The organism is Paracoccus nototheniae (assembly GCF_004335005.1).
Taxonomy (GTDB): domain Bacteria; phylum Pseudomonadota; class Alphaproteobacteria; order Rhodobacterales; family Rhodobacteraceae; genus Paracoccus; species Paracoccus nototheniae.
Map to the genome: position 1 here is coordinate 56,773 of NZ_RQRT01000002.1, position 56,592 is coordinate 113,364.

The window sequence follows — 56,592 nt, forward strand, 5'->3', positions numbered from 1 at the left end:
TGCGCGGCTTTCTGGAGGGTAATGCCGCGCGCCAGGCCGCACAAAGCGCCGCCCCCGAGGCGGTGGATGCGTTGGAACGTCTGCATGACGATCTGGCACGGGCGCAGGATGCGGGCGATTTCGAACGCGCCATCGGGCTGAACACGGCATTTCACCTCAAGCTGTGCGAGATTGCCGGGCTGCCGGTCTCCTATGAGGTCGTGTCGAACCTGTGGGTGCGCTGCGGGCCGCTGCTGTCGCATCTGTACGATGGCGGGTTGCCGCCGAACTGGGATCCGCATCCGCATGTGCGCATCGTCACGGCGATCCGCGCCGGCGATCCGGACGCGGCTTATGATGCGCTGAACATGGATATCGACGGCGGCGGCGCGGGCCTTCTGGCCCATGTCCGCGACTAGGCCCGATCAGGCCAGCGCATCGGCGATCAACCCAAGGGGATGGCGCGGCGTGATCCGGCTGAGCCGTTCGGCCTGACAGCGGCAGGAAAAACCGGTCGCCGCGACGGGCACATCGCCCTCGACCGCGCTGCGCCATGACAGATCGTACAAGGTCCGCGACACCGGCTGATGGCGCTGCTGATGCCCGAACAGACCCGCCATGCCGCAACAGCCGCTGGCTTGTGCCTCGGCCGGGATGCCAAGGGTGGTCAGCACGCGCGCCCAGGCCGCGCCGCTGTCGGGATGGGCGGCGCTTTCCGTGCAATGCGACAGGATCCGGGCCGGGGCGGCGGATTGCGCCCGGGGGAATGACCGGCCCTGCGCGATCTGATCGCTTAGGAAATCCTGCGCCAGCAGGACGGGTGGGGGGCTTTGGCCCGCCTTGGGATAATCCTGCCGCAGCATCATTACAAAGGCCGGGTCCAGCCCGATCATGGGCACGCCCGACGCAGCCCCCTTGTCCAGGGCCGCAACCAGCCGCGCCGCCATCGCGTCAAAGCCGCGCCGGTCGCCCAGATTCTGCGCGGCCTTCCCGGCAGGCTGCATGTCGACCAGCAGCGGGCGATAGCCAAGCGCGCTCAGCCCGGCGATCGCGTCCCGTGCGATGGCCTCATCGAACAGGGCGGTGAACCAGTCCTGCCACAACAGCACGGTCCCCTGGGGCAAGGGGCCGCCCAGATCAGCCGGGGCGATGCGGTGGCGGGCCTCGATCGGGCCGGCCAGCGCATGAGGCAGATCGACCACGCCCAGCAGCGGCCCGGCGATGCGTCGGGCCAGCGGCCAAAGCGGGCGCAGCAGCGGCGACAGGCGCAGGGTCAGCGCGCTGAACCGTTCGGCCAGCAGAACCAGCCGGTCGGCCAGCGGGCGGCGGTGGCGGGCATAGTGATCGGCATAGAACGCCGCGCGCATCGTCGGAATATCCACCTGCACCGGGCAACTCGAGGCGCAGGCCTTGCAGCCCAGACAGCTGTCCAGCACGGCCAACAGATCGGCCTCGGCCTCGGCCTGCGGATCCGCATCTGATCCGGCGTCGCGGGCGGTCTTCCATCCCCGCAGCGCATCGGCGCGGCCCTTGGGGGAATGGCGCAGATCGCCCGTCGCCTTGAAGGACGGGCACATCGGCACCGTCGCCTTGTAACTGAGGCATTGCGCATTGCCATTGCAGCGAAAGGCCTTTTCCAGCGGATCGCCGGGGGCGCTGTTGAAGGCGCGGAACGGGGTCGTGGCGATCCCCATCGGCGCGCGCGTCAGCGTCACCAGCTTGCCGGGGTTGAAGCGTTCGGCGGGATCGAAGGTCGCCTTGACCTGCTGCAGGGCGGCGTAAGCCTCGGGGCCCAGAAACCGCGGCAGATAGGCGCCGCGCACCCCCTTGCCATGTTCGCCCCAGAAGATGCCGCCATGCTGGCCGACCAGATCGAAGATCGCATCCGATACCGCCACCAGCCGGTCGCGATCCTGCGCCAGATCGATGTTCAGCGCCGGGCGGATATGCAGGCAACCGACATCGACATGGCCATAGATGCCGAAACCCAGCCCATGCGCGCGCAGGATGTCCAGAAAGCCGTCGATGAAGGCGGGCAGAGCCTCGGGCGGGACGACGCAATCCTCGACAAAGGCCACCGGGCGGCTCGGGCCCTCCACCTTGCCCAACAGCCCCACCCCGGCCGAGCGGATCGCCCACAGATCGGCGATCTCGGCCCGGTCGCGGGCCTGATGCAGGGCGGTCAGGCCGGGCAGGGTGGCCAGACGCGCCATGCAGGTGGCGATCCGCGCCTCGATCGCGCCCGCGTCATGGCCGTTGAATTCGATGAACACATAGGCCACATCGCCCGCCGGGCGCAGCGCGGCGGGCAGGCGCGTCAGGATGCCTGCACCCTCGGCGATCTGCTGGACCCATTCATCCATCACCTCGATCGCGGTCGGATCATCGGCCAGCAGCGGCGTGGCGGCGGCCAGTGCGTTGCGGAAACTGTCGAAACCCGCGACGATCAGACGCTTTTCCGGCTCGATCCGGCGCAGCTTGACGCGGATGCGGGTGATCGGGCCAAGCGTGCCCTCGGCCCCCAGAAACAGCCGCCACCATTCAAAGCCGCCCGCCTCGGGGCAGGCGCGTTCCAGATCATAGCCGGTAAAGCGCCGGTTCAGCCGGGGGGTCGCGGCGACAAAGGCCGCCCGCCCGTCGCGCGCACCCCGTTCGACGGCGGCCAGCAGGGGCTGCGCCCAGTCCGGCGCGGTCGACAGGCTGGACAACAGCCCCTGGGGCCGTGCAATTTCCAGCCCCAGCACATTGTCCGAGGTCTTGCCATAGATCCGCGACCCCTTGCCCGAGGCATCGGTGGACACCATCCCCCCGATCGTGCAGCGCGTCGAGGTCGAGGTTTCGGGCGCAAAGAACCAGCCCTGCGGGCGCAGCGCATCGTTCAGCGCGTCCAGCACGACGCCGGGTTCGACATCGGCCCAGCCCTCGGTCGTATCGACATGCAGGATGCGGGTCATGTGGCGGCGCATGTCCAGCACAAGGCCCCGGTTCAGGCTTTGACCATTGGTGCCGGTGCCGCCGCCCCGTGCGGTCAGGGCGACATCGGCAAAGGCCGGGTCGTCCAGCACCCGCAGTGCGCGCACCACATCATCGGCCTCGCGCGGTGCGGCGATCAGGTCGGGGGTGATCTGATAGACCGAATTGTCTGTGGACATGGCCGCGCGCAGGGCATGGTCAGCCTCGATCTGGCCGGTAAACCCTGCGGCCTTCAGGGCGGCGGTCAGACCGCCGGCCAGTTCGCTGGTCAGGCTGTCGGGAAAGATCAGGTCGCGCATGGGGCCTCCGGACGGTTTCCCCCTTGAAGCACGAAACGTTGCTTCGTAAAAATGGAATGAAATGACGACAGGTTCACAAAATACGAATATCGGCCTGCGCCATCTGCGCGCCCTCCACGCGATCCGGGACGAGGGGTCGTTCGCCCGCGCCGCAGACCGGCTTGGCGTGGTGCCCTCGGCCCTCTCGGAAACCATCCGCCAGCTGGAAGAGGCCGCAGGACTGCCATTGTTCGACCGCCGCATGCGGCCCCCCCAAATCACCCCCGCCGGGCGCAGTTTTTTGGCCGATACCGCGCCCGTGCTGCAGGATATGGCACGGGCGATGGCGCGGATGCAGGACAGCGCGCGTCTGGGGTCGGGGCGCCTGAGCATCGGCGCCTCTCCCTCGGCCATCCGTGATCTGCTGGCGCCCGCGCTGCGGGTCTTTCGCGCCGATCATCCGGGGGTCGAGCTGATCGTGCATGACGGTCCCGCCGACCAGCTGGCGGAACTGGTGGCCGAAGGTGTGCTGGATCTGGCCATTGCGGGGCATTCGGGCGACACGCCGCTGCTGCAGCGGCAGGCGATCCAGCAGGATCCGTTCGGGCTCGCCGTGCCGGCGGGCCATCCGCTGACCCGGTTGGGCCGCGCGCCGGGGCTGGAGGATATCGACCCTCACAGCCTGATCCATCTGGAGGGGATGACCGGCACCTCGCGCCTGCTGGCGGGCTGCCCCGATCTGCCTGCGGGGCTGCGGACTGGCCCGGTGCGGGTGCAATCGACCTTTGGCCAGCTGTGCCTGATCCGGTCGGGGGTAGGGATCGGCCTGTTGCCGCGCAAGGCGGTGATGCTTTTCGACGATCCGGGCATCGTCTATCTGCCGGTGCGGGGGCTGGCGCTGGAACGCACCATCTCGTTGATCTGGCCCGCGCGGCGGGCGATGTCGCATCTGTCCACCCGGTTCATCGAGATCTGGCGGCAGATGCAGGACTGACCCCGCGCGCCGTGATGGGCGCGCGGGGTCTTCGGATTGTCAGGCCGGGTTCACGGCGCGGTCGACCAGCAGGGTATCGACATATTGCACCATGCTGGCGATCTGGCCGTCGCGGATCCGGTACAGATGCGCAAAGGGCGCCCGCATCGCGATGCCCGTGGCATTATAGGTGCCGGAATATTCGCCAAAGACGGCAACGCGGTCGCCATCCTCGACAAAGGTCTGCGCCACGGCCTTGTAGCCGGTCCATTCGGTCGCAAGGCGGTGAAAGACGCCCGCGATGATCGCATCCGGCCCGGTATAGGTTCCGGCATAGGGAAAACCCTCGGCCTCGGTCCAGGTCGCATCCGGGGCCAGCGCGGCCAGCAGGTTCTGACCGTTCTGTTCGGACGAGCCCTCATAGGTGGCGCGGATCAGGTCCAGATTGGCGCCCATCGCCCTCAGCCCCAGGCCATTTCGCCGGTCGCCACCTTGGCCCCGACATCCAGCGCCACGCCCATGCCCAGATCGGGATAGCGGGCCAGCATCGCGGCCTTCAGCGCCTCGGAATCGGCAGCTTTGGCCAGTTCCTCCTCGAAGGCCAGCAGATAGCCGCGGGTGTGTTCGACCGCCGACAGATCGGTGGCGGCACCCGGCACCATATGGCCCGGCACGACGACCGCGGGGGCAAGGGCGATGATCGCGTCCAGATTGGCAACCCATGCGGCGCGCAGTTCCGGCGTGGCGGTATCGGCGGTCCAGACATGGGTGCCGGCAAAGATCATCACGCCGCCCATCACCGCGTTCAGCGAGGGCACGAACAGATAGCGCCGATTGGCCAGACCCTCGGCGGGAACGATCCGGATCTCGGCCCCGTCCACGGTCAGGGTGGGGTCGTCAGAGGCCTGCGGCATGACGATGTCGTCCATCGATCGGGGGCCATTCTCGCCCAGCTGCGGGCTCCAGGTCTCGATCTTCTTGGCGACGCTGGCGGTGATCGCGGTGATCGTGTCCGAGGCGGCCAGCACCCGCGCCTCGGGGAAGGCTTCGGTGATCGGCTTGAGGCTGAAGTAATAATCCGGGTCCGACTGGCTGACATAGATCGTGGTCAGCGTCTTGCCGGTGGCCTTGATCGCCCGGGCCACCTCGACCCCGTTGGGGAAGGAGAACCCGCCATCGATCAGCACGGCCTCGGTCGGGCCTTCCAGCAGGACGGGGGCGCGGAAAAAGCCGGTATCGCCGGCGGGGAAATGGGTCCAGCCAAGCGCGGGTTGCGCATGGGCTGCGCCATGCGGAGCAAAGACGGCAACGGTGCCAGCGGCAAATCCGATTTTCATGAGGTCTCTCCGGTTCAACATGGGTCTGTCCTTTCAAGGGTGGGGCAGGGTCGCCCCTTGGTCAATGATGTCGTGCGGCGGTCAGGACGTGGCAAAGGCCGCGAACGGGTCGGCATCGGCATAGACCGAGGCCGAAGGGATCAGACGCGCGCCGCGGTGATCGTCGATGACAAAAGCGGGCACGCCATGGGCGCCAAGGCGCTGCATCAGGGTGCGTGCCGCGCCGATGCGGTTGCGGTGCAGGTCCATCAGCGCGGCGGGTGCGGTTTTGAACAGATCCGCCGCATCGGGCAGGGCCTGTTCGCGCAGGATGTCCGCCAGCACAGCGGCCGAAGTGATGTCGCGCGCCTCGACATAGCGGGCGGTCTGGATGGCACGCAGGGCGGCCAGTTCGCGGTCCGGATCGGTCATCGCCACGGCGCCAAGCGCCAGGGTGGCGGGGCCGCTGTCCATCGGCGTGCGGCGGTCGCCCAGAACACGGGTGCGGTACGCCTCGCTGAAGACCTGCCCGGTCAGCTGGCCGATCCGTTGGTCATTGGCCCAGGCATGGGCGGCAAAGGCGTCGTCCATCTGCGGCGCGGCGCGCCCGGAAAACAGCCCCGTCGGCATCGGCGTGACCGAAAAGCCGGGGCGCGTGGCCAGTTGCGCCACCTTGTCCGAGGCGCCATAGCACCAGCCGCACAGCGGATCGAACAGATAGAGGATGCGGGCGATCAGGGTCATGGGTGTCTCCTTGTGCAGACAATATGGCAGCGGGGGATTGATCGATAAACCAGCCTGATCTAGACAGTCTGTATGCCAATGGCTGACAATGGACGCCCATGAACCTGAACCGGCTTGCCCATTTCGTCGCCGTCGTCGATGCGGGGTCGTTCACCCGCGCGGCGGAACGATTGGGCATCACAAAGGCGGTCGTCAGCCAGCAGGTCGCCCAGCTGGAACGCGATCTGAAAACCACCCTGCTGGTGCGCACCACCCGCAGCGTCAAGCCGACCGAGGCTGGGCGGGTCTTTCACGCCCGCTGCGTGCAGATCCTGCGGCAGGCCGATGATGCCGTGGCCGAGATGACGGCGGTGCAATCGGCGCCGTCCGGCACGCTGCGGCTGACCGCGCCCAATGATTACGGGGTCGCGGTGGTTGTGCCGACGGTGGCGGCCTTTGCCGCGCGCTTTCCTGCCTGCAAGGTCGATCTGCGGCTGGACGACCGGACGCTGGATCTGATGCAGGGCGATATCGACATGGCGATCCGGGTCGGCTGGCTGATCGACAGCGGCCTGCAGGCGCGCCGGATCGGCGGCTTCCGGCAGCTTCTGGTGGGCGATCCGTCCCGTGTCGCGGCTTTGGGGCCCATCACCGGGCCCGCCGATCTGCGCGATGCGGCGTTCATTGCCAATCTGGCGCTGAAGAAACCGCTGAGTTTCATGTTTTCCCATCCCGGTCATCCGCCGGTCGAGGTCAGTTTCACCTCGGCCGTCGCCATCGATTCGACGCTTGGGGTGCTGGAGGCGACGGTGCAGGGGGGTGGGCTGTCGGTGCTGCCCGATTACATGGCCCAGCCCCGCATCGCGGCGGGGGCGCTGGTGCGGGTGCTGCCCGACTGGTCGCTGGCGGCGGGGGGCATTCACACGGTCTTTCCGCAGTCCCGCTATCGCCCCGCCAAGGTCGCGGCCTTTCTGGAGATGTTGCAAAGCGCCGAACGGACCCGCGCCCGGCTGAGCGACAGCGAGGTTTAGGCCCGGACAGGCGAAAGCCCGCAAGGATGCGGGCTTTCATCGGTGATGCGAGGGCGATCAGACCTTGACGAAATTCGTCGTGGACAGCGCGCCGAAGGGCAGTTGTGCCAGCGGGCCTCCGACATCCAGCGCGCCCAGATCGACGGGGAAAAAGCCCATCGCCTCGATCACCGCGCGCAGTTGCGTCTTGGCGTCGGCATCGTCGCCCGAATAGAACAGCACCCGCTGTCCGCCATTGGCGGTGGGTTCGGCCAGCACCTCGACATCGAGATGGTTGAAGGCCTTGACCAGCCGCGCGCCGGGCACCCAGTCCGCGACCAGCTGCGAGGAATGGCGCGCGCCCAGATCGACGGCCTTGATGCCGTAACCCGCCAGAGGGTTGGTGGGATCGTTGCGGTCGGGGCTGTCGGGATCAAGGAACAGCACCGGGTTGGTGCCGTCGATGACGATGCGGTTGTTCCAGGCGGGCAGGCCGGACAGCACGCCTTCGACATCGGCCCAACGCAGGGCGATCAGCACGATGTCGGCGGCGGCGGCCTCGGCCAGCGTGCCCGCCTTGACCGTCGGTCCCAGATCTCGGACCAGATCCGTCAGGCTTTCGGGGCCGCGGCTGTTGGCGATGATGGCGTCAAGCCCGCCCTTGGCCAAGGCCCGCGCCACGCTGGAACCCAAAGCGCCTGCACCGATGATACCAATTGTCATGTTCTTCTCCTGTTTGATGAAAGGGTGTGGAAGATAAGCTGAACTGTTAGTGTGTTTGTGACAATATGACAGTTCAACCCAAATGAGGGTTAAAGAGATGTCGCGACTGAAGGCTGGGCACGACACGCCACGTCTGCCGCGATATCGGCAATCGTCGTGCGGCCCAGTTCATCCTCCATCGCCTGACGGGCCCGCGCCAAAGACGGCGCGACTGCCTGCAGGATGTTGGCACCCACCACGCAATCCCGGCAGGGTTCGGTGCGGTGGGTGGCGAACAGGCCGCTGTCCTCGGTCGCCAGATAGACATCCAGCAACCGGATCCGTTCAGGCGCCCGTGCCAGCAAGGCACCGCCGCCCGCGCCCATCTGCGACCGCGTCAGGCCCGCATCGTTCAGCCGTGACAGCAGGCCACGGATGACGACAGGGCCGGTGCCGACCGAAAATGCCAAATCCTCGGACCGCAGGGGTTTGCCATTGTTGATGGCAAGTGCGGCAAGGACATGGACGGCGACGACAAAGCGGGTGCTGGTGGGCATGATCTTTTTTTCCGTTAGTGTGTAATAATCACTATGTCACTTATGCGACCGCGTCAACATCTTTTTCGGCGGCAGCGTCCCGAATGCAGATTTTCAGCCGTTCGATCAGCCAGCGCCCCGCAGGGCCGGGCGGGGTGGCGGTGCCATAGACCGCCGACATCGGCATGCTGAAGCTGCCCTGCGGCATGCCGGGCACCGACAGGCGGACAAGACGGCCCCGGTCCAGATCCGTCTGGATCGCATGCAGGGGCATGCCGCCCCAGCCCAGACCCCTCAGCAGAAAGGCCTGCTTGGCGAACAGATCGGCCAGCCGCCAGGTCACCGGCGACATCACCCCGAATTCGATCCCTGCGGACAGGTCGGACCGGTCGGTCAGCACCAGCTGCACATGGCGGGCCAGTTCGGTCAGGGGAACGGTGCCGTCATGGCGGGCCAGCGGGTGACCGCCGCGACGACCATCGCGAAATCCACATGGGTCATCCGTTCGACCGCCAGACCCTGCGGCAGCACCGGCAGCGAGGCGACCAGCCCAAAGCTGGCGCGCCCGTCCAGCACCGGCTGCACGACGCCGCCCAAGGCCTCGACCGAGATGCGCAGCGGCACCGCCGGAAACATCCGGCGGAATTCATGCGCGACATCGGCCAGCGCATCGATGGGAAAGAAGACATCGATCACGGCGGTCAGTTCAGCCTCCAGCCCACCCGAGATGCCCCGGGCGCGGGCCTTCATCGTATCGACCCCCGCGACAACCAGACGGGCATCCGACAACAGCGCGCGCCCCTCGGTCGTCAGGCGGGGATAGCGGGCGCTGCGGTCGAACAGGGTGACCTGCAGCTGCGCCTCCAGATTGGCCATCGCCTCGCTGACCCCGGACTGGGTGCGGCGCAGGCGGCGCGCGGCCGCCGAAAAGCTGCCCTCGTCCACGGCGGCCAGAAAGATCCGCAGCTGGTCCAGCGACACGCCGTCGATCATGACGGGCCCCCGTGCGTCGCGCGCCTCATGCCCCGGCCGTGGCGCTTGCGCGGATGGCGGGCGCGACCGCCGTGCCCAGCAGCGTGATCGAGCGTTGCATCGCCGCCGTTTCCAGCATCGCCGAGCTCATCTGGAAGGTGATGCGCGACAGACCGCCAAGCGCCCGTTCGGCGGCGCGGATCTTGTCGCGGACCGTGTCGGGACTGCCGATCAGAAAGGCGCCATGGGGTCCGCACATCGCGTCGAACTGGGCACGGGTGGCGGGCGACCAGCCGCGCTCGCGCCCGATCTCGGTCGCCATATGCGCCCAGCCCGGGAAGAACGCATCGCGCGCCGCCGCATCGGTGTCGGCCACAAAGCCCATCGCATGAACGCCCACCCGCAGCGCGGCGTCGTCATGGCCCGCCTGTCGTCCGGCGGCGCGGTACAGATCGACCAGCGGGCGGAACCTCTCAAAGCTGCCGCCGATGATGGCCACCATGAGCGGCAGGCCAAGCGTGCCCGCGCGGATGAAGGATTGCGGCGTGCCGCCGACGCCCAGCCAGACCGGCAGCTGATCCTGCACCGGGCGCGGATAGATGCCCTGACCGCTCAGGGCCGGGCGGAACCGGCCCTGCCAGGTGATCGTCGGCCTGTCGCGCAATTGCAGCAGCAGGTCCAGTTTTTCGGCGAACAGCGCGTCGTAATCCTGCATCGCAAAACCGAACAGGGGATAGGCCTCGCCGAACGAACCCCGGCCGACGACGATCTCGGCCCGCCCGTTCGAGATCAGATCGATGGTCGAGAATTCCTGAAACGTCCGCACCGGGTCCGTCGCGCTGAGAACGGTGACGGCGCTGGCCAGACGGATGCGGCGGGTGCGCGCGGCGGCAGCGGCCAGCAGGACCGTGGGGGCGCTGTCCAGAAATTCGGCGCGGTGATGTTCGCCGATGCCGAAGACGTCCAGCCCCACGCGGTCGGCGGTCTCGACCTCGTCCAGAAGGGCCGCGATGCGGTCGGCGGGCGATACGGTGCGCCCGGTGCGCGGATCGGGAATGGTTGCCGCGAAACTGTCGATGCCAATGTCCATGATCGTCTTTCTCAGCCTGTGATGGGGCGGGCGTCGGGGCGATGCCTGCGGCCCTTGTGATCCCGATATGGCAGCGGCGGACATAGCGGAAAAGCCGGGATATCTGGAACGAAAGCATCGATTTATTCGATCAATGGGGATCATCCATCGGGTTGGCCGATGGATCATGCCGGATCAGACGGGCTTTTGCGCGACGCTTTTGGCGGGCCATCCTGTTCCGACCGTTGCCGGGGTGGTCCTGACAGGATGCCCCCGGCACGGCAGCGTGACGAAAGGACAGACCGTGACAACTTCCCCCACCGCACTCGACATCGCCAGGCAAAGTCTTGCGGCCTTTCTGGCCAAGGACATGAAGGGCTGGACCGATCTGTGCCATGACGACGTCGTGGCCGAATTTCCCTTTGCGCCCGACGGCTCGCCCAAGCGGATCGAGGGGCGCACGGCGCTTTATGCCTATCTGCGCGGCTATCCCGAGATGATCGACATCGCCGACATTCCCCGCAGCCGGTTCTATCGGACCGACGACCCGCAGGTGGTGATCCTGGAATGGAGCGTGACGGGCCGGGTGATCGGCAACGGCAACCCCTACAACCTCAGCTATGCGACCTTCGTAACGGTGCAGGACGGGCTGATCACCTCCTATCGCGAATACTGGAACCCCCAGGATTTTCTGACGGCGCTTGGCGGCGGGCAGTTCTGACCCGCATCGCGTCTTACGGAAACAGGATGACGGCCATGACAGACCAGAAGGCGTCTTACGATCTGATCATCGTCGGCGGCGGATCGGCGGGCGCGGTGCTGGCCAACCGGCTGAGCGCGGACCCCACGCGGCAGGTGCTGCTGATCGAGGCGGGGACGGCCTATCCGCCCGAGGCCTATCCCGACATCGTCGGGCGGCAGGACATGCTGGGGGGCGACCCCGATCATGACTGGGGTTTTGCCAGCCTGCCGGGCCGGATCGGGCGATCGATCCCGCTGGCGCGCGGCAAGGTGCTGGGCGGCACCTCGGCCATCAATGGCGCGGTGGCGATGCGGATCCCAAAATCCGACCATGACCGGTGGGCGCGCGATCACGATCTGCACGGCTTTGGCTGGGAAGAGGCGCAGCCCTTCTACCGGTCGCTGGAACGGACCTCGGGGCTGGGAGGGCAGGGGCGCGACGGCCCCTTTCCGATCCACCAGCTGGCCCCGGAGGAGATGTCGGACCAGCAGCGCACCTTTGTCGCCTCGGCGCTGGCTGCGGGCTATCCCGCCACGCAAGGGTTCAATTCGTCCGCGCCTCTGGGCGCCGGGGCCTATGTGATGAACACCCGCATGGGGCTGCGCCTGAACACCGGCATGACCCTGCTGGGCGCCGATATCCGCGCCCGCCCCAACCTGACGATCCGCGACCGGACGCTGGTCGACCGGGTGGTCATGGACAAGGGCCGCGCCATCCATGTGCGTCTGGCCGACGGGGAACAGATCGCCGCCGGTCAGATCGTGCTGAGCGGCGGCACCTATGCCAGCCCCGCCATCCTGATGCGGTCGGGGATCGGCCCGCGCGCGGTGCTGGAACCGCTTGGCATCCCGGTGCTGGCCGATCTGCCGGTGGGTCGGCGGCTGCAGGATCACCCGATCATGCCGACGGTCTGGGCGATCCGCAGCGAGGCGGTGGGGCTGGCCTTTCCGCCCATCGGTGCGATGCTGTGGGCGACCTCGGCCAGCGCGCCAGAGGAAGAGGGCGACATCAACATCACCACCATGCCCATTCCTGATGGCAGCCCGTCGCCGACGGGGGCGATGTTCCTGCTGGCGGCGGCGCTGGTGCGGCCCCGGTCGACCGGCAGTCTGCGGATCGCCAGCCCCGACCCGGCGGTGGCACCGCTCATCGATCCGGGTTTCCTCGGCGATCCCCGCGACCGGGCGCGGCTGATCGATGCGGTGACGATGATCCGCACCATCGCCAGCCATGCCCCCTTCCGCGACATGATCGGGGCCGAGCTGATGCCGGGCGCGCAGGTGACCGGGCCCGAGGCGATCGGCGCGGCGCTGAACGCGGCCATCATCACCTATCAGCACCCGACCTCGACCGTGCCGATGGGCGGCGCCGGGGACGAGACCGCCGTGGTCGATGACGAGGGGCGGGTGCGGGGCATGGCCGGGCTGCGGGTCATTGATGCCTCGATCTGGCCGGGCGTGCCTTCGGTCGCGACCGGCTTTCCGACGATGATGCTGGCCGAACGGATCGCGGCGGGCATGGTGTGACCGGGCGCTGGCCCGGTTTTCAGCCCCCCGATCGTAAGCCCCCGGTCCTTCTGGACCCCAGCCTTCTGGACCCCAGCCTTCAGCCCCCAGCCCCCAGCCCTCAGCCCCCGGTCTGGGCCTGCGCCCGCAGACGGGCGATCAGCCAGGATGCGGCGGGGCCGGGGGGCGTGTCGCTGCGATGGATGACCTGCAGCGCGTAATCCCCCTCGGGCGCGTCGGGCATGTCCAGTCGGACCAGCCGCCCGGCCTGCAGATCGTCGCGCACCATCGGCAGCGGCATATAACCCCACCCGATCCCCGCGATCAGCAGCATCTGTTTGGACGACACATCGGCCAGCCGCCATGTCCGGCGGCTGATCACCGAAAATTCCCGCCCCTCGGTCAGGGGCGAACGGTCGGTCAGCACCAGCTGGATATGCGCCCGGCCCGCCCCCGGCGCATTCTGCCCCGCCTGCGCCAGCGGATGGCCGGGGGCCGCGACCGCGATCATGCGGACGGCACCGATCGCCACCCGGTCCAGCCCGTCGCCGCTGTCCAGCGGGCCGCTGACGCCGATGCTGGCCCGGCGATCCATCACCATCTGGGTAACCGCGCCAAGCGTCTCGGCCGACAGATGCAGCGACACGGTGGGGAATTCGGCGAAAAAGGCGGTCAGCGCGTCGATCACCCGGTCCTTGGGCAGGAACGTGTCCAGCACCAGATGCAGTTCGGATTCCAGCCCCTGCAGCAGGCCTCGGGTCTTGGCGCGCAGCGAGTCGATGCCGCTGGCGATCATCCGCGCCTCGGTCAGGACCATGCGCCCGGCCTCGGTCAGTTGCGGCTTGCGGGTGGTCTTGCGGTCGAACAGGCTGACGCCCAGCTGCGCCTCCAGATTGGCGATCGTATAGCTGATGACCGAGGTCGCCCGGTTCAGCCGCCGCGCCGCAGCCGCAAAGCTGCCCGTCTCGGCGACGGTTACCAGCACGCGCAGCTGGTCCAGTGTCGGGATGCCGGGATCGGATGCCATGATGCTGTCCCTGATGCCGCCGCCTGTGCGACCCGGCCAGATATATCGATTTCATGGAACCTATCAATCGTGATTTGCCGGGTTTTCCGAAATGTCGCGGCGGATCAGGATCGTCCTATCGTCAACCCAGCCCAAAGGCCCCCGCATGACCGATCTTGATGCCCGCCATATCGAACTGACACGGGAATATTTCCGCCGCAGCGACGCGCAGGATCCGTCCCTGCTGGATCTGCTGCATCCCCAGCTGCAGTTCTATTTCCCCAAATTCGGCATCGGCCACGGCCCTCAGGCGATCTGGCAGATGGTCGCGGGCTTTGCCGGTCAGATCGAATCGATCGAACATGATGTCACCGATTATCTGTTCATCGCCCGCGCGCCCCATGTCATCGTCGAGGGTACGACGCGCGGCAGGCTGAACGGCAAGGACTGGCAGGCGGGCGTGACGCCGGGCGGCCGGTTCTGCAATGTCTTTGAATTCCGCGACGGGCTGATCCTGCGCTGCCATGTCTATCTGGACCCTGATTACACCGGCGAGGATGCCGCCCGGTTCCGGTGGGGTCAGGAAGGGCGCGAATGGTAGGCCGTCAAGGCCGATACCGCCCCGGCCGATCCTGGGCGGTATCCGTCAATATCCGACGGTAAAGCGCTGGCGGCGATGGCGGGGTGTTTCCACCTCATCCACCATGGCGATGGCGAAATCCGCAAACGAGATCGACGATCCGGCATCGCCCGTCAGCAGCTGATCGCCGCCAAGGCGAAAGATGCCGGTTCGCTGGCCCGCGACAAAGGCCGCGGATGGTGACAGAAAGGTCCAGTCCAGATCCGTCTGCGCCCGCAGCAGGTCCAGAAACGCCGCCCCCGCCAGCGCCTCGGGGCGATAGGCGGCGGGAAAGTCGGGCGCATCCAGCAGCCGCAGACCGGGTGCGACCAGCAGACTGCCCGCACCGCCCACCACCAGATAACGCGGCACGCCCGAGGCGCGCAGCGATTCGATCAGCGCCTGCGGATCGCTGGCCGAGAAGGGGACCGAACTGATCACCGCGTCATGCCCGCTGATCTGCGCGACAAGCCCATCGCAGTCGCGCAGATCGCCCCGTTGTGGCGTCACATGGGGCAGGGCGGCGATCCGGTCCGGATCGCGCGCGATGGCGGTGACGCTGTGGCCCCGGTCGGACAGCTCGCGCAGAATGCACGACCCGGCCCGACCCGAGGCGCCGATCAGGGCGATTTTGGCCATGGGGTGATCCTTTCTGATCGCCAGAGGCGACATGGGTTAATGAGCCTGCCCGTTCAGCATGGTCATGACCGAAGCGAACCGGTCGTCGCGTTCGGCAAAGCGCAGCGGATGCACGCGCTGCACCAGAATTTCCGGCGGGGTGGGGGTCTGTGCCAGCAGCGTCATCACCTCATCGGCAAACTCCTCCAGCGGCAGATAGCCTTCGCGCGTGGACTGGCCGGGGGTCAACTCGGTCTGGACGGCGGGCGGGGCCAGCTCGATCACCTTGACACGGCCTTCCAAGGCGGCGCGCAGTGAGACGGTATAGGAATGCAGCGCCGCCTTGGTTGCCGAATAGGTCGGCGTCATCACCAGCGGCACGAAGGCCAGCCCCGAGGTCACATTGACCACAACGCCGTCGCCTTGCGCGATCAGATGACCGATCAGCGCATCGGTCAGGCGGATCGGACCCAGCAGGTTGGTGGTGATCGTCGCCTCGGCATCCGCCAGATCGCGCGGGGCATCAAGCGTCTCCGCGCGCATGATGCCGGCATTGTTCACCAGAACGTTCAGGGCTGGAAATTGTGCCGTGACCCGTGCGGCAAAGGCGGCGATGGCCGCCCCGTCATCGGCGTCCAGCACCATCGGATGAATGCCGGGCCGCCCTTCTGCCGCGGCCTCCAGCGTGGCCAGCCTGCGCCCGGCGATGATCACGGTATTGCCCTGATCGTGAAAGCGGTGGGCCAATGCCTGCCCGATGCCCGACCCGCCGCCGGTGATCAGAATCGTGTTGCCGTTGGTGTTCATCAGTATCGCTCCGTGTGAAGGGGTCGGTCCCGGATCCGGACGCGTCCTGCCATCCCACCCGTTCCCGACCGTCGGGCCGCAATCCAGCCCGGGCCCGAGATATGACAGTCCGCCTCCCCGCCGGAAAGCCCGCAAATCCCGACGCTATCGTTCGTGAATCTCGAACGGTCGGCATGGGAAAGGGGCGCACAGGACAGGTGCACGCATGGCCGGGGCGTGTCCCCGATCCGCGCCAAGCCCTGCATCGGCCATGGCATGGCGGTTTGGTGCAGGCTGCGCCGCTACACCTCTATCCACCCCTGCAGCCATGTGACGCCCCTCCGGCCTGTCTTTGATGTCACCCGCCGTGCCTGCCCACAGACACCGGCCGCTTCGGTGCCTGCCACGCGCGGTCAGGATGCTGATCCGAAGCAGCAGCCCCATTTACCCGGTTTACGAAACGCCGCTTCTCGCACAACACTGCCCGCGCAGGCAGTTCGCCCACTGATGAAACAAGGAAATCTTATGGCACCGCTTCAGTTCGTCATCCTGAGCGATTCCCGATCGGGCACATCCCTGCTGTCTGAAACCCTGAACAGCCACCCCGAAATCCTCTGCCATGGCGAGGTTTTCCATCCGAGCCCCGCATATCACATCAAGGGTGACAGGAAGGGCCTGACATTGGAGGACGCCGTCGCCCTTCGCGATCACGATATCGATGCCTACATGGCCTGGGTCTATGATCACCCCGAGGCCCGGGCCGTCGGCTTCAAGATGTGGCGCTCGCACAACCAAAGCGCCTGCGACGACCTGATCGCGGACAGGGCGGTCCACAAGATCATTTACGAACGCACGAATGTTCTGGCCCGGTTTTCCTCAAGCAGGCTGGTTCAGGCCACCGGCATCTATAATCTGCCGCCCGGCAAAGCGCGGCCCGGCAAGCTGGACACCCGGATCACGTTCGACCGCAAGGCTTTCGCGGCCTACCTGAACAAGCACCAGAGTTTGTTTTCCCATTACCGCAATGCAGCCAAAGGCCCGGTTCTGGACATTGCCTATGAGGCGATCCGCGATGGGGATTTCTCGACGGTCCTGAATTTTCTGGGCGTGTCGCAACACGATCTGACCCCCCAAAAGGCAAAACTGCACGGCTCGGCGATCATCGATCGTTTCGAACCGCAGTTTCACGATACCATCCGCGAGGTGCTGGACACGGCCGGACACCCGGAATGGGCAGCAGAGTAACCGTTCCGGACGCGGCCATGACCAAAGGCCAGCGTCCTGTTCCTTTGGCTCGCAGAACCGGCGCAGACAAAGGTCAACAGTCCAGGCCGAGAGCAGCCCCGGCCTGATCACTCAGCGCCCGTGGTCTCAGCTTCGGACAATCTTGTGCCGGAAGCCGGGCCTTAGGGCATGGGGTGGATTGCTGAGCGATTGATTTTATTGGTGCACCCGAGTGGATTCGAACCACTGGCCTCTGCCTTCGGAGGGCAGCGCTCTATCCAGCTGAGCTACGGGTGCGGACGCCGTCTGATTACCCGCCCGGTCCGTGCGGCGCAATGGTGAAAATCGCCTAGGCGGCGTCCAGCGCGGCGATGATCGGGATAAAATCCGCAGCCTTCAGGCTGGCCCCGCCGACCAGCGCGCCATCGACATGGGGAACGGCAAAAATCTCGGTCGCATTGCCCGGCTTGACGCTGCCACCATAAAGCAGCGCGACATCCGCGCCATCGGCCAGCCGTGCGACCAGCCGGTCACGCAACAGGGCGTGAACCTCGGCGATCTGGTCAAGGCTGGGGGTGCGTCCCGTTCCGATCGCCCAGACCGGCTCATAGGCGATGACAGAGTTGGCCGCCGTGGCGCCCTCGGGCAGTGATCCCGCCAGTTGCGTCGCGATCACGTCCAGCGTGCGGCCGTCATCCCGCTCGGCCTCGGTCTCGCCCAGACAGATGATGGCCACCAGACCGGCGCGGTGCGCGGCTGCCGCCTTGGCGCAGACCATCGCGTCGGTCTCGGCATGATCGGCGCGGCGTTCGGAATGGCCGACAATGACATGGCTGGCACCCAGATCGCGCAGCAAAACGGCCGAGATATCGCCGGTATGCGCGCCCGCATCCTCGGCATGGCAATCCTGTGCGCCGATCTTCACCGGTCCCGCCCCGGCGATCATCGGCACCAGCAACGGCGCGGGCGGGCAGATCAGCACATCGCAGGATGCCCCGGCATCCCCGATCATCGCGATCTGATCCAGCGCGGCCAGATCGCCGTTCATTTTCCAATTGCCTGCAGCCAGTTTGCGCGGTGCCATCACAGCCTCCCTGTTTCGAGGACGGGCTTAGCCAGCACCCTGCGCCCGTGCAACCGTGATAGCGCTGTCAGTCTCAGCTTTGCGCGCGGCTGCCCTCGATCGGCTCGAACCGGACGGATTCACCACAGCCGCAGCTGTCGGTGACATTGGGATTGCGGAACCGGAAGCCCGATTCCAGCAAGCCGTTCTCGTAATCGATCTCGGTCCCGAACAGGAACATCTGCGCCATGGGGGCGATCATCACACGGGCACCGTCCAGCTCGACCACCTCCTCATTGGGGGCAGGGGTCGCGGCCAGTTCCATCGTGTATTCCATCCCTGCGCAGCCACCCTTCTTCAGCCCGATCCGCAGACCATAGGCATCCTTGCCCGCCATTAGCCGCGCAATCTGGGCGGCAGCGGCAGGCGTGATCGAAACCGGAGACGTGCCGGGAATGGCGAACATGGTCATAATCCTTTCGAGGCTGCCCTCAAGATAGTCACCCGACCCCCCAACCGACAAGCCCGCCCAAACCCTATCTTTGTCACGAAAATATCCTCTGGGGCCGTTCAGCGGTTCGCCATCGGTCCGAGGACCGATGAACGGCGGGGGGCGAAGCGCCCCCGGCCGTCGCGGGACGCAATCGGGCGGACGCTACATGAAGCCCAGCTCCAGCCGGGCCTCGTCGGACATCATGTCCATGCCCCATTGCGGCTGAAAGGTCATTTCGACATCGACCTGCTTGACGCCAGGCACCGCCTCGACGGCATCGGCGACCCATCCGGGCATCTCGCCCGCGACCGGACAGCCGGGTGCGGTCAGCGTCATGATCAGCCGCACTTCCGACGCATCATTGATGTCGATCGTATAGATCAGGCCCAGATCGTGGATGTTCACCGGGATCTCGGGGTCATAGACGGTCTTGCAGGCCTCGACCACCGGCTCGTACAGCGGATGGTCGGTACTCGAGGGCGCGATCAGCGGCGCGCCTTCCATCAGGGGTTCGGTCATCGCGTCATCCTTTAATTCCGACCAATTATATAGGGCACGACCGCGCCCCGGTCCAGTGGCCAGACCCCCGCATCACGCCGCCCGCGCGCCCGTGGATTGCGCGCATGGCGCGCCGGGGCTACAAGCGGCCGGTTCCAAGGGCAGGCGGCACCATGACCACGCGTTTCAACTTTACCCTGAAGGCCACCGACGGCGCGGCCCGCACGGGCGTCATCGATACGCCGCGCGGGCAGATCCGCACCCCGGCCTTCATGCCGGTAGGCACCGCGGCGACGGTCAAGGCGATGCTGCCCGAAAGCGTGGCGGCGACCGGGGCCGATATCCTGCTGGGCAACACCTATCACCTGATGCTGCGCCCCGGCGCCGAACGGGTTGCGCGGATGGGCGGGCTGCACCGCTTCATGAACTGGGACCGCCCCATTCTGACCGACAGCGGCGGCTTTCAGGTCATGTCTCTGGCAGGCCTGCGCAAACTGACCGAACAGGGTGTGACCTTTTCCAGCCATGTCGACGGGTCCAAGCATTTTCTGTCGCCCGAAACCAGCATGCAGATCCAGGCGCTTCTGGGCAGCGACATCGTCATGGCCTTTGACGAATGCCCCGCATTGCCTGCGACGGATGATGCCGTGGCGGCCTCGATGCGGCTGTCGATGCGATGGGCGCAGCGGTCGCGCGACGCCTTTGGCGACCGGCCCGGTCATGCGCTGTTCGGGATCATGCAGGGCGGCGTCACCCCTGAACTGCGTCAGGAATCGGCCCAGGCCCTGCAGGCCATCGGCTTTGACGGCTATGCCGTCGGCGGTCTGGCCGTGGGCGAGGGGCAAGAAGCGATGTTCGGCGTTCTGGATTACGCGCCGGGCTTTCTGCCCGCCGACAAGCCGCGCTATCTGATGGGCGTCGGCAAGCCCGACGACATCGTCGGCGCCGTGCAGCGCGGCATCGACATGATGGATTGCGTGCTGCCGTCGCGTTCGGGGCGCACCGGACAGGCCTGGACGCCGCGCGGTCAGGTCAACATCAAGAATGCCCGCCATCAGGACGACCCGCGCCCGCTGGACGAAGGCTGCACCTGCCCCTGCTGTCAGGGCTATTCCCGCGCCTATCTGCATCATGTCTTTCGCGCGAAAGAAATGATCAGCGGCATGCTGCTGACCTGGCACAACCTGCATTATTACCAGCAATTGATGGCGGGTCTGCGCGAGGCCATCGCGGCGGGCAGCCTGGACGATTTCGTGACCGAATTTCACGTCATGCGCGCGCAGGGCGATATCGAACCGCTCTAGGTGCTTTTTACGCCGCGTGACCCTTGGCGCGGACGGGGTCAGGGGCTATCTTGGGCCTGTTCTCAGGGCGGGGTGCAATTCCCCACCGGCGGTCACAGCCCGCGAGCGCCCTTTTTTCGGAAAAGGGGTCAGCAGATCCGGTGAAATTCCGGGGCCGACGGTATAGTCCGGATGGAAGAGAACCGCGACCGGTGCGCCCCCAAGCGCCCGACCCGTGGTGTGCCTTGGGACCTGACGCAATTTTTACGTAAGGTTCCTGACCAATGACCAAATCCCCCCGTATCGCCTTCATCAAGGCCCGCTGGCACGCCGATGTCGTGGACCGCGCGCATGAGGGTTTTCTGACCGAGGCCGCGCGCCTGATGCCCGGCGCGCAGATTGAGCCCTGGGACGTGCCCGGCGCGTTCGAGATGCCGCTGCTGGCCAAGAAACTGGCGCAAAGCGGCCAATACGACGCCGTGGTGGCAGCCGCTCTGGTCGTCGATGGCGGCATCTATCGCCATGATTTCGTGGCCGGGGCCGTCGTGACGGGCCTGATGCAGGCCGGGCTGGACACCGGCGTGCCGGTCTTTTCCGTCTCGCTGACGCCGCATCATTATCAGGAAACCGCGCTGCTGACCGGCTTTTACCGCGAGCATTTCGTGAAAAAAGGCGCCGAGGCCGCACATGCCGTCCACGCGATGCTGGGCGTCGAGGCCCGCATCGCCGGGCTGGATCAGGCCGAAGCCGCCTGATCCAGCCGCAGGCGATGCCGCGTTTGCAGCATCGCCTGCGTGTCCTGCCGTTCCTGGTCCTGCCGGGTCGCGTCCCAGTCCAGAAGCTGCGCGCAGAGGCCGGCGATGGTGGTCAGATCGCGCATCGACAGCTGCCCCGTGACCGCCAGCGCGGTGCGGCGCATGACCAGATCGGGCAGGTGGACCACCTGCTCGGTCCGGATCAGATGCTCCAGTTCGGGCAGGCTGTGATCGCTGTCGGCCAGCATCCGGGGGGCAGGCCCCTCGGCCTGCAAGACCTTGGCCGCCGCCGCACCATAGCGCGCCAACAGCACCTGTGCCCGGTCTGCCGTGGCGCCGGTGCGCGATGCCTGACCCTGCGCCCATGCGGCAGGATCGGCGGGATAGTCGCGCCCGCCGCCGATCGGCAGCAGCCTTGTATCCACCCGGCGCGCACGGTCCAGCCGGGTCAGGATCATGACCGAGACCTCTTCGGCAAAGCCCCGGAATGTCGTCCATTTCCCCCCGACCAGAGAGATGATGGGCCAAAGGCGGGCGCCCTCGGGCGGGGCCACGGGTGCGGAATGGTCGCGGCTGATCAGCCCCGGATTGGCCGCATCCGAGGCGGGCAGGGGCCGGATGCCGGAATAGGCATAAACGATCTGGTCGCGGTCGAACCGCAGCCCCGGCAGCAGCCCGGCCAGCGCGCCCAGGAAATAGTCGATCTCGGTATCGTCGCAGGTCACCTGATCGGGGTCGTCCGCGCGGATATCGGTCGATCCGACCAGCGCCCGGCCCAGATAGTCAAAGACCAGACAGATGCGCCCGTCATCGGCCTCGAAATAGATCATCCGCCCGTTCAGCGCGGCCAGCAATGCGGGATGATCCATCAGGATATGCGACCCCTTGGTTCCCCCGATCAGGGCCGAGGGCGCGCCAAGCGCCGCGTTCACCCGATCGATCCACGGCCCCGCCGCATTCACCACCACGCGCGGGCGCAGGGACAGCGGGCCTGCGGGACCGTCCAGATGCACCACATCGCCATCGGTGCCGCGCAGCGCGGTGTGGTTCAGCGCGCGGGCGGCGGGTTGGGCGCGCAGCCCGTCCGCGACCAGTTCCCAGACCAGCCGCTCGGGCAGGGTGACGGTGGCGTCGTAATATTGCCCGGCGGCGCGGATGCGCGGCGTCAGGGGCGGGATCTCGCGCAGGGCGCGGGCGCGCGACCAGATCTGATGGCGCGGCATGACGCGGTGCCTGCGGCCATAGAAATCATACATCGCCAGCCCGGCCTTCATCAGCACCGCGCCCCGGCTGCGCGGCGCGGTGGTCGATCCCATCAGCGTGCGCAGGGCCGCGCCAATGCCCTGAAACCACGAAAACATCGGGATGACGGTCGGCAGGGGCCGCACCAGATGCGGAGCGTTCTTCAGCAGAAGATTGCGTTCCAGCGTCGATTGGGCGACCAGACGCAGCTCTCCGGTTTCCAGATATTTGATGCCACCATGGATCAGCCGGGATGGCGCAGCCGAGGTGCCGCCGCCGTAATCGCCCTTGTCGGCGATGACGCAGGTCAGCCCCTGTTCGCAAAGATCGCGAAACAGCCCCGCCCCGTTGATGCCCGCGCCAAGGATCAGAACGTCGATATCATCGGTCATGGCCGCTCCTGCAAGGCGTCGATCCGGGGCCAGAGCGGCGCCATCGCCGCGCTCAGATCGGTGTAGACCCCAAAGCGCGTGGCCAATGCGGCGCTGCGGTCCGGGTCGGGATACCATGTCCGGGTCGCGGACGGCTCCGGGCCCTGCGTGGGCGCGGCAAAGATCCCCACCCCGGCGCCTGCGCACAGCGCCGCCCCCCAAGCCGCAGCCTCGTCCATGGCCGAGGTGGTGACCGGCATGTCCAGCACATCCGCGAACAGCTGCGCCACAATCGGCGCGCGCGACAGCCCGCCGGTCAGCCGGGCCCGGGTCGGGGCAAAGCCGTCGCGCAGCGCATCGACATGCTGGCGGTGGTTGAAGGCGATCCCCTCGATCACCGCGCGCAGCAGGGTGCCGCGATCCTGCCAGCCGCGCAGCCCGAAAAAGGCCGCGCTGGCCTGCGGTCCTTGCGGGGCGCCGAACAGATAGGGATGAAAGATCGCGGTCGAGGGGCGAGCCATCGCCGCCTCGATCTCGGGGATGATGCGGGCGGCGAAGGCACCGCCGCCTGCCTCGGCTGCGGCGCGGTCGGTGGCGCAGAGCGTGTCGAGGAACCAGTCGTAATTCGTTGCCGATGCAGGCGAAATCGACATGGCGTTCCATTCGCCAAGGCGAATGCCGTTGCGGCAGAACCAGCGCGGATCGCTGCGCGGGCTGCGCGTCACCGTCTCGTTGATCGAATAGGTGCCGGCGACGATGGCGACCGTGCCCGCGTCGTATCCCCCCGATCCAAGCGCCGATGCGGTCACGTCATGCAGCCCGGCCACGACAGGGGTGCCGAGCGCCAGCCCGGTCAGCGCGGCAGCGGCATCGGTGACATGGCCCACCACCTGATCGGGCAGGGCGATGTCGGGCAAGGGCAGCCCCGCCAGCCCAAAGATCGCCGGGATATCGGGCGCATGGCCTTGGGTTGCGACATCGGTAAAGGCGGTGCTGGCCTCGGTCAGGTCGGTGCCGATCCGGCCGGTCAGGCAAAAGGTCAGCCAATCCTTGCAGGCCAGCACATGGCCGATGGCCGCGAAACGGGCGGGATCATGGTCGCGCAGCCAGCCAAGGATCGCCGAGGGGGCCGAGGCATGGGGCATCTGCCCGGTCCGTGCCAGTGCCCGGCCTGCCGTGCCATCCGTTTGCCAACGATCGGCAAGCGCGCCTGCGCGGCTGTCCAGCGACAGGATGCCGGGGCCAAGCGGCGCGCCGCTGCGGTCAAGCAGATACAGACCATCGCCATGCGCGGTCGCGGCGACGGCGGCTATGTCCGATGCGTGGCGGTTGCAGGCGGCCAGCGCCTCGGCAATGGCGGCGGCGGTCTGGCGCCACAGATCGGCCATGTCGCGTTCGACATGGCGCGGATGCGGCATGGATTGCGCCACGCGGCGGCGCGCCGTGGCCAGCACCCGACCGCTCTGATCAAAGATCACCGCCTTGGTGACGGTCAGCCCGTTATCGATGCCAAGGATCAGCGCCATGATCGTGGCCGGGCGTCGGCGCAGAGTGCGCCTTGAGGGCGGTGGGAAAAGGTCATGTCACCCATGCGGATCACCCGAAGGATCGGGGGGCGGTCGCCCGCCCCCCGGCCTGTCGTCACTGGTCCAGAACGAAGGGCGCGCTATACGCGTCGACGTTCTCGGGGGTGATCAGCAGGCAATCGAACAGCTGCTTTTCGGCATCCGCCCCGGTCTCTCCGGTCTTGATGAAAGTGTCGGCCTGACGCACGGCCTCTTCGGCAAAGATCGCCACGGGCTGCAGGACGGTATAGGCCATCTCTCCGGCTTTGACCGCTTCGACGGCATCGGGGCTGCCGTCGAAGCCGCCGACGATCACGCCGTCCAGCTGTCCCGATTCCTTCAGCGCGGCGATGGCGCCCAGGGCCATCTCGTCATTGCCGGAGATCACGCCGGTCACATCGGGGTTCGCCTGCAGCAGCGATTGCATGCGCTGATAGCCCTGCGTGCGGTCCCAGTTCGCAACCTCCTGCCCGACTTTTTCGAATTCGGGATACTGGCTCAGCACCGTCTCGTAGCCGTTCGAGCGGGTCTGGGCGTTGTTGTCCGAGGGCGCGCCGAACAGTTCGACGAACTGGCCACCCTCTTCGCCCATCGCCTCGACCCAGGCCTGTGCGCCAAGGGCCGCGCCTTGGGCGTTGTTCGACACCAGCTGGGCCTTGGCCAGACCTTCCTGATTGATCTCGGCATTCACCAGAAAGACCGGGATGCCCGCATCGACGGCCTTCTGCACGGCGCCGACCGAGCCGTCGGCATTGGCCGGATCCAGAATGATTGCGACCGACTGGTTGGTGATCGCGGTGTCGATCAGGGTGCTTTCGGTGTTGGTGTCCCCGCGATGGGCGGCGACATTGGCGGTATAGCCCAGTTCCTCGGCGGTGGCCTTGGCGACCTCGCCTTCGGTGAACCAATAGGGGTTGGCCGGATCGTTCACGATCACGGTGATCAGCCCCTCGGCCCAGGCCGATCCGGCCATCAGCGGCACGGTGGCCACAGCGGCCATCAGCATCCGGCGCGTCATCTTCATCATGGTTCTCTCTCCCTTGTCGTGTGGTGGTCCTGCCCGGCCCTGTCTGCGGGTCCGGGAAAGGTCGGTCCGGGGTCAGCCCTTGCGCGGGCCGCCGCCGTATTGAAGCGAGTTCATCAGCACGGCCAGCACGATCACCGCGCCAGTGAACACCGTCTGCCAGTAGGAGCTGATCCCGATGATCACCAGACCCGCCGACAGAAAGCCGATCACAAAGGCGCCCAGCATCGTGCCGCGCACATTGCCGCGCCCGCCGGTCAGGGCGGCGCCGCCGATGACGACGGCGGCGATCGCCGTCAGCTCGTAGGTCGTGCCCGCCGTGGGGCCTGCCGAGGTCAGCTGCGATGCAAGGACCAGCCCGGCGACAGCCGCCAGTGCGCCCGACACCGCATAGACGGTGATCTTGACGCGCCGCACCGGCACGCCCGACAGTTCCGCCGCGCGTTCGTTCCCCCCCGATGCGTAAAGCCAGCGCCCGAAGGCCGACCGCGCCAGCATCAGCCCGGCGGCCAGCGCCACGACGGCCAGCACGATCACGCTGATCGGCACCCCGCCGATCCGGTAAAAACCCAGCCAGTTGAAGCCGGTATTGCCCAAAGCCTCGGATCCGCGCAGGTTGTTGTAGGTCAACCCGTTGGTCATCAGCAACGCGACACCGCGCGCCACATACATGACCCCAAGGGTCGCCACGAAAGGCGGCACCTTGAAGATCGCGACCAGCACGCCGTTGACCGCGCCCACGGCGGCGCCGACGCACAGCGTCAGGACCACGACCGCCCAGACCGGCGGGTACAGGATGACGCCAAGCGCGTCGATCTCGACCCCCTGCATCAGCGCGCCCGCAACGACGCCCGACAGCGCCAGAATGGAACCCACGGACAGATCGATCCCGCCGTTCAGGATAACCAGCAGCATGCCGACGGACAGGATGCCATAGATGGCCACCTGCGAGGACATGATCAGCAGGTTGCCGACGGTGAAATAATTCGGCGACAGGACCGAAAACACCGCGATGATCGCGATCAGCGCGAAGAAGGCCCGGCCTTCCAGCAGCAGGCGGCCGATGTTCAGGGACCGGCCCTTGGCGGGGGATGGGGTTGTGGTGGTGGCGGACATGGGTCTCTCCCTCTCGCGCGTCATGCGGCCACGGACTCGCCCGAGGCGGCCATGATCTTTTCCTTGGACACGCTGCTGTCGAATTCGGCCGAGATGCGGCCCTTGTGCATGACGATGATGCGATGCGCGATGGACAGGCATTCGCTGACTTCCGAGGTGGAATAGACCACGGCCAGCCCCGATTTCGCCCCCTCCGCCAGCAGGCGGAACACCTCGGCCTTGGCGCCTATGTCGATGCCGCGCGAAGGTTCGTCCAGCAGGATCACCCGGGGCTGGGTCGCCAGCATCTTGCCGATGACCACCTTTTGCTGATTGCCCCCCGACAGCGACCCGATGGCGGCATGCCCGCCCGAGGTCTTGACGGTCACCTGACGGATGCTGTCATCGACCAGCACGCGTTCGTCGCGACGGCTGGTGAACAGCCCACGCGTAAAGCGGCTGATCGAGGCCAGCGACAGGTTCTGCCCCACGCTCATCGTCTGGACCAGACCGTCGCGCTGGCGATCTTCGGGGACCAGCGCCAGCCCGCGCGCGATCCGTTCGGCAATGCTGAGATGGCTGATCTCCAGCCCGTCCAGCACGACCTGACCGGCGGTGGCGCGCAGTCTGCCCGCGACGGTTTCTAACAGTTCGGTGCGGCCCGCGCCCATCAGGCCATAGATGCAGACGATCTCGCCCGCGCGCACGTCCAGATCCAGACCGCGCACCAGATCATGACCGGTGGCGTCGGGCACGGACAGGCCGCGGATCGACAGGGCGACCTCGCCCCGGTCGGTGACGGGGGGCGATCCCAGATCGTAATTCTCGCCCACCATGTTGCGCACGATCCATTCCAGATCGATCTGGGCGCGGGGGGCATAGGCGGTCATCACCCCGTCGCGCAGCACCACCGCATGGTCGGTGATGGTCAGCGCCTCTTCCAGGTGATGCGAGATATAGACGATGCTGACGCCCTTGGCGGTCAAATCGCGGATGACCTTGAACAGCACCTCGACCTCGCTGGCCGACAGGGCGCTGGTCGGTTCGTCCATGATCAGGATGCGGCTGTCGACCGATAAGGCGCGGGCGATTTCCACGATCTGCTGCTGGCCAAGGCGCAGGTTCTCGACCGGGGTCAGGGGGTGGATATCCTCTTCCAGTTCGGTCAGCAGGGCGCGGACCTGCCGTTCCTCTTCGGCGAAATCGACGCCGGTGGGGCCGGTGATCTCTCGTCCCATGAAGATGTTGTCGCGCACCGACAGATTCGGCGCCAGCGACAGTTCCTGATGGATGATCGAGATGCCCCGGTCGCGCGCCTCATTGGCATTGGCAAAGCTGACCGGCTGGCCGTCCAGCACGATCTCGCCCGAGGTCGGCTGGATGACGCCCGACAGGATCTTCATCAGCGTCGATTTTCCGGCGCCGTTCTCTCCGAACAGGGTGGTGACCTGACCGCGATGGATGTCGAAATTGACGCCCTTCAGCGCATGGACCTGACCATAGGATTTGGCGACGTTGCGGGCGGCCAGAACCGTTTCGGGGGCCGTTGCTGCGGGCGCGGTCATTCGGCCTCCAGCGCGACGGGGGTGATCAGCCAGTTCGACGGATTGATCAGCCGGAAGGCCCCGGTGACGGTGATCTGCCGGCCCGCCAGCGCGGTGGTGTCGATGGGCGCCAGAACTTCGGCCAGCATGGCGCGGTTGATGCCAGAACCGGCATCCTGATATTCGATCTGGTTGCGGAAGGCGCCAAAGGCGATGTCGCCCGGCGCGTCGCGCAGTTCGGTCCCGTTGATCGCCGGGCCGGTCTGGACGCGGATGCGCAGATCCTCGGGCAGACCCTCGACGGTGACGGGATAGACGCCGGCGCGCGGCTCTCCGGCGGTGCCGGTCAGGGTGACCATCAGGATCGCGCCGGTCGATGCCGGGGTGCCGTATTCGGTCACCGCAGCCTCCTGATCCGCCGCGATGGCTGCGGCCAGATCGGTGGCGGGAACGGCACGTTCGATCACCGTGTCACGGATGCGGGGGAATTCGTCCGTGCCATAGGCGTCGGCGGAAAAGGCCTGCTGGCGGGTGTCGGTTTCCGATCCGACCTGAACGATCGTGGTGTCCAGCGCGATGGCGGCCAGAACCGCGACGCCCAAAGCCACCGTCAGGATCAGCCCCCGGCGAGAGGGGGCGGGCGCCTTGGGTGCGGTCTGCAGGCTGTCGGTCATGGGGACACCTTTGCGTGGGACATGGGTCTGCGGATTGAACGGGGGATGCCCTGCGCAAGGGCGATGCCTTGCGGGCACGGTTCTGTGGCGTTGATTATCCTCATCCCTTCCGGCCTCCCCTCCGGTCGATTCGCACTGCGGATTCTGCCAGTTGCGGCGAATCCGCGCATCCTGAAATGCTGCGCTCACCGGTACCGTAACTGAAATAAATTGCCATGTCCGTAAAAAAATACGTTTCCCGAAGACTGATCGTGATATAGACCGGGATCAGGGACAGGGGGTGGCCAAGGCCGCACCCGATGGGAGGGGGCATGACCACACAGCAGGGCGACGTCCTGATCGGCATCGACGCGGGCACATCGGTCATCAAGGCGGTGGGCTTCGATCTGTCGGGCCGGCAGCTGGGCGCGGCCTCGGTCCCGAACCGCTATCATGCGGACGGGCAGGGGGCGGTGACGCAGGACATGGCGCGGACATGGGCCGATTGCGCGGCGGCGCTGCGCGGTCTGGCCGATCACGTGCCGGATCTGGCCGCGCGCACGGCGGCGCTGTCGGTGACCGGGCAGGGCGACGGCACATGGCTGGTCGGCCGCGACGGGCCGGTCGGCGATGCATGGCTGTGGCTGGATGCCCGCGCCGCCCCCACCGTCGCGCGGCTGGCGTCAGGCCCGCAGGACCGGGCGCGGTTCAGGGCCACCGGTACCGGGCTGAACACCTGCCAGCAGGGCGCGCAGATGGCCCATATGCAGGCCCATCACCCCGATCTGCTGGACCGGGCCGAGGTGGCGCTGCATTGCAAGGACTGGCTGTATCTGAACCTGACCGGCATCCGCGCCACCGACCCGTCCGAGGCCAGCTTTACCTTTGGCGATTTCCGGACCCGCCGCTATGACGATCAGGTCATCGCGGGGCTGGGCCTGACGGCGCGGCGCGGCCTGCTGCCGCCGATCGTTGACGGCACGCAGACCACCCATCCTTTAAGCGCCGATGCCGCGCGTCTGACCGGGCTGCGGGCGGGCACGCCGGTCTCTCTGGGCTATGTCGATATGGTGATGACCGCGCTTGGTGCGGGCGTGGTCGGCGGGGCGGGCGATGTGGCCTGTTCGACCGTGGGATCGACCGGGGTGCATCTGCGCGCCGTGGATGCGACCCGCGTGCACCTGAACGATCAGGGCACCGGCTATGTGATCTGCCTGCCGATCCCGGGCGTCGTGACGCAGGTTCAGACCAACATGGCCGCGACCCTGAACCTGGACTGGGTGCTGGGACTTGCCGCCGGGATCATGTCCGACATGGGCGCCCCGGTCAGTCATCGCGATCTGGTCGGTCATCTGGACGGCTGGCTGGGCGCGGCCAGGCCGGGGCAGATCCTGTATCACCCCTATATCTCGGAGGCGGGCGAGCGGGGCCCCTTTGTCGATGCCAGCGCGCGGGCGGGATTCATGGGCCTGTCGGCGGGTCACCGCTATCCCGATCTGGTCCGTGCCGTGGCCGAGGGGCTGGGGATGGCGATGCGCGACTGCTATGCCGCCATGGGCCCTCTGCCGTCAGAACTGCGCCTGACCGGCGGGGCCGCCCGGTCCCCGGCCCTGCGCGCCATTCTGTCGGCCAGTCTGGGCGCTCCGGTCCGTGTTTCGGCCCGGGACGAGGCCGGGGCTGCGGGGGCCGCGATGATGGCCGCCGTGGCGATCGGCGCCTATCCTGACATGCATGCCTGCATCGCCGAATGGGTCACCCCCCTGCTGGGTGCGGCCGAGGCCCCGGACCCGGCGCTGACCGCCACCTATGACCGCCTTTATCCCGCCTTTGCCGCCACGCGCCGGGTCATGCCGATGACCTGGCAGGTGCTGGCCCGCCTGCGCGAGGCGCAACCCGGCCTCGTTTCGTCGTCGAAAGGACAGCAAGATGACCAGTGACACCCAGACCGTCGATCTTTTCGTGATCGGCGGGGGCATCAACGGGGCCGGCATGGCCCGCGACGCCGCCGGGCGGGGCCTGTCGGTCGTGTTGTGCGAAAAGGACGATCTGGCGCAGGGCACCTCGTCGCGGTCGGGAAAGCTGGTTCATGGCGGCCTGCGCTATCTGGAATATTACGAATTCCGGCTGGTCCGCGAGGCATTGATCGAACGCGAGGTGCTGATGAACGCCGCCCCGCATATCATCTGGCCGATGCGCTTCGTGCTGCCCCACAGCCCCGACGACCGGCCCGCATGGCTGGTCCGCTTGGGGCTGTTTCTGTACGATAATCTGGGCGGGCGCAAAAAGCTGCCGGGCACGCGGACCCTGGATCTGCGCCGCGATCCGGTGGGGGCGGCCCTGCTGGACCGGTATCACAAAGGGTTCGAATACAGCGATTGCTGGGTCGATGACGCGCGTCTGGTGGTGCTGAACGCCGTCGATGCCGCCGAACATGGCGCGACGGTTCTGACCCGTACCGCCTGCATCTCGGCCCGGCGGATCGGCGATCTGTGGGCGGTGACCACCCGCGACACGGTCACTGGCGAGGAACGCCGGTTCCACGCCCGCTGTCTGGTCAATTGCGCGGGCCCCTGGGTCAGCGACATCATCACCCGCGTGGCCGGGTCGAATTCCGCGCGCAATGTGCGGCTGGTCAAGGGCAGCCATATCATCGTGCCCAAATGGTGGGAGGGTCCGAACGCCTATCTGGTGCAGAACCACGACAAGCGCGTGATCTTCATCAACCCTTACGAAGGCAACATGGCGCTGATCGGCACCACCGACATCGCCTATGAGGGCCGGGCCGAGGATGTCAGCCCCGACGAATCCGAGATCGACTATCTGCTGGCCGCCGTGAACCGCTATTTCAAGGAAAAGCTGCGGCGTCAGGATGTGCTGCACAGCTTTTCGGGCGTCAGGCCGTTGTTCGATGATGGGCAGGGCAATCCGTCGGCGGTGACGCGCGACTATGTCTTCGATCTGGACCAGACGGGGGGGGCGCCGCTGCTGAACGTCTTTGGCGGCAAGATCACCACCTTCCGTGAGCTGGCCGAACGGGGCATGCACCGCCTGACCGGCATCTTCCCGCAGATGGGCCCGGACTGGACCGAAACCGCACCTTTGCCGGGCGGCGAGATCGCCAATGCCGATTACGAAAGCTTTGCCAACCTGCTGCGCGAACTGCACCCCTGGATGCCCCGCGATCTGGTCCGCCATTACGGTCGCCTCTATGGCGCGCGCACCAAGAACGTCGTGGCAGGCGCCATGAGCCTTGACGCCCTGGGCCGCCATTTCGGAGGCCAGCTCTACGAGGCCGAGGTCCGCTATCTGGTCGCCACCGAATGGGCCGAGACGCCCGAGGATATCCTGACCCGCCGCACCAAGCATTATCTGCACCTGACCCCCGATGAACAGGCGGCCTTTGCCGATTGGTTCAACGGATCGGATCTGGCGCGCGCCGCCTGAAGGACATGCCATGCCCCTGACCCTGTCGCTGAACACCAACCCGCTGGTCAATCGCTTCGCCGACCCCGACGATCTGATCGACATGGTCGCCCGCGATCTGAAGATCCGCGATCTGCAACTGACGCATGAATTCATCAATCCCGGCTGGCCCGCCCCGGTGATCCGCCGCCTGACCCGCGCCATGCGCGCGGCGCTGGAGCGGACCGGCGTGCGGGTGACCAGCGGCATGACCGGCCCCTATGGCCGCCTGAACCATTTCGGCCATCCCGATGCCGATGTGCGCCGCTATTACATCGACTGGTTCAAGACTTTTGCCGATATCACCGCCGATCTGGGCGGCGGGTCCATCGGGACGCAATTCGCGATCTTTACCTATCGCGATTTCGACGATGCCGCCCGGCGCGAGGATCTGATCCGCATCGCCATCGACGCATGGGCCGAGGTCGCCGATCATGCCAAAGCCGCCGGGCTGGATTACCTCTTCTGGGAACCGATGAGCGTGGGGCGTGAATTCGGCGACACCATTGCCGGGGCGATGGCGCTGCAGGACCGGCTAAGCGCCGCGGGCATGGCGGTGCCGATGTGGATGATGGCCGATATCGATCATGGCGACGTGACCAGCCCCGATCCCGACGATTTCGACCCCTATGCCTGGGCCCGCGCCGTGCCGCCCGTCAGCCCGATCATCCATATCAAGCAATCGCTGATGGACAAGGGCGGCCATCGCCCGTTCACCGCAGAGTTCAATGCGCGTGGCCGCATCCAGCCCGAACCTCTGCTGGCGGCGCTGGCCCAGGGGGGCGCGCAGGATAACGAGATCTGTCTGGAGCTGAGCTTCAAGGAACGCGAGCCGAATGACCGGCAGGTGATCGCCCAGATCGCCGAAAGCATCGCATTCTGGGCGCCGCATATCGACACCGGTGCGGATAAGCTGAATAGCTGACAGGCCGAACAACAGACCTCACGGGAACGCCTCTGATGCCCATGCCCTTCGCCTTTGCCACCGCGACGCAGGTTCTGTTCGGGCGCGGTCAGGCGGATCTGGCCCCGGCCCATATCGCGGCGCTTGGCGCCCGTGTCCTGCTGGTCCATGGCCGTGATCCGCAGCGCAGTGCAGGACTGGCGCAGGCGCTGCGGGAAACGGGCTGCGCGGTTGCGACGTTCGCGGTGCCGCACGAGCCGGACATGGCGTTGATCGAGGCGGGGCTGGTGGCGGCTGTGGGTACTCAGGTCGTCGTCGCCATGGGCGGCGGTGCGGTCATCGATGCGGGCAAGGCCATCGCGGCGCTGCTGCCCGCCACCCGTCCGATGCTGGATCATCTGGAGGTCGTCGGGCAGGGGCTGCCGCTGGATCATCCGCCCCTGCCGTTCGTGGCGATCCCCACCACGGCGGGCACCGGGGCCGAGGTCACCCGCAATGCGGTGATCGGCGTGCCGGATCATCGCCGCAAGGTCAGCCTGCGCGATGCGCGGATGCTGCCCCGTCTGGCGATCGTCGATCCGGCGCTGACCGATGGCTGTCCGCGCGCCATCACGCTGGCCTCGGGGCTGGATGCCATCACGCAGGTGATCGAGCCTTACGTCTGCACCCGCGCCAACCCTCTGACCGATGCGCTGTGCCGCGACGCGATCCCGCGCGGGCTGGGGGCGCTGCTGCGGCTGATGCAGGCCGAGGATCCGGGCGCGCGCGACGACATGGCCTGGGTCAGCCTGTGTGGCGGGCTGGCGCTGGCCAATGCGGGTCTGGGCGCGGTGCATGGGCTGGCGGGTCCGCTTGGCGGGCTGACCGGGGCGGCGCATGGCGCGATCTGCGGGGCGCTGTTGCCGCATGTGCTGGTGGCGAACCGCCGCAAGGTCACCGACCCCGACCTTGCCGCACGGCTGGATCAGGTCGGGGTCTGGATCGGCGAGGCCTTTGATCGGCCCGGGGCTTCGGTCGATCAGGCGGCGTGGCTGCTCGGCGCGTGGTCGCGGGCGGCGGGCCTGCCGGGGCTTGCGGCACAGGGGATCGACCGCGCCGCGCAGGTGGCTGCGGCCGAGGCGGCGGCCAGTTCGTCGTCCATGAAGGCCAATCCGGCGCCCCTTGGGGTGGACGATCTGACCGCGCTGATGCGGGCGGCGGCCTGATGGCGCGGCGCGGTCCCGTCGATCCGGAACAAAGCCTGGCGATCCGGGCGGCATGGCTGCATTACGCGGGCGGGCTGACGCAGGCGGCGGTCGCCAAGCGGCTTGGCCTGCCCGGCGTCAAAGCCCATCGCCTGATCGCCCGCGCCGTGGCGGACGGCGTCGTCAAGGTCAGCATCGACGGCGAGATCGTCGAATGCGCGATGCTGGAGGATCAGCTTTGTGCCCGCTTTGGCCTGCAATCCTGCGAGGTCGCCCCCGATCTGGGCGAGGAGGGGCTGCCGCTGCGCGCCCTCGGGCTGGCCGGCGCGGCCTTTCTGCGCCGCGAGATCGAGCGGGGCGATCACAAGGTCATCGGTCTGGGCCATGGCCGCACGCTGGCGGCGGCGGTTGCGCAATTGCCGCGCTTTGATGCGCGCGCGACGCGGTTCGTGTCGCTGCTGGGTGGGCTGACGCGGCATTACGCGGCCAATCCGCATGATGTGATGCATGCCTTGGCGGAAAAGACCGGCGCGCAGGCCTTTGTGCTGCCGGTGCCCTTCTTTGCCAATTCCGAAGGCGACCGGGCGGTGCTGTTGTCCCAGCCCGGGGTGCGCGACATCTTTGATCTGTCGAACAGCGCGACGCTGAAATTCGTCGGCATGGGCACGGCGGATGCGGGCGCGCAGCTGGTGGCGTCTGGCATGATCGAGCCGCGCGAGATCGCCGAGATCGCCGCCGCAGGCGGCATGGGCGAGATGATGGGCCATTTCTTCGACGCCACCGGTCAGGTGCTGCACACGGCGCTGAGCGCGCGGACCCTGTCGGTCGATCTGGACCGGGGCAAGGATCACCGCATCGTCGTCATCGCGGGGGGGCCACAAAAGCTGGAGGCGATCCGGGCGGTTCTGAAAAGCGGCCATCTGTCCGGGCTGATTACCGATGAGGTGACGGCGCGCGGGTTGATCGATGCCCCGCCGGCGGTCGGGCCGTGACCTGAAAACGGGTCGGGCCGGGGAAACCCCGGCCCGGACGCTGCCGCTTGGCCCCACGCGCGCCTGTCCTGCGTGCAGGGATCGCGTCAAGGCCGCCGGGGCGGCCTTGATCGCACGGTCGGTTCAGCGGTTGGTCAGCGCCTTCGCGCGGGCCACGATCGCCTCGGACGTGATGCCGAATTCCTGATAGAGCCGCTCGATCGGGGCCGAGGCGCCGAAACCGGTCATGCCGATCACGTCATCCTCACTGGCGACATAGCGCGTCCAGCCGAACTTGCCCGCCGCCTCGATGGCGATGCGCGGGGCGGTGCCCAGAACCTCGGCCCGGTATCCGGCGGGTTGCGCGTCGAACAGCTCCCAGCTGGGCATGGACACGACGGCGACGGACAGACCGTCCGCCTGCAGCGCCTCGGCGGCGGTGACGGCGATGGCGACCTCGGTCCCGGTGGCAATCAGGGTCACGTCGCGACCCGTTCCAAACTGACGGATCACATAGGCGCCCTTGGCGGTCAGGTTTTCTGTCCCGGCCTCCAGCCGCAATTGCGGCACGTCCTGACGCGACAGCGCCAGCAGGGACGGCACGTCGCGGGCGCGGATGGCGATGTCCCAGGCCTCCAGCGTCTCGATCACGTCGGCGGGGCGCAGGACCGTCAGGCCGGGGATCGCGCGCAGGGAGGCCAGATGTTCGATCGGCTGGTGGGTCGGGCCATCCTCGCCCAGACCGATGCTGTCATGGGTCATGACATAGATCGTGCCCACCCCCATCAGCGCCGACAGCCGGATCGCATTGCGGGCGTAATCCGAAAACACCAGGAAGGTGCCGCCATAGGCGATGAAACCGCCATGCAGGTTGATGCCGTTCATCGCGGCGGCCATGCCGAATTCGCGCACGCCATAGCCGATATAGCGGCCCGGTGCGTCGCGGGTGTATTGGGTATCGACCGCCTTGACGCGGGTCAGGTTCGACCCGGTCAGATCCGCCGAACCGCCGATCATCGCGGGCAGAGCCGGGGCCAGCGCCTCCAGCGCCATCTGGCTGGCCTTGCGGGTCGCGGCCTTCTTGGGCGCATCGAACAGCGCCTGACGCGCATCGCTGACGGCGGCGTCATAGCCTGCGGGCATCTTGCCCGACAGCCGTTCAGTCAGCGCCTCGCGCTGCGACGATGCCGCCAGCCGCTGTTCCCATGCCTTGCGGGCCTCTGTGCCGCGTGCGCCGATGCTGCGCCATTCGGTGGCCAGATCCTCGGGGATGGCAAAGGCGTCGGCGGCCCAGCCAAGCGCCTCTTTGGTCAGCGCACCTTCGTCCTTGCCAAGCGGCGATCCGTGCACCGAATAGCTGCCCGCCCGGTTGGGAGAGCCGAAGCCGATGATCGTCTTCATCGCCACCAGCGACGGTTTGCCCGTCTCGGCCTTGGCCGCCGTAATGGCGCGGTCCAGCGCCTTGCCGTCATGACCGTCGCAGGTCTGCACATGCCAGCCGCAGGCCGCAAAGCGGGCCGGGATATCCTCGGAAAAGCTGATCGAGGTGGGGCCGTCGATGGTGATCGAATTGTCGTCATAAAGGACGATCAGCTTGCCCAGACCCAGATGGCCCGCAAGGCTGACGGCCTCTTGCCCGATGCCTTCCTGCAGACAGCCGTCGCCCAGCATCACATAGGTGTGGTGATCGACCAGATCGGCGCCGAATTCCCCCGCCAGCGCGCGTTCGGCCAGCGCCATGCCCACGGCGGTCGCCAGACCCTGACCAAGCGGGCCGGTGGTCGTCTCGATCCCCTTGGCATGGCCGTATTCGGGATGGCCTGCGGTGATCGAGCCCCATTGGCGGAAATTCTTGACCTGCTCCAGCGTCATGTCTTCATAGCCGGTCAGATGCAGCAGGCTGTAAAGCAGCATCGAGGCATGGCCGTTCGACAGAACGAACCGGTCGCGGTCGGGCCAGTCGGGGTTGGCGGCATCGAATTTCAGGTGGTTGCGAAACAGCGCCGTGGCGGCATCGGCCATGCCCATGGGGGCGCCGGGATGACCGGAATTGGCGGCATTCACCGCGTCGATGGTCAGCGCACGGATGCAGTTCGCCAGCGCGAAATTCTGCGGGTCCAGATCGGCCTTGGCGGCGATGGCGGGGTCTTTGGGGGTGTCTAAGGGCATGGGATCCTCCTTTGTCCCGATCCATACCCGCTTCCACGCCCCATCACAACAAAAAATCACAAAGTAACAAACTGGGTGTTGTTATGTGCCAATCGCATGTTATGAAACCAGCGGAGCGACAGGAGGATCATGGTGAAGCGCGAGGAACGCAGGCAGGCGATCATGGATCTGCTGGTCGCGGCAAGGGCCGTCGATCTGGACGATCTGGCGCTGCGTTTCGCGGTCAGCCGCATGACGATCCACCGCGATCTGGACGATCTGGAACAGGCGGGCCTGCTGCGCAAGGTGCGCGGCGGCGCCACGATCGAGGCCGGAACCCAGTTCGAAAGCGATTTCCGCATCCGCGCCCTGCAGGACGGAGAGGCCAAGGCCCGCATGGCGCAGGCCGCGCTGCAGCTGGTCGAACCGGGAATGACCGTGATGGTCAATGACGGATCGATGGCGGCGCTGCTGGGGGCGCGGCTGACGGACCGGTCGCCCCTGACGGTGATCACCAACAATGCCGCCGTGATCGAACGGCTGAAGGATGCGCCGCGCATCACGCTGATCGCGCTTGGCGGGATCTACAGCCCCAAGTTCAACGGCTTTTTCGGCATGGTGACCGAAGGTGCGCTGGCCGGGCTGCGCGCCGATCTGGCCTTCATCTCGACCCCTGCGGTGGCGGGTCTGCGGGCGTTTCACATGGATGACAATGCGGTGCGCGCCAAGCGCGCGATGATGCGCGGCGCGGAACGCAGCGTGCTGCTGGTCAACCATGCCCGCTTTGGCCGCAGCGCGCTGCACACGCTGGCCGATCTGTCGGATTTCGACGCGATCATCACCGATGCCTCTCCGGCGCCCGAGGATCGCGCCGCGATCGACCGCGCCGGGATTGCCCTGACCATTGCCAAGGAGACGACATGACGGATTTCTGGATCGGCACCAGCTGGAAGATGAACAAGACCCTGGCCGAGGCGCAGGCCTTTGCGGCGGGACTGGCAGGCGCGGATGCGGCCCGCGACCCGCGCATCCAGCGTTTCGTGATCCCGCCCTTTACCGCCTGCCGCCCGGTGGCCGAGGCGCTGGCCGACACCTCGGTCATGGTGGGTGCGCAGAACATGCATTGGGACGATGCCGGCGCCTGGACCGGAGAGATCAGCCCGGTGATGCTGACCGATTGCGGGCTGGACATCGTCGAGCTGGGCCATAGCGAAAGGCGCGAGCATTTCGGCGAAACCGACCGCACGGTCGGTCTGAAGACCGCCGCCGCCGTCCGCCACGGCCTGATCCCGCTGATCTGCATCGGCGAGACGCTGGCCGAACGCGAGGCCGGTCGCGCGGCCGAGGTTCTGGAAACCCAGGTGCGCGGCGCGCTGGAGCATGTCGCCGGTTCGGCGGCCACGATCCTGCTGGCCTATGAGCCGGTCTGGGCCATCGGCGCGGGCGGCATTCCCGCCAGCTCGGATTACGCCGATGCGCGTCAGGCCGAGATCATCGCGGTCGCCCGGGATGTGCTGGGGCGCCGCGTGCCCTGCCTTTACGGCGGATCGGTCAATCCCGGCAACTGTGCCGAACTGATCGCCTGCCCGCATATCGACGGGCTGTTCATCGGGCGGTCGGCCTGGGACGTGAACGGCTATCTGGACATTCTGGCGCGCTGCGCCGCAACCATCGGAGAAGACGCATGAAATTGGCAATTGCAGGCGACAGCGCGGGCGAAGGTCTGGCCAAGGTTCTGGCCGACCATCTGAAGGACCGCTTTGACGTGTCAGAGATCAGCCGCACGGATGCGGGGCCGGATGCCTTTTACGCGGGCCTGTCGGACCGCGTCGCCAGCGCGGTGCTGGACGGCACCTATGACCGCGCCATTCTGGTCTGCGGAACCGGCATCGGCGTCTCGATCGCAGCCAACAAGGTGCCGGGCATCCGCGCCGCGCTGACCCATGACACCTATTCGGCGGAACGCGCCGCGCTGTCGAACAACGCCCAGATCATCACCATGGGCGCCCGCGTCATCGGGGCCGAGGTCGCCAAGACCATCGCCGATGCGTGGCTGGCGCAGACGACGAATTTCGACGCTGGCGGCAAATCCGCCGGGAATGTGGACGCCATCGACGCGGTCGATGCCAAATATTCCAAGCCGTGATGCTGCGCCTGCCCAATGACAGCGCCGCCACCGGGCCGCTGCTGGCCGACCTGCTGGGGGACGGCGGCGCCCCGGCCATCGTCGGCGCCCTTGCCGATGCGCTGCCGCCTTTGGCCGCGCGTCTGGCGGCGGGCCGTCTGCATGGCGACCCCGAGTCGATCGTGGGCACCAACGACAGCGGCGACAAGCAAAAGGCGCTGGATGTCGCGGCCCATGACCACATGATCGCCGTGCTGCGCCGGGCGGGCGTCCGGCAGGTTCTGTCGGAAGAGGCCGAAGAGGTCATCCATCTGAACCCCGACGGCGCCTTCGACGTGGCCATCGACCCGATCGACGGGTCGGGCAGCATCGGCATCGGCGCGCCTTTGGGGATGCTGTTCAGCATTCTGCCCGCCGCACCCGAGGGGTTTTTGCGTCCGGGGCGGCAGGTCGTGGCGGCGGGCTATGCCTCGTTCGGGCATTCGGTCGATTTCGGCTGGTCGACCGGGGACGGTGTGCATGTCGCGACATGGGACGCCGAGGCCGGGGCCTTTCGCGTCGCGCGCCAGAACCTGCGGCTGAAGCCCACATCATCGACCATCGCCTATAACGCCTCGAACGAACGCCACTGGCCCGAAGGCTTGCAGGGGTGGGTCCGCGATCTGCGGGCGGGGCGCGACGGTCCGCGCGGGCGCGATTTCAACATGCGCTGGCTGGCCGCCGCCGTGGGCGAGCTGCATCGCATCCTGTTGCAGGGCGGCGCGTTTCTGTACCCCGCCGATGCGCGGCCCGGATATGGCAACGGCCGCTTGCGGCTGATCTATGAGTGCGTGCCCATCGCCTTTCTGATCGAACAGGCGGGCGGTCACGCGACCGACGGGCAGGGCGCCATTCTGGACCGCCAGCCCACCGCCCTGCACGAGATGACCCCGCTGATCTTCGGCGCGACCGATGAGGTCGCAGCCATTCACCACGCCCTTGCCAGCAAAGGATAACGCCCATGGCCATGATCACCCTGCGCCAGCTTCTGGACCACGCAGCCGAACGCGGCTATGCCGTGCCCGCCTTCAACATCAACAATATGGAACAGGGACTTGCGGTCATGAAGGCCGCCGCCGCCACCCGGTCTCCGGTCATCCTGCAGGCCAGCCGGGGGGCGCGCAGCTATGCCAATGATCTGGTTCTGGCCGGGCTGATCGACGGTCTGGCGCGGGCCTATCCCGAGATCCCGCTGTGCATGCATCTGGATCATGGCAACGGGCTGGCCACCTGCGCCACCGCCATCCAGAACGGGTTCACATCGGTGATGATGGATGGCAGCCTGATGGCGGATGGCAAGACGCCTGCCGATTACGATTACAACGCCGACATCACCCGTCGCGTGACCGAAATGGCCCATGCCTGCGGCGTGTCCGTCGAGGGGGAATTGGGGGTGCTGGGCAGTCTGGAAACCGGCATGGGCGAGGCCGAGGACGGCCATGGCGCAACCGAAAAGCTGTCCGAGGATCAGCTGCTGACCGACCCCGCCGAGGCCGAGCAGTTCGTCAAGGATACCGGCGTCGATGCGCTGGCCATCGCGATGGGCACCAGCCATGGCGCCTACAAGTTCACCCGCAAACCCGACGGTGCGATCCTTGCCATGCATGTGATCGAGGAAATCCACCGCCGCCTGCCCAACACCCATCTGGTGATGCACGGATCATCCTCGGTCCCCGAGGATCTGCAACAGATCATCAACAATTACGGCGGCGATATCCGCCCGACATGGGGCGTCCCGGTCGAGGAAATCCAGCGCGGCATCCGATCAGGCGTGCGCAAGGTGAACATCGACACTGACAGCCGTCTGGCCATGACGGCGGCGATCCGCAAGACGCTGATGGAAGACCCGACCGAATTCGATCCGCGCAAATATCTGAAACCGGCGATGGAGATGATGTCGCAGGTCTGCAAGGACCGGTTCGAGGCCTTCGGCACCGCCGGTCAGGCCGACCATCTGACACCTTTGCCCCTGTCCGCGATGGCCAGCCGCTACGCCGCCTGAGGGGGCTTTCGGACCCGCCCACGCACCCACGCTGCCGAATCGCCCGCCTCTGAAAAGGGGCGGGCGTTTGTCGTTTCGATCCGGCGGCCGGATTGGGGCGACCCGGCCCGCCTGTTTTTGTCAGTTGCTTGCAAGATAGGCAAAGGCGCGCGGGGGACGGGGCAGGGCGAACCATTGTCCTTAAATGGTTCGCTGTTCCTGATTTTGCGCGTGGCACCGGACGCCGCCTGATCGGGCAATCACCTTGGTCTCCTCTCTAATTCCTGATCAACCGCTGCCGAAACGCTTGCGTGATGTCAGATTTATGTCAGCATGAACCAAATAAATATTGGTTCGCCTCATGACCCTGTTGCCCGACGACGATCTGCCCTTTGCCCCCACCGGCCACGCGACCTCGACCTTCGCGCTGGACCGGTTGCGCGGCTATATTCAGGCGCAGGGCGAACAATCGGGCGCGCGCCTGCCGACCGAACGGCAATTGTCGGACAGGATGGGCGTGGGCCGCCGCGCCATCCGCCGCGCGCTGGAGGTGCTGGAGGCCGAGGGGCGGATCACCCGGCGTCAGGGCGCCGGCACCTTCATCGGCCCGGCAACCCCGGTCGATGACGATCCGCTGGCGGGATCGACCGATTTTTTGGAGATCATGGAGGTGCGTCTGCGGCTGGAACCCCAGCTGGCGGCGCTGGCTGCGCTGCGCGCCAAGCCCGCCCAGATCGCCCGCATGTACGAACTGTCCGACCGCATCGCCCAAAGCCTCGATGCCGACGAGGGAGAGCTGTGGGACGGCGCGCTGCACCGCCAGATCGCGCAGGCGGGCGGCAACACGTTGTTTTTGTCGCTGTTCGACATCGTCAACCGGGTGCGCCGGGACGAGGCGTGGCAGGCCGTTCGCGAACGCGCGCGGGGCGGGTTGCCGGGTCACGCGCTGCCCGTGGCCCAGCACCGCGCCATCATCGACGCGATCGCCGCCCGCGACCCCACGGGCGCCGCGGACCAGATGCGGACGCATCTGTTCATGCTGCAGGAAAAACTGATCCGCCTTGGCTCGGCCGAGGCGGATCATGCTGCCAACATCGTGCCGGGCCAACCGGCCGAAGCCTGAAACGTCAGGCGCGAACCCCTCAGGAAGGAACCGATTTCATGCTGACCCGCCATCTGCTGACCGCTACCGCCCTTGCCACGGCCCTGACCGCCACCGCCCTGACCGCCATGCCCGCCGCCGCGCAGACCATGCGCATCGGGCTGCAGGACGATGCCGATATTCTGGACCCCGACCAGTCGCGCACCTTCGTGGGCCGCATCATCTATGCGGGCCTGTGCGACAAGCTGGTCGATCTGGACGGCGATGCCGGGATCATCCCGATGCTGGCCACCGATTGGGCCTATTCCGATGACGGGCTGGAACTGGTCATGAACCTGCGCGAGGGCGTGGTCTTTCACGACGGCACCGCCTTTGACGCCGAGGCGGTGGTCGCCAACATCACCCGGTCGATGACGCTGGAGGAATCGCGCCGCAAATCCGAGCTGTCCTCGGTTGCCGGGATCGAGGCGACGGGGCCGATGCAGGTCACCTTCACCCTGACCGCGCCCGATGCCTCGCTGGTGGCGCAGCTGTCGGACCGCGCGGGCATGATGATCTCGCCCACCGCAGCCGAGGAAATGGGCGCGAATTTCGGCCAGAACCCGGTCTGTTCGGGGCCGTTCAAATTCGTCGAACGCATCCAGCAGGACCGCATCGTTCTGGAGAAGTTCGAGGATTATTATGATGCCGACCGCATCCACCTTGATCGCGTCACCTATCTGCCGATCCCCGACACGACCGTTCGTCTGGCCAATCTGCGGTCGGGCGAACTGGACATGATCGAACGTCTGGCGGCCCCCGACGTGGCCTCGGTCGGTCAGGACAGCGCGCTGACCATGCAGGAAACGGTCGGGCTGGGCTACATGGCCATCTATGTCAATATCGGCAACGGAGACCGGTCCGGCACGCCCGTGGGTCAGGATCCCCGCGTCCGTCAGGCCTTTTCGCTGGCCATCGACCGCGAGGCGCTGAACCAGGTCGTCTTTGAAGGCACGGCTGTGGCGGGCAACCAGCCTTTCCCGCCGACCTCGCCCTGGTTCAACACCGATCTGCCGGTGCCCGCCCGCGATGTCGAGGCCGCCCGCGCCCTGCTGGCCGAGGCCGGGATCGACCGCATCCCGGTCGAGATCCAGCACGCCAACAACCCCGTCGTCACCCAGATGATGCAGGTCGTTCAGGCCATGGTGGCCGAGGCCGGGTTCGACGTCACCCTGCGCGCGACCGAATTCGCCACGCTTCTGTCGGAACAGACGGCGGGCAATTTCCAGCTGTCGCGGTCGGACTGGTCGGGGCGTCCCGATCCGGACGGCAACCTGCACCAGTTCGTCACCTGTGAAGGCGGGATCAACGATCCCCGCTATTGCAACCCCGAGGTGGACCGGCTGCTGAACGAGGCTCGTGCCTCGACCGATACCGAGGTCCGCAAGACGGCCTATGATGAGGCCAGCGTGATCCTGAATGCCGACCTGCCGGTCATCTATCTGGGCCACCAGACCTATATCTTTGCGCTGAACAACAGCGTCGAGGGATTTCAGGCGCTGCCCGACGGGATGATCCGCCTGCAGGACGTCACCCTCTCTGAATGATCCCGGCGTGACAATGTCGGGCGCGCATCACGGCGCGCCTGCCTGACCGGTGAAAGGACCCTTTATGCTGATCTATATCGCCAAGCGCCTGCTGATCGCGCTGCCGACGCTGCTGATCGTGTCGATGCTGGTTTTCGGTCTGCAGCACCTGCTGCCGGGCGATCCGGTGCTGGCCATGGCAGGCGAGGAACGCGACCCCGAAACCCTGGCACGCATCCGCGCCAGCCTGAACCTGGATCAGCCGATCCCGATCCAGTATCTGCGCTGGCTGGGGGGGGTGGTTCAGGGCGATCTGGGCACCTCGCTGCGGACCGGAGAGCCAGTCTCGGCGCTGATCGCGCAAAAGCTGCCGGTCACGATCCAGCTGGCGGTGATGGCGATGATCTTTGCCGCCCTGATCGGCATTCCGACCGGCATCATCGCCGCCGTGAACAAGGGGTCCGTTCTGGACTGGGCGGCCAACATCACCGCGCTGTCGGGTCTGTCGATCCCGAATTTCTGGCTGGGGATCATGCTGATCCTGCTGGTTTCGGTGAATCTTGGCTGGCTGCCGGCCTCGGGCTATGAATCTCCCTTTGTCGATCCGATCAGGTCGCTGGAAACGATGATCATGCCCGCCTTCGTTCTGGGCACCGGGCTGGCCGCGACGCTGATGCGCCACACCCGGTCCGCCATGCTGGGGGTGATGAGCGCCGATTACATCCGCACCGCCCGCGCCAAGGGCCTGACCCGGCGCGAGGTGATCCTGAAGCACGGGTTCCGCAACGCGCTGCTGCCGGTCATCACGCTGACCGCGCTGCTGTTCGGCGAATTGCTGGCGGGCGCGGTGCTGACCGAACAGATCTTTACCATCCCCGGTTTCGGCAAGCTGATCGTCGATGCGGTCTTCAACCGCGACTATGCCGTGGTGCAGGGCGTGGTTCTGTGCACCGCTGTCGGATTTCTGCTGATGAACCTTGTCGCGGACGTGCTCAGCGTCCTTCTGAACCCCCGGATGAGGGCCGCGCTATGACCGCCACCGACACGCAACTGGCACCCACCCCCACCCGCGCCAAAAGCCGCTTCTGGCGCAAGTTCCGCCGCAACCGCGCGGCGATGGTGGGGGGCGTGATCGTGGCATTCTTTGTCCTGCTGGCCATCGCCGCGCCGATCCTGCCCATCGCCGACCCGCTGGCGACCAGCTGGACGGCGATCCGGCTGGCACCGTCCGCCGAATATCCCATGGGATCGGACGAGATCGGGCGCGATATCCTGTCGCGGATGATCTGGGGGGCGCAGGCATCCCTGATGGCCGGGGTGATCTCGGTCTTCATCGCGGTCGCCTCGGGCGTGCCCATCGGGCTGATCGCGGGCTATTTCGGCGGCTGGACTGATACCATCATCTCTCGCTTTACCGATGCGCTGCTGGCGATGCCCTTCCTGATCATGGCCATCGCGCTGGCGGCCTTTCTGGGGCCAAGCCTGTCGAATGCGATGATCGCCATCGGCCTGTCGGCCATGCCGGTCTTTATCCGCCTGACCCGCGCGCAGGTCATGTCCGTCAAGACCGAGGATTATGTCGAGGGCGCCCGCGCCATCGGGCTGGGTCACATGGCGATCATGCGCCGTTACATCCTGCCCAACATCATCCCCCCGATCATCGTGCAGGCCACGCTGACCGTCGCCACCGCCATCATCGCCGAGGCGTCGCTGTCCTTCTTGGGCCTTGGCCAGCAGGCTCCGGCACCCAGCTGGGGGTCGATGCTGAACGTCGCCAAGAATTTCCTGACACAGGCGCCTTGGATGGCGTGGTGGCCGGGGGCGGCGATCTTTCTGGTCGTCATCGGCTTCAACCTGATCGGCGACGGGCTGCGCGATGCGCTGGACCCGCGCGAACACTGATTTTTGCGAAGGAGCCGTCATGGCACAATTCACCACCCGCCCCGAAATCACCGGCACCTTCGGCGTCGTCACCTCGACCCATTGGATCGCCACCGCCGTGGGCATGAGCATTCTGGAAAAGGGCGGCAACGCCTTTGACGCCGCCGTCGCCACCGGTTTCGTGCTGCAGATCGTGGAACCGCATCTGAACGGTCCGGCAGGCGATCTGCCCGCGATCATCCATTCGGCGACAACCGGCAAGACGCAGGTGATCTGCGCGCAGGGGCCCGCACCCGCAGGCGCCACCATCGACCATTACCGGGCCGAGGGGTTGGACCTGATCCCCGGCAACGGGTTGCTGGCCACGGTCATCCCCGGCGCTTTTGATGGATGGATGCTGATGCTGCTGGACCACGGCACCATGAGCGTGGCCGAGGTTATGGCCCCCGCCATCCATTACGCACGCCACGGCCATCCGATGCTGCCCCGCGTGGCGGATTCGATTGCCGGACTGGCCAAATTTTTTAAGGCGGAATGGCCGACATCCTATGCCGCATGGCTGCCCGGCGGGCAGGCTCCTGCCGCCCATGCGCTGTTCAAAAATATTGTATTGGCAGACACTTACGCGAAAATTGTCGAAGCCTCCGAGGCTGCGCCCACGCGCGAGGCCGGGGTTCAGGCCGCCCGCGACGCCTTTTACCGCGGCTTTGTGGCCGAGGCCATCGACCGGTTCTGCAAGACGACCGAGGTGATGGATGGCAGCGGCACCAAACACCGCGGCGTGCTGACCGCCGATGACCTGGCCGGTTACAGCGCCACGACCGAGGAGCCGACCTGGGCCGATTACCACGGCTGGAGGGTCGCCAAGACCGGGCCATGGGGGCAGGGGCCGGTGCTGTTGCAGGGGCTGAAGATCCTGGAAGGCATGGACATCGCCGCAATGGACCCCAACGGCCCCGATTTCGTCCATACCGTGATCGAGACGATGAAACTGACCTATGCCGACCGAGAGGTCTATTATGGCGACCCCGTCCGGCACGAGGTGCCGATGCAGGTGCTGCTGTCCGAGGCCTATGCCGCAGATCGCCGCAAGCTGATCGGCGACACGGCCTCGCTGGATCTGCGCCCCGGCACGGTGCCGGGATACGAGGATCAGCGCGCCCGCACGCTGGCCTTGTTGGCCGGCATGGGCAAGGGCGCCGTCTATGAACCGACGATGGCGCATCTGTCGGAAAAGCGCGGCGATACCGTGCATATCGACGTGATCGACCAATGGGGGAACATGGTGTCCACCACGCCGTCGGGGGGGTGGCTGCAAAGCTCTCCGGTGATCCCGGAGCTGGGGTTCTGTCTGAACAGCCGGGCGCAGATGTTCTGGCTGGAACCGGGGTTGCCCACCTCGCTGGAACCGGGGCGGCGTCCGCGGACGACCCTGACGCCGTCGCTGGCCCTGCGCGACGGGGTGCCGCATCTGGCCTTTGGCACGCCCGGCGGCGATCAGCAGGACCAGTGGCAACTGGTCTTCTTCCTGCGCCATGTGCATTTCGAGCCGAACCTGCAGGCGGCCATCGACGCGCCGCTGTTCCATTCGACACATTTCCCCGCCTCGTTCCATCCGCGCACGGCGGCCCCGGGCGGGATGCTGATCGAGGATCGCGTGGGTCAGGCCACCATCGCCGAGCTGCGCCGTCGCGGCCATGACGTCACCGTCACCGGGCCGTGGGATATCGGGCGCCTGACGGCGGCCAGTCGCGACAGCGACGGGATGCTGCGCGCGGCGGCCACGCCCCGGCTGATGCAAGCCTATGCGGCGGGGAGGTGACATGACCGGACCGATCCTGTCGCTGCGCGGGCTGACCACCGCATTCCGGACCGAGGATGGCTGGAAAGAGGTCATCCGCAATATCAGCTTTGACGTGCAACCCTCTGAAACCGTGGCGATTGTTGGGGAAAGCGGGTCGGGGAAAAGCGTCACCTCGCTGTCGATCATGGGGCTGCTGGACAGCCGCGCCCGCGTCTCGGGTCAGGTGCTGCTGGAGGGGCGCGACCTGCTGACCCTGACCGAGGCGCAGATGCGCGCCGTGCGCGGCAATGACATCGCGATGATCTTTCAGGAACCGATGACCTCGTTGAACCCGGTCTTTACCGTGGGCCGGCAGATCGCCGAATTGCTGATCCGCCATGGCAAGGTGCCGAAAGATCAGGTCCGGGCCGAGGTGTTGCGCCTGATGGACCGGGTCCGCATTCCCAATTCTGTCGCGCGGATGGATGAATACCCGCACCAGTTCTCGGGCGGGATGCGCCAGCGGGTGATGATCGCCATGGCGCTGGCCGCGCGCCCGCGCCTGCTGATCGCGGATGAACCGACGACCGCGCTGGATGTGACCATTCAGGGACAGATCCTGGACCTGATCAAGGAGATCCAGGAGGAACAGGGCATGGCCGTCCTGTTCATCACCCATGACATGGGCGTGGTGGCGGAAATCGCCGACCGCACGGTCGTCATGTATCGCGGCGATCATGTCGAAACCGGCGCGACCGCCGATCTGTTCACCGCCGCCCGCCATCCCTATACCCGCGCCCTGCTGGCTGCCGTGCCGCGCTTGGGCGACATGACCGGGCAGGCATGGCCGCTGCGCTTTCCATCGGTGGACATGGACAGCGGCGTGATCACCGCCCAACCGCCCGTCGCCGCCACGGTCGATCGCAGTGCCACCCCGGTCCTGTCGGTCAAGAACCTGGTGACGCGCTTTGGCAGCGGGTCCGACCTTCTGGGCCGTCCGACCGGCAAGGTCCATGCGGTCGAGAATGTGTCCTTTGATCTGTGGCAGGGCGAGACCCTGTCGCTGGTGGGTGAATCGGGTTGCGGGAAATCGACCACGGGCCGGTCGATCCTGCGGCTGGTTCAGCCGGAATCAGGCCATGTGCAGCTGGATGGTTTCGACGTGCTGAACGCGGACGGGCGCGATCTGCGCCGGATGCGGCGGTCGGGGCAGATGATCTTTCAGGATCCCTTCTCCAGCCTCAACCCCCGGATGACCGTCGGCCAGACGGTGATCGAGCCGATTCTGACCCACAAGCTGGCGCGGGGCGCCGATGCGCGCGACCGGGCTGTCGAACTGCTGCGCCAAGTCGGGCTGGATGGTGGGATGATGGACCGCTATCCGCATGAATTCAGCGGCGGGCAGCGCCAGCGCATCGCCATCGCGCGGGTGCTGGGGCTGAACCCCAAGGTGATCGTGGCCGATGAAAGCGTCTCGGCGCTGGATGTGTCGATCAAGGCTCAGGTCTGCAACCTGCTGATGGATCTGCAGGAACGGCTGAAGATCGCCTATCTGTTCATCAGCCATGACATGGCCGTGGTCGAACGGGTCAGCCACCGCGTCGCCGTCATGTATCTGGGCGAGATCGTCGAGATCGGCCCGCGCGAGGCGATCTTTGCCGATCCCCAGCATCCCTATACCCGCAAGCTGATCGAGGCCGTGCCCGTCCCCGACCCCGCCCGTCGCGGCCTGCGCCGCGCGATGGAGGTGGACGAGCTGAAAAGCCCCGTGCGCCCGCTTGGCCATGTGCCGCCCGAACGGCAGTGGCGGCAGGTCGCGGACCGGCATTTCGTGATGGCGGGATAAGGCCCGGCCCTTGACGCGGGCAGGGGGCATGGCACCATCTGGGGCCATGCCTGACGGCGTGCATGAAAGGGCGGATGCAATGGATCTGACGAACTGGACCGGCGCCCCGCGCCCTGCGCATGCGGCGATCGACGGACGCTATGTCCGGCTAGAGCCGCTGACGATGGCCCATGCCGATGCGCTTTATGCGGCGGCCACCGCACCGGGGCGGGACGATCGCTTTCGCTGGCTGTTCGAGACGCCGCCCGCCAGCAGAGCCGAGTTGCAGGACTGGATCGCGGGGGCTTCGACCTCTGCCGATCCGCTGTTCTTTGCCGTCATCGACAAGGCCACCGGCGTTGCCGGGGGTCGACAGGCCCTGATGCGCATTGACACCACCCATGGCGTGATCGAGATCGGCAACATCATGTGGGGGCCCGCCCTGCAGCGCACCCGGATGGCGACCGAGGCGCTGTTTTTGTTCGCCGATCATGCGTTTGCCAATGGCTATCGACGGTTCGAATGGAAATGCAACGACCGGAACGAACCGTCCAAGCGGGCGGCGCTGCGCTTCGGGTTCCGCCCCGAGGGCGTCTTTCGCCAGCATATGGTGGTCAAGGGCGCCAGCCGCGACACCGCCTGGTTCGCCATCACCGATGCGGACTGGCAGCACCTGCGCCCCGCCTATCTGGACTGGCTGGCACCCGGAAATTTTGATGATCGCGGGCAACAGCACCGTCCCCTGCGGGTCTGACTGCAAGGCCTCCTGCCCAAAAGGACAGGTCTCTTTTGCATAGGTTTATGCCTAAACGGAACGGTAGACGCCGATGCGAGTCGCCGGTCCGGGCCGCCCCGGTTTGCCACCATCTTTTCATCAGTTGAAATTTCAAGGGGGCCGTCATGGCTGCAGATTTTACCGGAACGCCGGAAGCCGACGCATTTGACGGCACGCCTGATGCCGACACCATCAACGGCGGTGCGGGCGATGACAGCCTGCGGGGCCTGGACGGAAATGACGTCATGGATGGCGGCGCGGGCAGCGACACGGTCGAAGGCGGCGAAGGTGCCGATGATCTGAGCTGGACCGGCTCTGATACGGGCACCGACCGGGACTTTTATATCGGCGGCGACGGGCATGCGCCGGTTTACAGCGATGACGGCTATGTCATCGGCATGACCGGGTCGGAAAACTATACCTTCGATCCCTATAACCATAACGGCGGCGACAGCCTTGGTCTGAACCTTGGCAACGAGTCCGACATGACGCTGACCTACAGCTCGACCGAGGCCGGGACCGCAACCGATGCGGATGGCAATACGGTCGAGTTCAAGGGGATCGAGCGGGTCTATCTGGGCGATGGCGACATGGTGGTCGACGCCTCGAATGCCGACATTCTGTATCAGGACGGCCCGACCCATACTGTCGGCATGCGCTTGTATTCGGGCAATGGCGACGATGCCATCACCGGCAGCAGCGGCACCGATTATATCCAAAGTGGCGGTGGGAACGACACGGTCCATGCCGGTGACGGCAATGACGTGATCGAGACCGGCAGCGGCGACGACGTCGCCTATGGCGAGGGCGGCGATGATGGGTACCGGTGGGGCAATGGCGGCAGCGACGCCTCGATCGGGAACGATCTGTACGATGGCGGCGCGGGCTTCAACACCGTCAACGCCTGGCAATCCGCCCCCGGCGAGCCGGGCGAGAACGTCGCGGGCGTTCAGGTCGTGCTGGACAGTTCTGCCTCGGGCGATATCGACGCGCTTGGCGGGGTGGACGGGCATCTGCGTTTCCTGAACATGCAGAACCTGCGCACCGGCAGCGGTGACGATATCATCGACGGATCGGCGTCCGGGGTCGACGGTTATCGCATCTTTGCCGATGCGGGCGACGATCGGATCATCGGCAGCGACGGCAATGACACGCTGGAAGGCGGGCTTGGCGCCGACACGATCACCGGCGGCAAAGGCGACGATTTCATCTCGATGAACGGCAGCATCTTTTCGGCCACCTCGCTTCCCGATGCGCATCGCGACACATTGGTTCTGGGCGACGATTTCGGTCAGGACACCATCCGCGCCTTTTCCTTTGGCGACGGTCTGGATGACGAGGGCAATCCCGCCCCCGCCGATCATTTGGATGTCAGCGAGTTGCATGACGCCGAGGGCAATGCCGTCCGCGTCTCGGACACCACCGTGCGCGGCGATGTGGATCAGTATGGCAACGAATTCGCCGTCATCACCTTTCCCAATGGCGAAGAGCTGTGGCTGCAGGACGTCGATCCCGCCAGCCTGACGCCCGAACGTCTGAACGCGATGGGCATTCCCTGCTTTGCGGCAGGCACGATGATCCTGACCCCCAAGGGTCAGGTCGCGGTCGAGGATCTGCGCCCCGGCGATCTGGTCATGACCGGCCGGCACGGCCCACGCCCGGTTCGCTGGACCGGGGGGCGGACGCTGGACCGCATCGATCTGGCCTTGTCGCCGCGGCTGAACCCGATCCGCATCCGGGCCGGGGCCTTGGGTCTGGGGCTGCCGGTCGCGGATCTGACCGTCTCGCCCCAGCATCGCGTGCTGATCCGTTCGGCCATCGCACAGCGGATGTTCGGCACGGATGAGGTTCTGGTGGCCGCGCGCCAGCTGACCGCGCTGGACGGCATCGACGAGGTTCGGGTGGACAGCGTCACCTATGTCCATATCCTGTTCGACCGCCACGAGACGGTGTTCTCGAACGGCGCCGAGACCGAGTCGCTGTATACCGGCGCCGAGGCGATGAAATCCCTTGGCCGCGCCGCGCAGGACGAGATCTTCGCCTTGTTCCCCGAGCTGCGCGCCGCCCCGTCCGAACCCGCACGGCCCTTTGTGCCGGGCGCCAAGGCGCGGCAACTGGCGCAGCGCCACCACCGGAACGGCAAGGCCCTGCTGGGCTGAGCCGGACCGACACGCGCTGCCACGCGCCCTGCATCTGCCTGACAATGCGGCGAAAAAGGGCAGGGCGCGCGATTTCGGCGGCAGCGTTCGCCATTCGGGCCGATGAGTGCTTTTACCGGCCCGCAGGCTCTGCCAATCTGAACCTGCGCGCGCCGGAACGGGAAAGCATCATGGATCACGTCAATCAGCTGCTGATCGTTTATGCGGCCTATGTCATCGCGACGGCCAGCCCCGGTCCCAGCAATATGGCAATCATGGCCGTGGCCATGCGTCAGGGACGCGGCCCGGCGCTGACGCTGGCCTTGGGGGTGATGACCGGCAGCCTGATCTGGGCCGTCCTTGCCGCCAGCGGCATGTCGGCCTTTCTGGCCAGCTATGCCCATGCGCTGTTCGCATTGAAGATCGTCGGCGGCGTCTATCTGCTGTATCTGGCCTTTCGCGCGGCGCGTTCGGCCCTGCGCGGACAGGCGCCCGAGGCCGGTCTCGTCGATGCGCCCGCCAGCCGCAGGGCGCTGTACCGGCGCGGGATGCTGCTGCATCTGACCAACCCCAAGGCGGTGCTGGCATGGATGGCGATCATGTCGTTGGGCCTGCGTCCGGACGCGCCCGCCGCCACCCTGCAGGCGATCATTCTGGGCTGCGCCGGTCTGGGGCTGATCGTCTTTGGCGGCTATGCACTGGTCTTTTCGACCGCGCCCATGGTGCGAGCCTATCAAAAAGCCCGGCGGGGGATCGAGGGCGTGCTGGCGCTGTTCTTCGGCTATGCGGGCCTGCGCCTGCTGATGGCGCGGGTCTGACCGGGGGCGGGAAAGCCGGACCGTCGGGGCGATCGTCTGGCGGCCATCGAAACGATCCGGTCCGGTCATCGGGTTTCATCCCCACACCTCTTCAAGGCGTCCCTGAAGCAACCCTGCGGGTTCATCGAACGGACCCTGGCGGGGCGTCTCGGGTCCGCGCCTCAGTCCCAGCCCGGCGGATCGTTCTGCGCGGTGGCCGGGCGCTGGCCCGACAGGGCGGTCAGCACATGCCCGACGCTGCCCAGACCCACCCGCACCAGCGCCTCGGTGGTCGAACCGCCCAGATGCGGCGTGAAGATCACCTGATCGAACGCTGCCAGCGGCCCCTGCGGCGCGCCGTGTGAATAGACATCCAGACCCGCCGCCCCGATCCGGCCCGCCGCCAGTGCATCGGCCAGTGCCGCCTCGTCCACGAGGCCTGCGCGGGCGGTGTTGATCAAAATCGCGCCGGGCTTGCAGGCGGCAAAGCGGGCCGGTCCCATCAGCGCCTGCGTTTCCGGGCGCAGCGGCGTGTGCAGCGAGATCAGGTCGGCGCGGGCCAGCCCGGCCTCCAGTTGCGCCACCGTCTCGAAGGGGGCGGGGACGGTGGCGCGCGGCGAATGGACCAGCACATCAATGCCAAAGGCATCGCGCAGCATCTGGCCGAACCCCGCGCCGATGGCCCCCCATCCGACGATCAGTGCGGTCTTGCCCGACAGCTCGGTCGTCGTCCACCGCTCTCGAAAGCCGGGGCGGGCGTTGCGTTCGTCGCGGTCGGCGGCGGGGATGCGCCGCGCCGCCGCGATCGACAAGCCAAGCGCCAGCTCCATCACCGAGCGGGCATTGGCGCCGGGCGTGTTGCAGACAAGGATGCCCAGTTCGGTGGCTGTGACCTTGTCGATGGCGTCATGGCCCGCGCCATGCGCGACAACCACCCGCAGGCCCGGTGCGGCCCGCATCGCGCGCCCCGAAAACCCGGCATCGCGGGTGATGACCGCCTGACAATCCGCGACCCGCGTCAAAATCGAGGCTTCGGACGGATCGGGGCAGATCACCGGTTCGATCCCGTTCTCGCGCAGCAGGGTCAGGGCATCGGCATGGACCGGCTGCACGATCAGGCATTTGATCATCGGGTCGTCTCCTTGGGGCGTCATGATGCCCGGTGGTCGGGAAAGGCGCGGCGGAAATGTCCGGATGCGGGGGGCCCTCAGCGCTGCAGCCGCTGTTCAAGCCGCGCGATCAACCGGTCCAGCTCCGCGATATCGGTGGGCGTCAGGCGCGGCCCCGGCGCGCGGGTGGCGGCGCAGGCGATGGCGCCGCGCCGCATCAGGATCTGCTTGCGCAGCGCCAGACCCCATCCGGGCTGCTGTTCATGGCGCAGAAGCGGCAGATACAGATCGAACAGATCCTCGGCGGCGTCGGGCTGCCCGGCATGATGCAGATCGACGGTCTGCACCAGCGCCTCGGGATAGGCAAAGCCGGTCATCGCCCCATCCGCCCCGCGCGCCAGTTCCTGCGGCAGATAGAGGCCGCCATTGCCGCACAGGATCGACAGCCGCGCCACCGCCCCGTCCCGTTCCTGTGCCCGCAGGGCCGAGATCTTGGTCAGGCCCGGCCAATCCTCGTGTTTCAGCATCACCATCTGCGGCAGTGCCTCGGACAGCTGCCGGATCAGCCGGGCCGAGACGGGCACCCCGGTCGCCAGCGGGAAATCCTGAAAGACCAGTGGCGCATCGGGGCCAAGGGCAGCCGCCACGGCATGGATATAGCCCTCGACCCGGTCGTCGCGGGCCGGGCCACGATCGGGGGTGACCATCAGGCCCGCCGCGCCCTTGTCCATCGCATGCCGGCCCAGATCGGCCAGATTGCCCAATCCTGGGTCCGAGATGCCCACCACCACCGGCAGGTCGGTGCGCGCCAGAACCCGGTCGATTACGGCGCGGCGTTCATCGGCGGTCAGCTTGTCGGCCTCGCCCATCATGCCCAGGATCGTCAGGCCGGTGACGCCGGTTTGGGCATACAAATCGACCAGCCGGTCGAGGCTGTTCCAATCGATGGCACCGGTCTGATCAAAAGGCGTCGCGGCAATGATGAAGACGCCGCGCGTGTCGCGGTGGATGGGCTGCGCCATGGGTCGGTCCTTTCAGATTATTGTGCGAAGACGCTGTCGAAATCGGCAAAGCCCTTGACCTCGATCGGGTTGCCCGAGGGGTCGAAGAAGAACATCGTGCGCTGTTCGCCCGGCTCGCCCGGAAAGCGGATGACCGGGGGGATGTCAAAGGTAAGGCCCCGCTGTTCCAGCCGGTCGGACAAGGCCAGCCAGTCGGGCAGGGCCAGCACCACGCCCAGATGCGGCATCATCACCATGTGATCGCCGACCTTGCCGGTGCGTGTCGTCGCAAAGGGCGTGCCCAGATGGAAGGACAGCTGATGACCGAAAAAGTCGAAATCGACCCAGGTGTCGGTCGACCGCCCTTCGGTGCAGCCCAGCACATCGCCGTAAAAGCGGCGGGTCTCATCCAGATCGGTGACATGGATGGCAAGATGGAACAGGGACCGCATGGCAACCTCCGGGCTTTTTGCGCTTGTCCCCGGTTAGCCGGATCGCAGAGAAAGCAAAAACGGAATAATCTTGGGCTGAGGGAAAGAATTTCCGATGGATACCCGGTTTGTCGAAAGCCTGATCGCGGTGGCCGATCACGGCTCGATCGTGGCGGCGGCGCGGGCGCAGGCGCTGACCCCGGCGGCGGTCAGTCAGCGCATTCAGGTGCTGGAACGCGATCTGGGCGTGGCGCTGCTGACGCGCCGTGCGAATGCCGCCGATCCCACGATGGCCTGTCGCGACCTGCTGCCCGATCTGCGACGCCTTGTGGCGCTGGCAGATGGCCTGCACCGCCGGGTCGATCCCGCCTTGGCCGAAGGGGTGCTGCGGCTTGGCGCCATCTCGACCATGCTGACGGCGCTGATCCCGGACCTGCTGCGCGCCCTGCAGACCGTCGCCCCCGCGCTGGAGATGCGGATCGAACCGGGCAGTTCCGCCGCACTCTATCAACGCGTGGTCGAGGGGGTGCTGGATGCCGCACTGATCGTCTCGCCCCCATTCGATCCACCCGCGCCCTTTCAGCAGCGCACCATCCGCCACGAGCCGTTGCGCCTGATTGCCCCGCCCGGGCGGCAGGGGCTGGCCGCCGTGCTGCGGGATCTGCCGCTGGTGGCCTATGATCCGCGATCCTGGGGCGGGCAGATCGGGCAGCGCTATCTGCGCGATCATGACCTGTCTCCGCGCCGCCTGTGC

Annotated in this window: 54 protein-coding genes, 1 tRNA gene and 1 riboswitch (2 of these 56 cut by a window edge); of the genes, 29 read left to right on the forward strand and 26 right to left on the reverse strand. The window is 66.8% G+C overall.

Annotated elements, in window-relative coordinates; genetic code table 11:
- Positions 1-398, forward strand: partial view of a GntR family transcriptional regulator gene (locus EG885_RS01250; protein ID WP_131572653.1) — the 3' portion only. The gene continues 280 nt to the left of window position 1, outside the view; 398 of the gene's 678 nt are visible here — the last part of the coding sequence; the start codon falls outside the window, past its left edge; it ends in the stop codon at positions 396-398.
- A 6-nt stretch (positions 399-404) separates the two neighbouring features.
- Here the strand turns inward: EG885_RS01250 and EG885_RS01255 are convergent, their stop codons facing one another.
- Entirely contained in the window at positions 405-3,251 is a 2,847-nt protein-coding gene (locus EG885_RS01255) for an FAD-binding and (Fe-S)-binding domain-containing protein (RefSeq protein ID WP_131572654.1), read from the reverse strand.
- A 61-nt stretch (positions 3,252-3,312) separates the two neighbouring features.
- On the opposite strand from EG885_RS01255, the gene EG885_RS01260 reads away from it, so the two are divergent.
- On the forward strand, positions 3,313-4,224 hold the full coding sequence (locus tag EG885_RS01260) for a LysR family transcriptional regulator (protein WP_131572655.1): 912 nt from the start codon (positions 3,313-3,315) through the stop codon (positions 4,222-4,224).
- 39 nt (positions 4,225-4,263) lie between these two features.
- On the opposite strand, the gene EG885_RS01265 is transcribed toward EG885_RS01260, so the two are convergent.
- The 3 genes from EG885_RS01265 to EG885_RS01275 all read right to left on the reverse strand — a co-directional run bounded on the left by EG885_RS01265 (position 4,264) and on the right by EG885_RS01275 (position 6,263).
- Positions 4,264-4,659, reverse strand: coding sequence for a nuclear transport factor 2 family protein (locus EG885_RS01265; RefSeq protein WP_131572656.1), 396 nt, complete (start codon positions 4,657-4,659; stop codon positions 4,264-4,266).
- A 5-nt stretch (positions 4,660-4,664) separates the two neighbouring features.
- Positions 4,665-5,540 carry an MBL fold metallo-hydrolase gene (locus EG885_RS01270; RefSeq protein ID WP_131572657.1) on the reverse strand — a complete coding sequence of 292 codons (876 nt, stop codon included), beginning with the start codon at positions 5,538-5,540 and terminating at the stop codon, positions 4,665-4,667.
- Between the two features lie 81 nt (positions 5,541-5,621).
- A complete protein-coding gene (locus EG885_RS01275) occupies positions 5,622-6,263 on the reverse strand; it encodes a DsbA family protein (RefSeq protein ID WP_207392166.1) in 642 nt (213 codons plus the stop codon).
- 98 nt (positions 6,264-6,361) lie between these two features.
- Between EG885_RS01275 and EG885_RS01280 the strand changes: the two genes are divergently transcribed.
- Complete coding sequence (locus EG885_RS01280) at positions 6,362-7,273, forward strand: LysR family transcriptional regulator (RefSeq protein ID WP_131572658.1); 912 nt, start codon at positions 6,362-6,364, stop codon at positions 7,271-7,273.
- Between the two features lie 57 nt (positions 7,274-7,330).
- Here EG885_RS01280 and EG885_RS01285 read toward each other — a convergent pair whose 3' ends face one another.
- The 5 genes from EG885_RS01285 to EG885_RS01300 form a co-directional block, all read right to left on the reverse strand.
- The gene (locus EG885_RS01285; protein WP_131572659.1) at positions 7,331-7,975 is read right to left on the reverse strand and encodes an NADPH-dependent F420 reductase; all 645 of its coding nucleotides are present in this window, start codon (positions 7,973-7,975) and stop codon (positions 7,331-7,333) included.
- An 89-nt stretch (positions 7,976-8,064) separates the two neighbouring features.
- Entirely contained in the window at positions 8,065-8,511 is a 447-nt protein-coding gene (locus EG885_RS01290) for an Rrf2 family transcriptional regulator (RefSeq protein WP_131572660.1), read from the reverse strand.
- Between the two features lie 40 nt (positions 8,512-8,551).
- On the reverse strand, positions 8,552-8,899 hold the full coding sequence (locus tag EG885_RS23030; protein WP_207392167.1) for a LysR substrate-binding domain-containing protein: 348 nt from the start codon (positions 8,897-8,899) through the stop codon (positions 8,552-8,554).
- A 17-nt stretch (positions 8,900-8,916) separates the two neighbouring features.
- Positions 8,917-9,483: a LysR family transcriptional regulator gene (locus tag EG885_RS23035; RefSeq protein WP_207392168.1), complete on the reverse strand. Its 567-nt coding sequence runs from the start codon at positions 9,481-9,483 to the stop codon at positions 8,917-8,919.
- Positions 9,484-9,508: 25 nt separating this feature from the next.
- Positions 9,509-10,552, reverse strand: coding sequence for an Atu2307/SP_0267 family LLM class monooxygenase (locus EG885_RS01300; RefSeq protein ID WP_131572661.1), 1,044 nt, complete (start codon positions 10,550-10,552; stop codon positions 9,509-9,511).
- A 283-nt stretch (positions 10,553-10,835) separates the two neighbouring features.
- Here EG885_RS01300 and EG885_RS01305 point away from each other — a divergent pair, with 283 nt between their 5' ends.
- Both EG885_RS01305 and EG885_RS01310 read left to right on the forward strand, forming a co-directional pair.
- Positions 10,836-11,252 carry a nuclear transport factor 2 family protein gene (locus EG885_RS01305; protein WP_131572662.1) on the forward strand — a complete coding sequence of 139 codons (417 nt, stop codon included), beginning with the start codon at positions 10,836-10,838 and terminating at the stop codon, positions 11,250-11,252.
- Positions 11,253-11,287: 35 nt separating this feature from the next.
- On the forward strand, positions 11,288-12,799 hold the full coding sequence (locus EG885_RS01310) for a GMC family oxidoreductase (RefSeq protein ID WP_207392169.1): 1,512 nt from the start codon (positions 11,288-11,290) through the stop codon (positions 12,797-12,799).
- 100 nt (positions 12,800-12,899) lie between these two features.
- Here the strand turns inward: EG885_RS01310 and EG885_RS01315 are convergent, their stop codons facing one another.
- Complete coding sequence (locus tag EG885_RS01315) at positions 12,900-13,805, reverse strand: LysR family transcriptional regulator (RefSeq protein ID WP_131572664.1); 906 nt, start codon at positions 13,803-13,805, stop codon at positions 12,900-12,902.
- Positions 13,806-13,950: 145 nt separating this feature from the next.
- Here EG885_RS01315 and EG885_RS01320 point away from each other — a divergent pair, with 145 nt between their 5' ends.
- Positions 13,951-14,385, forward strand: coding sequence for a nuclear transport factor 2 family protein (locus EG885_RS01320; RefSeq protein ID WP_165570996.1), 435 nt, complete (start codon positions 13,951-13,953; stop codon positions 14,383-14,385).
- Between the two features lie 45 nt (positions 14,386-14,430).
- Here the strand turns inward: EG885_RS01320 and EG885_RS01325 are convergent, their stop codons facing one another.
- The gene (locus EG885_RS01325) at positions 14,431-15,042 is read right to left on the reverse strand and encodes an NAD(P)-dependent oxidoreductase (protein WP_131572666.1); all 612 of its coding nucleotides are present in this window, start codon (positions 15,040-15,042) and stop codon (positions 14,431-14,433) included.
- A gap of 36 nt (positions 15,043-15,078) precedes the next feature.
- Positions 15,079-15,828 (reverse strand): SDR family oxidoreductase, encoded by a 750-nt coding sequence (locus tag EG885_RS01330; RefSeq protein WP_131572667.1) that lies wholly within the window; start codon positions 15,826-15,828, stop codon positions 15,079-15,081.
- 216 nt (positions 15,829-16,044) lie between these two features.
- Here EG885_RS01330 and EG885_RS01335 point away from each other — a divergent pair, with 216 nt between their 5' ends.
- Positions 16,045-17,052, forward strand: coding sequence for a sulfotransferase (locus EG885_RS01335; RefSeq protein WP_131572668.1), 1,008 nt, complete (start codon positions 16,045-16,047; stop codon positions 17,050-17,052).
- Positions 17,053-17,251: 199 nt separating this feature from the next.
- Here the strand turns inward: EG885_RS01335 and EG885_RS01340 are convergent.
- The 4 genes from EG885_RS01340 to EG885_RS01355 form a co-directional block, all read right to left on the reverse strand.
- A tRNA-Arg gene (locus EG885_RS01340) sits at positions 17,252-17,328 on the reverse strand.
- A 52-nt stretch (positions 17,329-17,380) separates the two neighbouring features.
- Positions 17,381-18,115, reverse strand: coding sequence for a triose-phosphate isomerase (gene tpiA, locus EG885_RS01345; protein WP_131572669.1), 735 nt, complete (start codon positions 18,113-18,115; stop codon positions 17,381-17,383).
- A 73-nt stretch (positions 18,116-18,188) separates the two neighbouring features.
- Positions 18,189-18,560: a HesB/IscA family protein gene (locus tag EG885_RS01350; RefSeq protein ID WP_131572670.1), complete on the reverse strand. Its 372-nt coding sequence runs from the start codon at positions 18,558-18,560 to the stop codon at positions 18,189-18,191.
- A 189-nt stretch (positions 18,561-18,749) separates the two neighbouring features.
- On the reverse strand, positions 18,750-19,106 hold the full coding sequence (locus EG885_RS01355) for an SUF system Fe-S cluster assembly protein (protein WP_131572671.1): 357 nt from the start codon (positions 19,104-19,106) through the stop codon (positions 18,750-18,752).
- Between the two features lie 152 nt (positions 19,107-19,258).
- Here EG885_RS01355 and tgt point away from each other — a divergent pair, with 152 nt between their 5' ends.
- Complete coding sequence (gene tgt, locus EG885_RS01360; RefSeq protein ID WP_131572672.1) at positions 19,259-20,389, forward strand: tRNA guanosine(34) transglycosylase Tgt; 1,131 nt, start codon at positions 19,259-19,261, stop codon at positions 20,387-20,389.
- Positions 20,390-20,443: 54 nt separating this feature from the next.
- Positions 20,444-20,576: riboswitch (FMN riboswitch) on the forward strand.
- A 76-nt stretch (positions 20,577-20,652) separates the two neighbouring features.
- Positions 20,653-21,123 (forward strand): 6,7-dimethyl-8-ribityllumazine synthase, encoded by a 471-nt coding sequence (locus EG885_RS01365; RefSeq protein ID WP_131572673.1) that lies wholly within the window; start codon positions 20,653-20,655, stop codon positions 21,121-21,123.
- Here EG885_RS01365 and EG885_RS01370 read toward each other — a convergent pair.
- The 6 genes from EG885_RS01370 to EG885_RS01395 form a co-directional block, all read right to left on the reverse strand.
- A complete protein-coding gene (locus EG885_RS01370) occupies positions 21,105-22,757 on the reverse strand; it encodes a glycerol-3-phosphate dehydrogenase/oxidase (protein WP_131572674.1) in 1,653 nt (550 codons plus the stop codon). The genes EG885_RS01365 and EG885_RS01370 overlap by 19 nt on opposite strands.
- Positions 22,754-24,262, reverse strand: a complete 1,509-nt coding sequence (locus EG885_RS01375; RefSeq protein ID WP_131572675.1) for an FGGY-family carbohydrate kinase — start codon at positions 24,260-24,262, stop codon at positions 22,754-22,756. Before EG885_RS01375 ends, EG885_RS01370 begins: the two co-directional genes overlap by 4 nt.
- Before the next feature lie 115 nt (positions 24,263-24,377).
- Positions 24,378-25,328 carry a D-ribose ABC transporter substrate-binding protein gene (locus EG885_RS01380; RefSeq protein ID WP_242679455.1) on the reverse strand — a complete coding sequence of 317 codons (951 nt, stop codon included), beginning with the start codon at positions 25,326-25,328 and terminating at the stop codon, positions 24,378-24,380.
- Between the two features lie 72 nt (positions 25,329-25,400).
- A complete protein-coding gene (locus EG885_RS01385) occupies positions 25,401-26,441 on the reverse strand; it encodes an ABC transporter permease (RefSeq protein WP_131572676.1) in 1,041 nt (346 codons plus the stop codon).
- Positions 26,442-26,461: 20 nt separating this feature from the next.
- Positions 26,462-27,985 carry a sugar ABC transporter ATP-binding protein gene (locus EG885_RS01390; protein ID WP_131572677.1) on the reverse strand — a complete coding sequence of 508 codons (1,524 nt, stop codon included), beginning with the start codon at positions 27,983-27,985 and terminating at the stop codon, positions 26,462-26,464.
- A complete protein-coding gene (locus EG885_RS01395) occupies positions 27,982-28,638 on the reverse strand; it encodes a DUF2291 domain-containing protein (RefSeq protein ID WP_131572678.1) in 657 nt (218 codons plus the stop codon). The genes EG885_RS01390 and EG885_RS01395 overlap by 4 nt, the downstream gene beginning before the upstream one ends.
- 311 nt (positions 28,639-28,949) lie before the next feature.
- Between EG885_RS01395 and EG885_RS01400 the strand changes: the two genes are divergently transcribed.
- The 5 genes from EG885_RS01400 to EG885_RS01420 are packed head-to-tail and all read left to right on the forward strand — an operon-like array spanning position 28,950 to position 35,159.
- Entirely contained in the window at positions 28,950-30,554 is a 1,605-nt protein-coding gene (locus EG885_RS01400; protein WP_131572679.1) for an FGGY-family carbohydrate kinase, read from the forward strand.
- Positions 30,544-32,061, forward strand: a complete 1,518-nt coding sequence (locus tag EG885_RS01405; RefSeq protein WP_131572680.1) for a glycerol-3-phosphate dehydrogenase — start codon at positions 30,544-30,546, stop codon at positions 32,059-32,061. The genes EG885_RS01400 and EG885_RS01405 overlap by 11 nt, the downstream gene beginning before the upstream one ends.
- Before the next feature lie 10 nt (positions 32,062-32,071).
- Entirely contained in the window at positions 32,072-33,004 is a 933-nt protein-coding gene (locus EG885_RS01410) for a sugar phosphate isomerase/epimerase family protein (RefSeq protein ID WP_131572681.1), read from the forward strand.
- Between the two features lie 35 nt (positions 33,005-33,039).
- Positions 33,040-34,188 (forward strand): iron-containing alcohol dehydrogenase, encoded by a 1,149-nt coding sequence (locus EG885_RS01415; RefSeq protein ID WP_207392170.1) that lies wholly within the window; start codon positions 33,040-33,042, stop codon positions 34,186-34,188.
- Positions 34,188-35,159 (forward strand): sugar-binding transcriptional regulator, encoded by a 972-nt coding sequence (locus EG885_RS01420; RefSeq protein WP_131572682.1) that lies wholly within the window; start codon positions 34,188-34,190, stop codon positions 35,157-35,159. The genes EG885_RS01415 and EG885_RS01420 overlap by 1 nt, the downstream gene beginning before the upstream one ends.
- A 123-nt stretch (positions 35,160-35,282) precedes the next feature.
- Here the strand turns inward: EG885_RS01420 and tkt are convergent, their stop codons facing one another.
- Positions 35,283-37,307, reverse strand: coding sequence for a transketolase (gene tkt / locus EG885_RS01425; protein ID WP_131572683.1), 2,025 nt, complete (start codon positions 37,305-37,307; stop codon positions 35,283-35,285).
- Positions 37,308-37,436: 129 nt separating this feature from the next.
- Here tkt and EG885_RS01430 point away from each other — a divergent pair, with 129 nt between their 5' ends.
- The 14 genes from EG885_RS01430 to EG885_RS01495 all read left to right on the forward strand — a co-directional run bounded on the left by EG885_RS01430 (position 37,437) and on the right by EG885_RS01495 (position 53,318).
- Entirely contained in the window at positions 37,437-38,210 is a 774-nt protein-coding gene (locus tag EG885_RS01430; RefSeq protein ID WP_242679456.1) for a DeoR/GlpR family DNA-binding transcription regulator, read from the forward strand.
- Positions 38,207-38,974: a triose-phosphate isomerase gene (locus EG885_RS01435; protein WP_131572684.1), complete on the forward strand. Its 768-nt coding sequence runs from the start codon at positions 38,207-38,209 to the stop codon at positions 38,972-38,974. The genes EG885_RS01430 and EG885_RS01435 overlap by 4 nt, the downstream gene beginning before the upstream one ends.
- Positions 38,971-39,432 (forward strand): D-erythrulose-4-phosphate isomerase, encoded by a 462-nt coding sequence (gene derI, locus EG885_RS01440; RefSeq protein ID WP_131572685.1) that lies wholly within the window; start codon positions 38,971-38,973, stop codon positions 39,430-39,432. Before EG885_RS01435 ends, derI begins: the two co-directional genes overlap by 4 nt.
- On the forward strand, positions 39,432-40,406 hold the full coding sequence (locus EG885_RS01445; protein WP_131572686.1) for a class 1 fructose-bisphosphatase: 975 nt from the start codon (positions 39,432-39,434) through the stop codon (positions 40,404-40,406). The genes derI and EG885_RS01445 overlap by 1 nt, the downstream gene beginning before the upstream one ends.
- Positions 40,407-40,411: 5 nt before the next feature.
- The gene (gene fba, locus EG885_RS01450) at positions 40,412-41,452 is read left to right on the forward strand and encodes a class II fructose-bisphosphate aldolase (RefSeq protein ID WP_131572687.1); all 1,041 of its coding nucleotides are present in this window, start codon (positions 40,412-40,414) and stop codon (positions 41,450-41,452) included.
- 340 nt (positions 41,453-41,792) lie between these two features.
- Positions 41,793-42,554, forward strand: coding sequence for a FadR/GntR family transcriptional regulator (locus EG885_RS01455; RefSeq protein ID WP_131572688.1), 762 nt, complete (start codon positions 41,793-41,795; stop codon positions 42,552-42,554).
- A gap of 38 nt (positions 42,555-42,592) precedes the next feature.
- Entirely contained in the window at positions 42,593-44,119 is a 1,527-nt protein-coding gene (locus tag EG885_RS01460; RefSeq protein ID WP_131572689.1) for an ABC transporter substrate-binding protein, read from the forward strand.
- A 64-nt stretch (positions 44,120-44,183) separates the two neighbouring features.
- Entirely contained in the window at positions 44,184-45,131 is a 948-nt protein-coding gene (locus EG885_RS01465) for an ABC transporter permease (RefSeq protein ID WP_131572690.1), read from the forward strand.
- On the forward strand, positions 45,128-46,000 hold the full coding sequence (locus tag EG885_RS01470) for an ABC transporter permease (protein ID WP_131572691.1): 873 nt from the start codon (positions 45,128-45,130) through the stop codon (positions 45,998-46,000). Before EG885_RS01465 ends, EG885_RS01470 begins: the two co-directional genes overlap by 4 nt.
- Before the next feature lie 19 nt (positions 46,001-46,019).
- Positions 46,020-47,801, forward strand: a complete 1,782-nt coding sequence (locus tag EG885_RS01475) for a gamma-glutamyltransferase family protein (RefSeq protein ID WP_131572692.1) — start codon at positions 46,020-46,022, stop codon at positions 47,799-47,801.
- Position 47,802: 1 nt separating this feature from the next.
- Positions 47,803-49,608, forward strand: a complete 1,806-nt coding sequence (locus EG885_RS01480) for an ABC transporter ATP-binding protein (protein ID WP_207392171.1) — start codon at positions 47,803-47,805, stop codon at positions 49,606-49,608.
- Between the two features lie 79 nt (positions 49,609-49,687).
- Positions 49,688-50,341 (forward strand): GNAT family N-acetyltransferase, encoded by a 654-nt coding sequence (locus tag EG885_RS01485; RefSeq protein ID WP_131572694.1) that lies wholly within the window; start codon positions 49,688-49,690, stop codon positions 50,339-50,341.
- 146 nt (positions 50,342-50,487) lie between these two features.
- The gene (locus EG885_RS01490; RefSeq protein ID WP_131572695.1) at positions 50,488-52,521 is read left to right on the forward strand and encodes a Hint domain-containing protein; all 2,034 of its coding nucleotides are present in this window, start codon (positions 50,488-50,490) and stop codon (positions 52,519-52,521) included.
- A gap of 170 nt (positions 52,522-52,691) precedes the next feature.
- Positions 52,692-53,318, forward strand: a complete 627-nt coding sequence (locus tag EG885_RS01495) for a LysE family translocator (protein ID WP_131572696.1) — start codon at positions 52,692-52,694, stop codon at positions 53,316-53,318.
- 161 nt (positions 53,319-53,479) lie between these two features.
- On the opposite strand, the gene EG885_RS01500 is transcribed toward EG885_RS01495, so the two are convergent.
- From EG885_RS01500 to EG885_RS01510, 3 genes are all read right to left on the reverse strand, one after another.
- Positions 53,480-54,427: an NAD(P)-dependent oxidoreductase gene (locus tag EG885_RS01500; protein ID WP_242679457.1), complete on the reverse strand. Its 948-nt coding sequence runs from the start codon at positions 54,425-54,427 to the stop codon at positions 53,480-53,482.
- A gap of 77 nt (positions 54,428-54,504) precedes the next feature.
- The gene (locus tag EG885_RS01505) at positions 54,505-55,428 is read right to left on the reverse strand and encodes a dihydrodipicolinate synthase family protein (RefSeq protein WP_131572697.1); all 924 of its coding nucleotides are present in this window, start codon (positions 55,426-55,428) and stop codon (positions 54,505-54,507) included.
- A gap of 17 nt (positions 55,429-55,445) precedes the next feature.
- Complete coding sequence (locus tag EG885_RS01510) at positions 55,446-55,859, reverse strand: VOC family protein (protein ID WP_131572698.1); 414 nt, start codon at positions 55,857-55,859, stop codon at positions 55,446-55,448.
- A 94-nt stretch (positions 55,860-55,953) separates the two neighbouring features.
- Between EG885_RS01510 and EG885_RS01515 the strand changes: the two genes are divergently transcribed.
- On the forward strand, positions 55,954-56,592 hold the 5' portion of the coding sequence (locus EG885_RS01515; protein WP_131572699.1) for a LysR family transcriptional regulator. Its footprint extends 210 nt past the window's final position; only the first 639 of its 849 coding nucleotides appear in the window; the start codon lies at positions 55,954-55,956; its stop codon lies beyond the right edge, outside the window.

Coding starts and splice junctions, on each gene's coding strand:
- EG885_RS01255 (WP_131572654.1), bottom strand. CDS start 3,251: ATGCGCGACCTGATCTTTCCCGACAGCCTGACCAGCGAACTGGCCGGC.
- EG885_RS01260 (WP_131572655.1), top strand. CDS start 3,313: ATGACGACAGGTTCACAAAATACGAATATCGGCCTGCGCCATCTGCGC.
- EG885_RS01265 (WP_131572656.1), bottom strand. CDS start 4,659: ATGGGCGCCAATCTGGACCTGATCCGCGCCACCTATGAGGGCTCGTCC.
- EG885_RS01270 (WP_131572657.1), bottom strand. CDS start 5,540: ATGAAAATCGGATTTGCCGCTGGCACCGTTGCCGTCTTTGCTCCGCAT.
- EG885_RS01275 (WP_207392166.1), bottom strand. CDS start 6,263: ATGACCCTGATCGCCCGCATCCTCTATCTGTTCGATCCGCTGTGCGGC.
- EG885_RS01280 (WP_131572658.1), top strand. CDS start 6,362: ATGAACCTGAACCGGCTTGCCCATTTCGTCGCCGTCGTCGATGCGGGG.
- EG885_RS01285 (WP_131572659.1), bottom strand. CDS start 7,975: ATGACAATTGGTATCATCGGTGCAGGCGCTTTGGGTTCCAGCGTGGCG.
- EG885_RS01290 (WP_131572660.1), bottom strand. CDS start 8,511: ATGCCCACCAGCACCCGCTTTGTCGTCGCCGTCCATGTCCTTGCCGCA.
- EG885_RS23035 (WP_207392168.1), bottom strand. CDS start 9,483: ATGATCGACGGCGTGTCGCTGGACCAGCTGCGGATCTTTCTGGCCGCC.
- EG885_RS01300 (WP_131572661.1), bottom strand. CDS start 10,552: ATGGACATTGGCATCGACAGTTTCGCGGCAACCATTCCCGATCCGCGC.
- EG885_RS01310 (WP_207392169.1), top strand. CDS start 11,288: ATGACAGACCAGAAGGCGTCTTACGATCTGATCATCGTCGGCGGCGGA.
- EG885_RS01315 (WP_131572664.1), bottom strand. CDS start 13,805: ATGGCATCCGATCCCGGCATCCCGACACTGGACCAGCTGCGCGTGCTG.
- EG885_RS01320 (WP_165570996.1), top strand. CDS start 13,951: ATGACCGATCTTGATGCCCGCCATATCGAACTGACACGGGAATATTTC.
- EG885_RS01325 (WP_131572666.1), bottom strand. CDS start 15,042: ATGGCCAAAATCGCCCTGATCGGCGCCTCGGGTCGGGCCGGGTCGTGC.
- EG885_RS01330 (WP_131572667.1), bottom strand. CDS start 15,828: ATGAACACCAACGGCAACACGATTCTGATCACCGGCGGCGGGTCGGGC.
- tpiA (WP_131572669.1), bottom strand. CDS start 18,115: ATGGCACCGCGCAAACTGGCTGCAGGCAATTGGAAAATGAACGGCGAT.
- EG885_RS01350 (WP_131572670.1), bottom strand. CDS start 18,560: ATGTTCGCCATTCCCGGCACGTCTCCGGTTTCGATCACGCCTGCCGCT.
- EG885_RS01355 (WP_131572671.1), bottom strand. CDS start 19,106: ATGACCGAACCCCTGATGGAAGGCGCGCCGCTGATCGCGCCCTCGAGT.
- tgt (WP_131572672.1), top strand. CDS start 19,259: ATGACCACGCGTTTCAACTTTACCCTGAAGGCCACCGACGGCGCGGCC.
- EG885_RS01365 (WP_131572673.1), top strand. CDS start 20,653: ATGACCAAATCCCCCCGTATCGCCTTCATCAAGGCCCGCTGGCACGCC.
- EG885_RS01370 (WP_131572674.1), bottom strand. CDS start 22,757: ATGACCGATGATATCGACGTTCTGATCCTTGGCGCGGGCATCAACGGG.
- EG885_RS01375 (WP_131572675.1), bottom strand. CDS start 24,262: ATGGCGCTGATCCTTGGCATCGATAACGGGCTGACCGTCACCAAGGCG.
- EG885_RS01380 (WP_242679455.1), bottom strand. CDS start 25,328: ATGATGAAGATGACGCGCCGGATGCTGATGGCCGCTGTGGCCACCGTG.
- EG885_RS01385 (WP_131572676.1), bottom strand. CDS start 26,441: ATGTCCGCCACCACCACAACCCCATCCCCCGCCAAGGGCCGGTCCCTG.
- EG885_RS01390 (WP_131572677.1), bottom strand. CDS start 27,985: ATGACCGCGCCCGCAGCAACGGCCCCCGAAACGGTTCTGGCCGCCCGC.
- EG885_RS01395 (WP_131572678.1), bottom strand. CDS start 28,638: ATGACCGACAGCCTGCAGACCGCACCCAAGGCGCCCGCCCCCTCTCGC.
- EG885_RS01400 (WP_131572679.1), top strand. CDS start 28,950: ATGACCACACAGCAGGGCGACGTCCTGATCGGCATCGACGCGGGCACA.
- EG885_RS01405 (WP_131572680.1), top strand. CDS start 30,544: ATGACCAGTGACACCCAGACCGTCGATCTTTTCGTGATCGGCGGGGGC.
- EG885_RS01410 (WP_131572681.1), top strand. CDS start 32,072: ATGCCCCTGACCCTGTCGCTGAACACCAACCCGCTGGTCAATCGCTTC.
- EG885_RS01415 (WP_207392170.1), top strand. CDS start 33,040: ATGCCCATGCCCTTCGCCTTTGCCACCGCGACGCAGGTTCTGTTCGGG.
- EG885_RS01420 (WP_131572682.1), top strand. CDS start 34,188: ATGGCGCGGCGCGGTCCCGTCGATCCGGAACAAAGCCTGGCGATCCGG.
- tkt (WP_131572683.1), bottom strand. CDS start 37,307: ATGCCCTTAGACACCCCCAAAGACCCCGCCATCGCCGCCAAGGCCGAT.
- EG885_RS01430 (WP_242679456.1), top strand. CDS start 37,437: ATGGTGAAGCGCGAGGAACGCAGGCAGGCGATCATGGATCTGCTGGTC.
- EG885_RS01435 (WP_131572684.1), top strand. CDS start 38,207: ATGACGGATTTCTGGATCGGCACCAGCTGGAAGATGAACAAGACCCTG.
- derI (WP_131572685.1), top strand. CDS start 38,971: ATGAAATTGGCAATTGCAGGCGACAGCGCGGGCGAAGGTCTGGCCAAG.
- EG885_RS01445 (WP_131572686.1), top strand. CDS start 39,432: ATGCTGCGCCTGCCCAATGACAGCGCCGCCACCGGGCCGCTGCTGGCC.
- fba (WP_131572687.1), top strand. CDS start 40,412: ATGGCCATGATCACCCTGCGCCAGCTTCTGGACCACGCAGCCGAACGC.
- EG885_RS01455 (WP_131572688.1), top strand. CDS start 41,793: ATGACCCTGTTGCCCGACGACGATCTGCCCTTTGCCCCCACCGGCCAC.
- EG885_RS01460 (WP_131572689.1), top strand. CDS start 42,593: ATGCTGACCCGCCATCTGCTGACCGCTACCGCCCTTGCCACGGCCCTG.
- EG885_RS01465 (WP_131572690.1), top strand. CDS start 44,184: ATGCTGATCTATATCGCCAAGCGCCTGCTGATCGCGCTGCCGACGCTG.
- EG885_RS01470 (WP_131572691.1), top strand. CDS start 45,128: ATGACCGCCACCGACACGCAACTGGCACCCACCCCCACCCGCGCCAAA.
- EG885_RS01475 (WP_131572692.1), top strand. CDS start 46,020: ATGGCACAATTCACCACCCGCCCCGAAATCACCGGCACCTTCGGCGTC.
- EG885_RS01480 (WP_207392171.1), top strand. CDS start 47,803: ATGACCGGACCGATCCTGTCGCTGCGCGGGCTGACCACCGCATTCCGG.
- EG885_RS01485 (WP_131572694.1), top strand. CDS start 49,688: ATGGATCTGACGAACTGGACCGGCGCCCCGCGCCCTGCGCATGCGGCG.
- EG885_RS01490 (WP_131572695.1), top strand. CDS start 50,488: ATGGCTGCAGATTTTACCGGAACGCCGGAAGCCGACGCATTTGACGGC.
- EG885_RS01495 (WP_131572696.1), top strand. CDS start 52,692: ATGGATCACGTCAATCAGCTGCTGATCGTTTATGCGGCCTATGTCATC.
- EG885_RS01500 (WP_242679457.1), bottom strand. CDS start 54,427: ATGATCAAATGCCTGATCGTGCAGCCGGTCCATGCCGATGCCCTGACC.
- EG885_RS01505 (WP_131572697.1), bottom strand. CDS start 55,428: ATGGCGCAGCCCATCCACCGCGACACGCGCGGCGTCTTCATCATTGCC.
- EG885_RS01510 (WP_131572698.1), bottom strand. CDS start 55,859: ATGCGGTCCCTGTTCCATCTTGCCATCCATGTCACCGATCTGGATGAG.